Raw genomic sequence first — 56300 nt, forward strand, 5'->3', positions numbered from 1 at the left:
CGTGGTGCCGCCGGCGAGGAACGCGACGACCAGCGCCTGCGGAAGCAGCCGGCGCATCGCGCTGTCCGGCCGCTCGGTGTACCGCGCCCGACGCCGGCGAGCGGCCCGCCGCCCCGGCGTCTGCTGCGGAAGCACCGGCTCCGAGGCCTCGTACGCGGGCCGGTACGTGTCCTCGTACACCAGCGTCCGCGCCGCCTCCGGCGCCCCGTACACGCCGTACGCGAGGGTCTCCACGGTGTGCGGATCGGTGGGGGGCGCGTCGAAACCGCCGTACGGCGGGGGTTCGTACGGCTCGTACGCCTGATACGTCTCGTACTGCGAGTTGCTCACGCCGACACGCTCCAGGGGCCGAGGGGTCCAGAGGGGTCCGGATCGGGCCCACAGAACCTAGCGGAGCGACCGTCACTCTCCAAAGCGACTCGGCTACCCGGAGTTACGTTCGAGCGGGTCAGTACCCGAAGGCGCGTGCGGTGTTGGCGGCGAGTGCCGTGGCCAGCGCGTCCTCGTCGATGCCGCGCACGGCGGCCATGGCGCGCACCGTGACCGGAATGAGATAGGGGGCGTTGGGCCGTCCGCGGTACGGCGCCGGCGTCAGAAAGGGCGCGTCCGTCTCCACCAGCAACAGCTCCAGCGGGGCCACCGCCACCGCGTCCCGCAGGTTCTGGGCGTTCTTGAAGGTGACGTTGCCGGCGAAGGACATGAAGTATCCGGCGGCGGCGCAGATCCGCGCCATCTCGGCGTCACCGGAGTAGCAGTGGAAGACGGTGCGCTCGGGGGCGCCCTCCTCCTTCAGCACGCGCAGGACGTCCGCGTGGGCGTCCCGGTCGTGGATGACGAGCGCCTTGCCGTGCCGCTTGGCCATCTCGATGTGGGCGCGGAAGGACGCCTCCTGCGCCTCCTTGCCCTCGGGCCCGGTGCGGAAGTGATCGAGGCCGGTCTCGCCGACGCCCTTGACCTGCGGGAGCCCGGCCAGGCGGTCGATCTCGGCGAGCGCCTCGTCGAGCGCCGCCGTGCCTCCCGCCTTGCGCGCCCCCTGCCGGGACCAGCCGTCGGGGTCGCCGTGGACGATGCGGGGCGCCTCGTTGGGGTGCAGGGCGACGGTGGCGTGGACGGCGTCGTACCGGTCCGCCGTCTCGGCCGCCCAGCGGGAGCCCCGTACGTCGCAGCCGACCTGGACGACCGTGGTCACCCCGACCGACGCGGCTTTGGCGAGCCCCTCCTCCACGGTCCCGTCCTGCATGTCCAGGTGGGTGTGGGAGTCGGCGACCGGCACCCGCAGGGGCGCCGGGAGCGGCGGGGCCGCGTTCTTCTCGCGGGGGCTGTTCGAAGGCATGCCCCGATCCTACGAAAGGGGCATGCCCACCCGGATGCCGGAGCGGTCAGCTCGCCTTGCGCTGGAAGACGTGCAGCAGGTCGGCCAGGTGCCAGTGGTGCTCCTCGGCGGACCCCTCGCCCCCGGCCGCCGGCGCCTGCACGGGCCCGGCCGGGGGCGCGGGCTGCCCGCGGTGGGCCGCGTCACGGGCGGAGGCGACCCGGCCGGGCCGCATGATCCGTACGACGTGGTGGTCGCAGTTCTCGCACGCGGGCTTGGAGAGCGGCGAGGGCACGACCCGTCCGTCGACCATGTACTGCACGAACTCGCGGCCGTCGCCGTCGACGTGGTGCTCTATCTCGTACGACTGCTCCCATCCGTGCCCGCAGCGCATGCAGGCGAAGGAGTAGGACTCGTTGACGACTGCTGTCGCACCGGGGTGCCCTGCGATCTCGCTCATTCCAGCTCCTGTGTGTCCGCTGGTTCGAAGGACGGGTACGTCCCTCACCCCAGTGGACGCCTCCCGGGGGCGCGAAGGCGACAGCCCTGCCGACTGTTGGAGCCGATTTGGACGTTGCTTGCCAAACCGCCCTGCCAGGGGGCCCGGAGCTTTGCATTCCGAGACACCGCTTTGCGAGCACATGGGGCGCACGCTCAGAAGTCATGCGCCCTGCTCAGAGGGGGTGTGACCCACCTCATGCGGCGGGTCAGGGAGCGGCGTTCTTCGCCGCGACGACCGCATCGAAAACGACCCTCTTGGGGACCCCGGCCTCGACGGCCACCGCGGCGATGGCCTCCTTGCGCCGCTCCCCCGCCTCCTCGCGCACCCGCACCCTGCGCACCAGTTCGGCGTCGTCGATCTCCCCGGCCCCCTTCTCGGGCGCCCCCTCGACGACGACGGTGATCTCCCCCCGGACCCCGTCCGCGGCCCACTCGGCGAGCGCGCCCAGCGCCCCCCGCTTGACCTCCTCGTACGTCTTCGTCAGCTCCCGGCACACCGCCGCCCGCCGCTCCGCCCCGAACACCTCGGCCATGGCCGCCAGGGTGTCGTCGAGCCGGTGGGGAGCCTCGAAGTACACCAGGGTGCGCCGCTCGTCGGCGACCTCCCGCAGCCGTGACAGCCGCTCCCCGCCCTTGCGCGGCAGGAACCCCTCGAAGCAGAACCGGTCCACGGGCAGCCCGGACAGCGCGAGCGCGGTGAGCACCGCGGACGGCCCCGGTACGGCGGTGACCCGGATGTCCTTCTCCACGGCCGCGGCCACCAGCCGGTACCCGGGGTCGGACACCGAGGGCATCCCGGCGTCGGTGACGAGCAGCACGCGCGCGCCGCCGAGGAGTTCCTCGACGAGTTCGGGCGTACGGGCGGCCTCGTTGCCCTCGAAGTAGGACACGATCCGCCCCTTGGGCGTCACGCCGAGCCCCTGGGTCAGGCGCCGCAGCCGCCGGGTGTCCTCGGCCGCGACCACGTCGGCCCCGGCCAGTTCCTCCGCGAGCCGGGGAGGAGCGTCCGCGATGTCGCCGATGGGGGTGCCCGCCAAGACAAGGGTTCCAGTCACGTCCCCATCCTCCCAGGGACGCCCCGAAGCGGACGCATCCGCCCATGCACGGGACTCACACAGCGCCGTTCCTTACGATGGCGCGGTGACCAGTACCGCGTCCTCCACGGACACCCGGCAGGACCAGGCCCCCCAGGACCGGCGGCCGTCGTGGCAGCAGAGGCTGCGCCGTTTCGGCTACACGGCCGAGACCGGCAGTGATGTGCGTGAGCGGCTGGTGCCGCCCTTCATCGCGCCGAGCCCTCGGATGTGGCAGGTCCTGGGCGTGCCCCAGGGGCTCGCCGAGCGGGTCACGCGCTGGTCGGGCTGGCTGGGTCCGCTGCTGGTGACGCTGGTGGCGGGGCTGATGCGGTTCTGGAACCTGGGCAGCCCGAAGAAGGTGATATTCGACGAGACGTACTACGCCAAGGACGCGTGGGCGCTCGTCCACCGCGGCTTCGAGCTCAGCTGGGGCAAGAACGTCGACAGCCAGATCCTGTCCTCGAACGGGCACGTCGCGCTGCCGACGGACGCCGCCTATGTCGTGCATCCGCCGGTCGGCAAGTACGTCATCGGGCTCGGCGAGCTGATGTTCGGGTTCGACCCGTTCGGCTGGCGGTTCATGACGGCGTTGCTGGGGACGCTGTCGGTGCTGATCGTGTGCCGGGTGGGCCGCCGCCTCTTCCGCTCCACGTTCCTGGGCTGCCTGGCCGGCGCGCTGATGACCGTGGACGGCCTGGCCTTCGTGATGGCGCGGACCGCGCTGCTCGACGGTGTGCTGATGTTCTTCGTGCTCGCCGCGTTCGCCTGCCTGGTCATCGACCGTGACCGGGCCCGGGAGAAACTCGCGGCCGCGCTGCCGGTCGACTCCTCCGGCCTCGTGCGCCCCGACGCGCACATCGCGGACACCCTGTTCCTGGGTTTGCGCCCCTACCGCTGGCTGGCGGGCCTGCTCCTCGGCCTGGCCATCGGCACCAAGTGGAACGGCGCGTTCTTCCTCATCGCCTTCGGCATCATGACGGTCCTGTGGGACGTCGGCTCCCGCAAGGTCGCGGGCGCCCGCCAGCCTTATGTGGCGGTCCTCAAGTACGACCTCGGCATCGCGTTCCTGGCCATGGTGCCGGTCGCGGTCGTCACCTACATCACCTCGTGGATCGGCTGGATCCTCTCCCCCGCCGACGGCACCGGCGGCTACTACCGCAACTGGGCCGCGAACGACGGCAAGGGCGGCAGCTGGACCTTCCTGCCCGACTGGTGGCGCAGCCTGGTCCACTACGAGCACGAGGTCTACAACTTCAACGTCCACCTGTCCTCGCCGCACACGTACATGTCCAACCCGTGGAGCTGGATCGTCGACGGCCGCCCGGTCTCGTACTTCTACGAGTCCCCCGCGCCCGGCACCGACGGCTGCCCGGTCGACGCGGGCGAGAAGTGTGCGCGTGAGGTCCTCGCGATCGGCACACCGCTGCTGTGGTGGGCCGCCTGCTTCGCGGTCCTGTACGTCCTGTGGCGCTGGTTCTTCCGCCGCGACTGGCGGGCCGGAGCCATCGCCTGCGGGATCGCGGCCGGGTACCTCCCCTGGTTCAACTACCAGGAACGCACGATCTTCTTCTTCTACACGATCGTCTTCCTGCCCTTCCTCTGCCTGGCCGTGGCCATGCTGGTCGGCGCCCTCCTCGGCCCCCCACGCGCCACCGAGACCCGCCGGGTGGCGGGCGCCACGGCGGCCGGAGTCCTGGTTCTGCTGATCACCTGGAACTTCATCTACTTCTGGCCGCTGTACACCGGCACGAGCATCCCGATCGACGACTGGCGGTCGCGGATGTGGCTGGATACCTGGGTATAGCGGGCCGATATTCACGTATGTGATTAAGCACGTGCTCCGGCCAATCCCGAAACTCACACCCCGCCCGTCACACCTCCCGCTTAGAGTTCCCACAACAACGGGGTGAATCGGGGAGGGGGCCACACCATGGCCAAGGGGGTGAAGGTCGCTGTCGTCAGCACGGTGTTCGCCGTGATGGTCGGCGGGGCCGGGTACGGGGCGTACAACTTCGTGTCGGCGTTGAGCGACGACGGGAGCGGCGGGGTAGGGGAGACCAAGCGGAGCGGGCCTCCCACCGCCGACGAGGTCAAGGAGACCTCCAAGGACTTCTTCGCGGCCTGGGAGAAGGGTGACGCGGCGAGCGCGGCCGCGCTGACGAACAACGGCACGGCGGCCGAGGTGCTGCTGACGGCCTACGGGACGGACGCGCACATCGGCCGGGTGCACATCACGCCCGGCACGGCGACCGGCGCGACCGTGCCGTACAGCGTGAAGGCGACGGTGTCGTACGACGGCAAGTCGAAGCCGCTGGCGTACACGAGCAAGCTGACCGTCGTGCGCGGGGTGACCACCGGCAAGGCGCTCGTCGACTGGCAGCCCGCCCTGGTGTACCCGAAGCTCCAGCGGGACGACCGGCTCGTCACCGGCGAGTCCGCGAACCCGGCCATCGAGGCGGTGGCCCGCGACGGCAAGGTGCTGACCAAGGAGAAGTACCCGTCGCTGGGCCCGGTCCTGGACGCCCTGCGCGAGAGGTACGGCAGCGAGGCCGGCGGCACCCCCGGCATCGAGTTGGTCATCAAGCACCCGGACCAGAGCCCCGACACCTCGCTGCTGACCCTCGCCGAGGGCAGGGCGGGGAAGCTGCAGACCACCATCAGCGCGAGCGCGCAGGCGGCCGCCGAGAAGGCCGTGAAGCTGTACGGCCAGTCGTCGGTCGTCGCCGTCAAGCCCAGCACCGGCGAGGTGCTGGCCGTGGCCAACAACCGTACGGACGGCTTCAACGCGGCCTTCGAGGGCACCAAGGCCCCCGGCTCCACCATGAAGATCATCACTGCCGCGATGCTCATCGACAACGGCGTCACCTCGATGAACGGCCCGGCGCCCTGCCCGCCCGAAGCCGTGTGGCAGGGGCAGACCTTCAAGAACCTCACCAACATGAAGCCCAACGAGGGCGCCAGCCTCGCCAACAGCTTCATGCGGTCCTGCAACACCGCCTTCATCAAGCTCATCGACGAGAAGCCGCTCACCGACGACTCGCTGACGCTGGAGGCCCAGAACCGGTTCGGGATCGGCGAGGACTGGAAGACCGGCATCGTCTCCTTCGACGGGAAGGTGCCCGCGGTCAGCGGTCCGGACCGCGCGGCGAACGCGATAGGCCAGGGCCAGGTCCAGATGAACCCGCTGAACATGGCCTCGGTGACGGCTACCGCGATCACCGGCGCCTTCCGCCAGCCCTACCTGGTCTCGCCGAAGCTCGACAGCCGCGAGTTGGCCACCGCGAAGGGGCTGCCGTACAACACCGCCTCCCAGCTGAAGCAGATGATGCGGCTCACCGCGACCCAGGGCACGGCGCAGAAGGCGATGGCGGAGCTCGGCGGGGACATCGGCGCCAAGACCGGCTCCGCGGAGGTCGACGGACAGCAGGTGTCCAACAGCTGGTTCACCGGCTTCCGCGAGGACATGGCCGCGGCGGCCATGACGGAGGAGGGCGGCCACGGCGGCGACGCGGCCGGCCCGATTGTCGCAGCTGTGCTACGAGCCGCCGGCTGACGTCACCCGCGCAGGACGGGGACTCTAGGCTGTGGCAGTCGTTGAGGTGCATGAGGGCAACGGGGACCCTGAGAAGCGCGGAGGAAACAAAAGCCGTGGGTAGCAGAAGGCGCGTCGCCGAGCGACGGAAGACCAGGCCCGCCGTGGTCGGCGGGATGATCGCCGTGGTCGTCGTCGGCGTCGGCCTCGGCGGCTACGCGCTGTACGGCGCCGGGGCCGCGGCCGACGACCGGACGCAGAACACGTCCGTGTCCGCCGCGGACCACAAGCCGAAGGTCAAGACCGGCCCGCTGTCGGCGACCGAGGTCACCACCACCGCGACCACCTTCCTCACCTCCTGGCAGCAGGGCAGGGTGAGCGCGGCGGCCGCCGCGACGAGTGACACCAAGGCCGCCACCGCCCTGCTCACCGGCTACGCCAAGGACGCCCACATCACCGGCGTCACCCTCACCCCGGGCACCCGCGCCGGCGACAAGGTGCCCTTCTCCGTCAAGGCGACGGTGACGTACAAGGGCACCAGCAAGCCGCTGACGTACGACAGTGCACTGACCGTCGTCCGCGACACCGCCACCGGGAAGCCGCGGGTCGGCTGGACCGCCTCGGTCGTGCACCCCGACCTGAAGGACGGGGACACTCTCGTCACCGGGGAGTCCGGGACCCCGCCGATCAAGGCGGTCGACCGGGACGGCGGCGAGATCACCGAGGCGAAGTACGCCTCGCTCGGCACGGTCCTGGACGGCCTGCGCGAGAAGTACGGCAAGAAGGCCGGCGGCAAGGCGGGCATCGAGCTGCGGGTGGTCCGCGGGAAGGACTCCAAGTCCTCCGACAAGACCCTGGTGGAGCTCAGCAAGGGCACCCCGGGCACCGTGAAGACCACCCTGAACCCGACGCTGCAGGCGGCGGCCGAGGCGCAGGTCGCCAAGCAGGCGCGGTCCTCCGTCGTGGTCCTGCGCCCGTCGACCGGCGAGATCCTCGCGGTGGCGAACGCGAGCCACGGCTTCGACACCGCCCTCCAGGGCTCCCTCGCCCCGGGTTCCACGATGAAGGTCATCACCTCCTCGCTGCTGATCGAGAAGGACCTCGCCTCGCCGGACAAGGCGCACCCGTGCCCGAAGTACTTCACGTACGGCGGCTGGAAGTTCCAGAACGACGACAAGTTCGAGATCAAGGGCGGCACCTTCAAGGCGAGCTTCGCCCGCTCCTGCAACACCGCCTTCATCAGCCAGGCGGGCAAGCTGGACAACGACAGCCTGACCAAGCAGGCCCAGCAGGTCTTCGGCCTGTCCATGGACAACTGGGCGATCGGCGTCCCGTCCTTCGACGGCTCGGTGCCGGTGCAGAGCGCGGCCCAGAAGGCGGCCTCGCTCATCGGCCAGGGCGGGGTGCGGATGAACCCGCTGAACATGGCGTCGGTCTCCGCCACCGTGGAGTCGGGCACCTTCAAGCAGCCCTACCTGGTCTCCCCCTCGGTCGACGGCCGCACGCTGGCTACCGCCTCGCGGGCGATGTCGGCCGGCACGCTGTCGCAGCTGCGTGAGCTGATGGCGTACACGGCGGGCTACGGCACGGCGGCCGAGGCGATGTCCGGGGTGTACGGCAACGTCGGCGCGAAGACCGGCTCCGCGGAGGTCGACGGCCAGAAGAAGCCGAACGGCTGGTTCACCGCGTACCGGGGCGACCTCGCGGCGGCGGGCGTGGTCCAGGCGGGCGGCCACGGCGGCGACACGGCGGGCCCGATCGTGGCGACCCTGCTGAAGATGGGCGGCTGAGCCCGCACGGCTAACCCCGTACGGGTGCCGTGGCCGTGTACGTCCGTCGCAGGAACCTGAGCAGGGCCTTCTGCTCGAACTGCACGACCGACACGCCCTGCGGTGAGTGGAACTCCACCACGGCCTGCACTCGTCCGCACGGCCACACCCGCACCTCGCCGGTGCCGGCCGGAGCCCTGAGTCCCTGTTCCAGCAGGGCTCGCGAGAAGGTCCACTCGTGGGTGCCCGGCAGACCGATCCGTACCGAGCGCGGGTCGGTCTCCGGGTCGTAGCGCAGGACCACCGGGACTGCCTCGTCCTCGGCGATGTCCACGTCCGAAACGATGTGGGCTCGCGCGTACTGTTCGACTACGGACATCGTGACGGCCCTCTCACGCTGCGTGACCTGTGCGGAAGCTGTGCGTCCACCCCCTTCCCAGAGTCGCACATTTCCCGTGTTCCGCCCCCTGGACCGAAAGCCCGTGAGTTGCTGTTCGCGAAAAGGCCCTCTTGCAAAGGGTTCGCAACAAGCCACTATCATCGAACGGTGCATGTGCCTGACGGATTCATAGACGCCCCCATCTCGGCAGCGACCGGAGTCGTCGCCGCGGCCGCCGTCGCGGTGAGCCTGCGCGGCGCCCGCCGTGAACTGGACGAACGCACCGCGCCCCTGGCCGGCCTCGTCGCGGCGTTCATCTTCGCCGTGCAGATGCTGAACTTCCCGGTCGCCGCCGGGACCAGCGGACACCTCCTCGGCGGAGCCCTCGCCGCGATCCTCGTGGGCCCCTACACCGGGGTCCTCTGCGTCTCGGTCGTCCTGCTCATGCAGGGCATCCTCTTCGCGGACGGCGGGCTGACCGCGCTCGGCGTGAACATCACCGACATGGCCGTCGTCACGACGGTCGTGGCGTACGCCGTCTTCCGCGGGCTGGTGAAGGTGCTCCCGCGCCGGCGCGGTTCGATCACCGCGGCCTCCTTCGTGGCCGCCGTGCTCTCGGTGCCCGCCGCGGCCGTCGCCTTCACCCTGATCTACGCCGTCGGCGGGACCACCGACGTCTCCATCGGCAAGGTCGCCACCGCGATGATCGGCGTCCACATCCTCATCGGCATCGGCGAGGCGGCCATCACCGCGCTGACCGTCGGTGCCGTCGTCGCCGTACGCCCCGACCTGGTGTACGGCGCCCGTGGCCTCCAGCAGAAGCTGAAGCTGCGGGTGGACGGTGAACTGGTCGACGTACCGGACACCGCGCCTGTCGCCGCCGCCCGTTCGCACCGCAAGGTGTGGATCACCGGCCTGGTCACCTCCCTGGTGCTCGCCGGGTTCGTCAGCTTCTACGCCTCCGCCAGCCCCGACGGGCTGGAGAAGGTCGCCGCCGACAAGGGCATCGACGCGAAGGCCGAGAAGCACGCCACCTCGGACTCCCCGCTCGCCGACTACGGCGTGAAGGACGTCCAGGACGCCCGCCTGTCCGGGGGGCTGGCGGGCGTGATCGGCGTCGGCGTGACCGTCGTCGCGGGCAGCACGGTGTTCTGGGCGGTCCGCAGGCGCCGTACCGCCGACACCAGCCCCGTCGGGACGGGCGTCTGACGTGGGCGCCGGACACGCGCACCGGCTCTACCGGCACGGGCACTCGCCGGTGCACGCCCTGCCGCCGCACACCAAGCTCGCGGCGGCCTTCGGCTTCGTGGTGGTCGTCGTCTCGACCCCGCGCGAGGCGATGTGGGCGTTCGGCCTGTACGCCGTCCTGCTGGGCGTCGTCGCGTACGCCGCGCGCGTGCCGGCCGGCTTCCTGCTGAAGCGGCTGCTGATCGAGGTGCCGTTCGTGGCGTTCGCGGTGCTGATGCCGTTCGTCGCGGAGGGCGAGCGGGTCGAGGTGCTCGGTGTCTCCCTGAGCGTGAGCGGCCTGTGGGGCGCCTGGAACGTGCTCGTCAAGGGCACGCTGGGGGTTGCCGCGTCGGTGCTGCTGGCGTCCACCACCGAACTGCGCTCGGTGCTGCTCGGACTGCAACGGCTCAGACTCCCGCCGCTGCTGGTCCAGATCGCCTCCTTCATGATCCGCTACGGCGACGTCATCACCGACGAGATGCGGCGGATGCGCATCGCGCGGGAGTCGCGGGGGTTCGAGGCGAGCGGCGTCAAGCACTGGGGTGTCCTCGCGAAGTCGGCCGGCGCGCTGTTCATCCGCTCCTACGAACGCGGTGAGCGCGTGCACCTGGCCATGGTCAGCCGGGGGTACGCCGGTTCGATGCCGGTCATCGACGAGGTGACCGCGTCCCGGGCGCAGTGGTCGTACGCCCTCGCGCTCCCCGTCGCCGCCCTTGTCGTCTGCGTGGTGGGATGGGCCCTGTGAGCGATCTTGTGAGCACCGCGTCCCTGGAGGTCTCCGGCCTCGCCTTCGCCTACCCCGACGGGCATCAGGCCCTGTTCGGCGTGGACTTCTCGATCGCGCGCGGCGAGCGGGTCGCGCTGCTCGGCCCGAACGGCGCCGGCAAGACGACCCTCGTGCTGCACCTCAACGGCATCCTGAGCGGCGGGGTGGGCACGGTGAAGGTCGCCGGGCTGCCCGTGGGCAAGAAGCACATGGCCGAGATCCGGCGCAAGGTCGGCATCGTCTTCCAGGACCCCGACGACCAGCTCTTCATGCCGACCGTGCGCGAGGACGTGGCGTTCGGACCGGCGGCGGCCGGGCTCAGGGGGCCCGAGCTGGAGGAGCGCGTGGACCGGGCGCTGACCCACGTCGGCATGGCGGAGTTCAAGGACCGGCCCCCGCACCACCTCTCCTTCGGCCAGCGGCGCCGGGTGGCGGTGGCGACCGTGCTGGCGATGGAGCCGGAGATCCTCGTCCTGGACGAGCCCTCCTCCAACCTCGACCCGGCCTCCCGCCGCGAACTGGCCGACATCCTGCGCTCGCTGGACGTGACGGTCCTGATGGTCACGCACGACCTGCCGTACGCGCTGGAGCTGTGCCCGCGCTCGCTGATTCTGAGCGAGGGCACGATCGCCGCGGACGGGAGGACCGCCGAACTCCTGGCCGACGACGAGCTGATGCGGGCCCACCGGTTGGAGTTGCCCTTCGGATTCGATCCGCGGTCCGTGACAATGGGCGCGTGACGAACCAAGAGGACGCCGGATCGCTGCTGCTGGACGACCAGTTGTGCTTCGCGCTGTACGCCGCCCAGCGCGCGGTGACGGCCGCGTACCGGCCGCTCCTCGACGAGCTCGGGCTCACCTATCCGCAGTACCTCGTGCTGCTGGTGCTGTGGGAACGCGGTCAGACGACCGTGAAGGAGCTGGCGGCCGCCCTGCGTCTCGACTACGGCACGGTCTCGCCGTTGCTCAAGCGGCTGGAGAGCGCGGGGTTCGTACGCCGGGAGCGCGCGGCGAGCGACGAGCGCTCGGTGCTGGTGGCGTGCACAGGGCGTGCGGAGGAACTCAGGGAGCGCGCGGCGGCCGTCCCCGGCGCCCTCCTCTCCGCGACCGGGCTCGACACCGCGGAGGCCGCGAGACTGCGCGAGAACCTGTGGGGGCTCGCGGAAAGGGCGCACGAGGCTTCCGAGCGCCCCCGCTGACCACCTGTTACCCAAGGTTGCCACCCCCTGGTCGCCCGGCCCCGACCTACCGGCCGGTACCTTGTGCACGATGTATTTGCGCGCACTTCTCCGGGGGGAGACCAGCCATGCTTGAGGAAACCGCCGTCGACACCCGGCCGACGAAGATCATGTACGTCGCCGAGGCGACCGCTCACGGCGGCCGGGACGGCTTCGTCACCAGCCAGGACGGCCAGATCGAGCTGAAGGTCGCGATGCCGCCGGCGCTCGGCGGGGACGGCAACGGCACCAACCCGGAGCAGCTGTTCGCCGCCGGCTACAGCGCCTGCTTCCACAACGCGCTGATCCTCGTCGGCAACCGCGAGGGCTACGACCTGACCGGTTCCACGGTCGCCGCGAAGGTCGGCATCGGCCCCAACAAGCACCGCGGCTACGGCCTCGCGGTCGCCCTGAGCGTCTCCCTCCCGATCCTCGACGCGGGCCTCGCGGCGAAGCTGGTGGACGCGGCCCACGAGGTCTGCCCGTACTCGAACGCGACCCGCGGGAACATCGACGTGACGATTCTGCTTGGCTGAGGCAGGCACCGGGCGGCAGCAGGAGGAGTACGGGCGTGGACGTGAACGGCACAGTCGCCGAGGGCTTCGAGCCGGTCAGGGACGTGTTCGCGCGGAACTTCGAGGCGCTCGGGGACCGGGGCGCGGCGGTCGCCGTGTACCGGGACGGGCGCAAGGTGGTCGACCTGTGGGCCGGTACCAGGGACATCGACGGCACCGAGCCCTGGGAGCGCGGCACCGCGCAGGTCGTGCGCTCGGCGACCAAGGGCGTCGCCGCCGCCGTACCCCTGCTCCTGCACCAGCGCGGGGAGCTGGACCTGGACGCGCCGGTGGCGGAGTACTGGCCCGAGTTCAAGGCGCGCGGGAAGGAACGGGTGCTGGTCCGGCACGTGCTGAACCACCGGGCGGGCCTGCCGGTGATCGACCGGCCGCTCACCCCCGACGAGGCCCTGGACCCGCTGAAGGGCCCCGAGGCCGTCGCCGCGCAGGCACCCGTCTGGGAGCCCGGCACGGACCACGGGTACCACGCGCTGACGTACGGCTGGATGCTGGACGAGCTGGTGCGCCGGGTGACCGGGCTCGGGGCCGGTGAGTGGATCGCGCGGGAGATCGCCGGGCCGCTGGGGGCCGAGTTCTGGCTCGGGCTGCCCGCGGAGGAGGAAGCCGCCGGACGGACGGGACGGGTCGGACGGGTCGAGGGCCCCGAGCCCAACGGTGCCCTGCGCGCCCGCCCCAAGCGGTCCGTCACCGAGGCCTACGAGGACCCCGGCTCCCTCACCCGCCGCGCCTTCGCCGCGATCACCCCCTTCCCCGACCAGAACGCACCGGAGTACCGGGCGAGCGCCCTGCCCGCCACCAACGGCATCGCGACGGCGGACGGGCTGGCGAGGATCTACGCGTCGCTGGTCGGCGAGATCGACGGGGTGCGCCTCTTCGACCCGGCCACGGTCGCACTCGCCCGCACCGAGGAGTCGGCGGGCCCGGACCGCGTGCTGGTCGTGAACACCCGGTTCGGCCTGGGCTACATGCTGCACGGCAGCGCCTCGCCGTTCCTCGGCGCGGGCTCCTTCGGGCACCCGGGCCGCGGTGGCTCCCTCGGCTTCGCCGACCCGGAGACCGGCATCGCCTTCGGCTATGTCACCAACGGGTTCCGCAAGACGGTCACGGCGGACCCCCGGGCGCAGGCGCTGGTCAGGGCGGTGCGGGCGGCCCTGTGACGGCTACACGTTGATCGTGTGGGACGTCCGCCCGGACGCCTCGTCGATCTCGTCGTGCGCCTTGGTCAGCAACTGCATCGCGAGTTCGTTCAGCGCCCGCGCCCCCGCGACCTCCTCGCCGACCCGCGGCTGATTCGTGTCGCTGCGGTGGCGGCTGGCGTGTCCGCGTGCCCGTACCTCGCTCCCGTCGGGCAGGCGCACCAGCGCCGCCGCCTCCGTGTGCCGTTCGTCCTCCCGGAACTCCAGCTCGACGTGCCATCCCACAGTGGTGTGCGTCATGTCGGTCACCTCCGGAAACCTCTGCTTCCAGAGTGCTCCTCCGGCGGCCACCGCACACGTGGCCGCCGGAGACGCCGTCAGCCGTCAGCCGTCGGACTCCGCCGACGGGAGGTAGGCGCCGGGCACGTCGTTCGGCGCGTAGACCTTCTTGTCGCCGGGGTACGGCTTGGTCCAGTCGTGCGTCTGGTACCAGGTATAACGGTTCATCTGCTCGGCGTTCGCGTAGTCCGGCACGGCGTGCGCACCGGTCAGGCGCTGGTGTGAGGCCCAGGTCTTCCACTGCGCGGCGAGTGCCTGCTTCGCCTGCGGCACTGCGGCGGAGGTCGGCGCGAGTGCCGCGTCGGCGTCCTGGGTGGCCGGGGTGTCCACGCCGCAGGACGGCGTGGGGCTCACGCCGAGGGTGAGGGAGGTGCGGTTGGGGACCGCGGTGAACGGGGTGGTGTCCGGCTTGCCCGTGAAGGCCCCGTACATGGGCGTGGCCGCGCTGTCCTTCTGGTTCATCGGGTGGATCCCGAGGATCTGCTCGATGGTGCGGATCATCGTGATCTGCGTGTAGTAGCGGCTGTCGACGGTGCCGTGCTGGGCGTAGGGGCTGATGACCTGAACCGGGGCGCGGTGGCCGTCGACGTGGTCGAGGCCGTTCTGGGAGTCGTCCTCGACGACGAAGATCGCCGAGTCCTTCCAGTACCTGCTGTGGGAGATCTCGTCGACCATGCGGCCGACCGCGAGGTCGTTGTCGGCGACCTCCGCCGACGCGTTGGCCGGGCCGCCGGTGTGGTCGTTGGAGAACCAGAACATGTTCAGGTTCGCCGGGCCGTTCTTCTCGAAGTCCTGCTGCCAGATCTGTTCCTTGTAGATGTCCGGGACGTCGAGGTCGAACATCGGGAAGCCCTGTACGGACACGTCGTTGAGCGAGGGGATCGCCGAGCCGGTCTTGATGGGGTACTGGGTCTGCGCCCCGGTCGCGGCCATGGTCTTGCTGTCGCAGTACAGGTTCTGCCAGGTCGCGCCGGCCGGCTTGGACTCGGTCGACTGGAACTCGCCGAAGTCCTTGACCGACTTCCCGGCCGCCTGCGCGCCGGTCCAGATGAACCCGGACTTCTGGTGGCCGAGCACGTCGTTCTCGGTGTCGTAACTGCGCGTGTACTCACCGGCGGAGGACTCGGTGTACTCCGGGTTGTCCGACTGCATCAGCCAGTTGTGGCCCTCGGCGGAGTTGGTGCCGATGTCGTAGAAGTTGTCGTAGAGGCCGAACTGCTGGGCCAGGGCGTGCTGGTTGGGCGTGACGTTCGCGCCGAAGGTGGTGAGGGCCGGGTCGCCGTCGCCCTGCGGGAGGTCGCCGTAGACCTGGTCGTAGGTGCGGTTCTCCTTGACGAGCAGGAAGACGTGCTTGATCGTCGACGGGTCGCCGAGGCGGGCCGGGACCGGGACCGGCTTGGCGTGGCCGGCGCCCTTGGCCGTGGTGACCGAGCCGGGCGTCCAGCCGTTCTGCTGGAACACCTTGGCCGTCTGGGACCTGATCACCAGGTCGCTCGGCAGCGTGAACTCGGTGAGGCTGGACGTGGTGTCGTGGGTGCCGTGTCCGGAGGCGGCCGTGGGGCGGCGGGCGTCGATGCCGCGGGTGTTGGAGACGACGACCTTCTTGCCGACCGTGGTGACCTCGGCGGGGAAGTAGTCGGTGGGGAGCAGGCCGACGTAACTCGCCGGTTCCTTCGGGGACCTGTACCGGTAGACGGCGACCGCGTTGGCGCGGCCCAGCGTCACCAGCAGGTGGCCGTCGTCGGTGAGGGTGACGGCGTCGGGCTCGTAGCCGACCTTCGCCTCGGGCCACGGCTGGGTGGCGATGGTCTGGACGACCTTGTCCTTGCGGGTGTCGATGACCGACACGTTGTTGTCGGCGGTGTTGGCGACGAACACCGTGCCGTTCTTCGCGTACACGGCTGTCGGGTGCAGACCTACGTCGATGGTCCGGACGGGCTTGTCCTCGCGGGTGTCGATGACGCTGACCGTGCCGGTGGTCGCGGCGCCGGTGGCGGGGTCGGCGGGCACCTGGGTGCCGTAGGAGTTCATGGTGGTCTCGCCGGGCCTGGCCGGACGTCCGCCCTCGTTGCTGACGTACAGCTTGCCGCCGACCAGGGCAAGGCCGCGCGGCGCGTTCCCGACTGCCCAGCTCTGCCTGATGGTTCCGGTGGTGGCGTCGAGGGCGACGACCCGGTTCTGGCCGTTGACCGCGGAGTACACGGTGGAGCCGTCGGCCGAGAACACCGCGGCGCCCACGAGCGCCTGCTGAGTGCCGACGGCCGGGATGGGGACGGCCGTCGGAGTGGAGAGGGTGCCGTCGGCGTTCACGGTGAACTTCGTGTAGCCGTTCGCCTGTCCGAGCCACAGCTGCTTGCCGTCGGGCGAGTAGGTGGGGCCCTCCTGGCCGACCGCGGCGCTGGTGATGCGCAGATCGTCCGCCGTGTTGGCGCCGATCTTCTGCTTCACCTGCCCGGTCGCCAGGTCCATGATCACCAGCGCGGCGTCGCCGTCGGTGACCGAGGCCGCGAGGTGGGTGCCGTCCGGGCTGACCGTGGACGACATGATCTTGCCGTCGTTGATGACGGTCCGGCTGCCGTACGGCTTGAGGTACTGGTCGCTGGAGATGACCTCGCCCTTGGCGGTGTCCTGTGCGACCTGCTGGGTGCCGAACTGGTAGGTGGAGGCGACCGCGGTGCCGGTGACACCGAGGGCGACGGCGATACCGGCCGTCACCAGCGTGGTCCGGCGGCTGAGGCGTCTGGCCCGCGCGCTGCTGCGGCGCTGCCGAGTTACCTGCATGGGACTATCCCTTCGAGGTGGTGTCCAGCAGCTCGACGTTGCCGTCGAACTGCCACAGCGGGTTGGGTGCGTCCCCGGTGGAGGTCCGCACCAGGAAGTAGCCGTTCACTTCCTTCGGTCCGTCGCCGTCGGCGACGAACCGCCCGTCCGATCCGACGTCCAGCTGATAGACAGCCGTCCCCGCCACCGGTACGCCGGGCAGGTGCCAGGTCACGACACACCGCCAGTCATTGCCCGCCCCCCGTTGAGCGGCCTGGCCGTCGCTCTTGGTGCACGCCGCCGAGGCCCTGAGCTGCGCCTCGGCGACGGCGGGGCGGTGGAGTTGCTCGGTCTGCAGGCGGTAGAGGTGGGCGAAGCCCGTGGCGACGGAACGCTGCACCTTGGCCTGCGTGATGCCCGTCGAATCGGTCGCGACGGCGATCCCGGCGACGGTGAGAGCCGTCAGCGCGGCCAGCGGCAGCACGCCCACGGTGAACGCGCGGCGCCCGCCACCGTCGTAGGCGAGGTTGGTGAAGTCCCGCCTCAGGAACAGCAGATGGGCCAGTACGCTCGCGAGGACGGCCCACGCCAGGCTGACGGCGACGCCGATCAGGAGCGGGGCGAGTTGCGCGGGGGCGGTGAACAGGCCGTTCCAGGAGAGGAAGGCGTAACCGGGCAGGGCCAGGCGTACGGCGACGGGCAGCGGCAGCATCTGGGCGACCTGCATGCCGAGCGCGACCAGCGGGGGAAGCAGCAGCCCCGTCGGGGACCGACCGAGGGCGACCGACCCGAGCAGGCCGATCGCGGCGAGGGCCAGGGTCGGGGCGAGGGCGGCGACCCAGGCGAGCAGGACCCTCCCGGCGGCGTCGGAAGGGGTCAGCAGGTGGCCGTCGAGGCCGACGAGCGGCTGGTTGCCGACCGAGGCGAGCCCGCCCACGGCGCTGGAGCAGGCCAGCCCGGCCACGAGCAGCAGGATCACGGTGAGACTGGCCAGCACCTTCGCTGCGAAGATCCGCCGCGGTGAGCGGACCGCCACCAGCAGGTGCCGCCAGGTGCCGAGCCGGTCCTCGGCGGCGAACACGTCACCGGCGACCACCGATGTCAGCAGCGGAAGCGCCCAGGTGCCCGCGAAACCGAGCATCACCAGCGGTCCGGCCCAGCCGGTGGCGTGCATCCAGCGGCCGAAGAGCGTGTCGGAGGGCAGCGTGCTCTGCTCGCTCACCCCGGCAACGAAGAGCCCCGGAGCGGTCCAGCAGACCAGGACGAGGAGCCGGATGCGCCACTGCGAGACGAGCTTGACGAGCTCGAAGCGGTAGCAGCGCGGAATCGAGACGGGACGGGCGGGACGAACAGCGCGAACGGGGGTGGGGGGCGCGGTGGCTGTGGTGGTCATCTGCTTGCCCCGGTCTCCTGGTTCTCGGTGAGGGCCAGGAACGCGGCCTCCAAGGGCGAGACCACGGGCGCGAGTTCGCGCACCGCGACGCCCGCCGTCACGAGCCGCGTCACCAGGTCGTCGAGGGCGGGCACCAGCGCGCGGACGACGAGGAGTTCGGTTTCCTGCCGTGTCCCGCCGTCGTCGACGACCCGGATCCCGTCCGTGCCGTCGGCCAGCCGCCGCGCGGCCCGCGGGTCGGACGTCCGTACCCGGTAGTCGAGTTCACGGCTCTCGGCGGCCAGCTTGCCGAGCGGGCCGGAGAACACGATCCGTCCCGTGGCGAGGATGGTGACCTCGGAGCACATCGCCTCCAGGTCGTCCATACGGTGGCTGGAGACCACGACACTCGTGCCGTCCGCGGCGAGCCGGTTCAGCACCCCGTGCACATGCCGTTTCCCGGCCGGATCAAGGCCGTTGGAGGGCTCGTCGAGCACCAGCAGCCGCGGCCGGGTCAGCAGCGCGGCGGCCAGCCCGAGCCGCTGGCGCATGCCGAGGGAGAACCCGCGGGCCTTGTCGTCGGCGACATCGGTGAGCCCGACCTGGTCGAGCACGTCGTCGATGCCGGCGGTAGGCGCGTCCCGGCCCCTGAGCCCGGCCAGCGCGGCGAGGTTCTGCCGGGCGGTGAGCGAGGGGTAGAGACCGGGCCCGTCCACGAATCCGGCGACTCCGTCGGGAGCGGCGAGGGCCCGCCCGACCGGCACGCCCAGGATCTCCAGGTGCCCGCCGTCGGCGACGGCGAGGCCCAGCAGGAGCCCGAGCAGGGTCGTCTTTCCGGCACCGTTCGGCCCGACCAGGCCGTGGATCCGGCCCCGCGTCACCTCGAGGTCGACGCCGTCGAGCGCCACGACGTCACCGAAGCACTTGGTGATCCCGCGGGCCCGGACTGCGTGGAGTGCGTTCATGAGTCCCTTGCGTCCCTTCTTTCACGGTTCCGCAGGGACCTTAGGGACGGCACACGACCCGGCCACGGACGTCCGCCTGAACGCACAGGGAACGGACCGTCAAGGCCTCGGCAAGTAGGCAAACGAAGAGTCGGCGTTGGGCCGGGCTTGGGCAGCGCTTGGGAGAAACCCGTGCGCCGGACTGCTAACCGGCGTGCAGCATCAGTCCGATGCCCGCGACCAGCAGTCCCGCCGCGAGGATCCTCGGCGCCCCGAACCGTTCCTTGAAGAACAGGGCTCCGATGGCCGCGCCGACGATGATCGAGGACTCGCGCAGGGCGGCGACGGGGGCGAGTTCGGCCTTGGTCTGGGCCCACAGGACGAGTCCGTACGCGGCGACGGACAGGGCGGCGCCGACGAGCCCGATCCAGGCGAAGGGCCTCAGTACGGCCACGGATCGGCCGCGCCACCGCGTGAGGGCGTACACCGGGATCACGACCCCCTGTACCGCCATCAGCCAGGCGATGTACCCGAGGGAGGAGCCGGAGGCGCGCACGCCGAGTCCGTCGACGACGGTGTACGCGGCGATGGTGAGTCCGGTCGCCAACGCGGCGCCGATCGCCGCCCAGTCGGGCCTACGGCCGCGCAGCCCCCACAGCGCGACGCCGGTGAGCCCCGCGCAGGACAGGGCGATTCCGGCGGCGGCCCACCCGTCCGGCACCTCGTGCGCGAAGAGGGCGGCCAGCACGGTCACGACCAGAGGTGCGGTGCCGCGCGCGATCGGATACGCCTGCCCGAAGTCACCGAGCCGGAAGGACTTCATCAGCAGCGCGTAGTACGCCATGTGGATGCAGGACGAGGCGAGGAGATACGGCCACGCGCCCGCCGCCGGAACCGCCGCGAACGGGATGATCACCAGCCCGATGAGCATCCCGCCGCCCGAGATCAGCGTGAACCCGACCAGCTTGTCGGTGACTTGGTGCGCGATGGCGTTCCAGCAGGCGTGCGTGACGGCGGCGAGGAGGACGGCGGCGGTGACGAGGGGCGTCACGCGATGCGCTCGCGCACGTCCACCAGCGTCGCTCCGGCGTGGGCGACCAGGTCCTCGGGCGCGATGGGGAACACGGCGTACGGAGTGCCGGCGGCGGCCCACACGACGTCATGGTCGAACAGCGAGCGATCGGCCAGCACCCGGGTCGTCGTACGGTGCCCGAAGGGCGGCACGCCCCCGATGGCGTACCCGGTCGTCTCCCGTACGACATCGGCCTTGGCCCGGGTGACCTTCCCGGCACCGAGCTCCTCCTGGACCCGCTCGAGGTCGACCCGCGAGGCTCCGTCCATCAGCACGAGCACCGGCACCCCGTCCGCCGCGAAGATCAGCGACTTGCAGATCTGACTCAGCTCGCACCCGATGGCCGCGGCGGCCTCGGCGGCGGTACGGGTGGCGTCCGGGAAGCGGCGGACCTGCGCGGTGAGTTCATCGAGCCCCAACTCGCGCAGGGCCTCGGCGAAACGGGGGTGGGCGGCAGAGTCCGAAGGCGTCATGCCCGGCAGGTTAGCTGCCTGGTACAGACGTCACGACTGAATTCACCGTCGCCTTCCGCCTTCGTTCCCCTGCCCGCTTCCCGTCGGGCAGGATGCTGCGATGACCTCGTCTCCCGCCGTACGCCCCTACCGCCCCGAGGACCGCGACGCCCTCGAGGACATCTGCGTCCGCACCGCCCACGCCGGCCGGGACAGCCGCCCGCACTACAAGGACCCCGGTGTCTTCCCCGCGGCCTTCGCGGCGCCGTACGTCCACCTCGAACCGGAGCTGGCCTTCGTGCTGGACGACGGGGCGGGACACGCCGTGGGGTACATCGTCGGAACCGCCGACACGCCCCGGTTCGTCGAGAACTACCGCGCGAAGTGGCTGCCCCTGGTGGCCGGCCGCTATCCGGAGCCCCGCCACGAGCCGCACACCCCCGACGAGGAGATCGTCGCGCTCCTGCACCGCCCCGAGCGGATGCTCGTGCCCGAAGTCGCCGACTACCCCGCCCACTTGCACATCGACCTGCTCCCCGAGTGGCAGGGGCGCGGATACGGGCGCGCGCTCATGGAGAGCTTCCTGCGCGCGCTGCACGAGCGGGGCGTGGCCGCCGTACATCTGTCGATGGTGTCCGCCAACACGCCCGCGCGTGCCTTCTACGACCGTCTCGGCTTCCATGAGATCGCCGTACCGGATCCCGGGCCGGTCACCTATCTCGGCCGGTCCACGACAGAAGAAGGCCGGTGAGGGCATCCCCTCACCGGCCGGCCTCTCTCACGCGGTAGGCGTCAGACGCGTACCAGCTCCCGGTCGTCGTCCGGATCCGCGTCCTTCTCCACCTGCGTACGCAGGCCCTCGCCCTCGACGTCGACGTTGGGCAGCGCGCGGTCCAGCCACTTCGGCAGCCACCAGGCGCGGTCGCCGAGCAGAGCGAGGACCGCGGGGACGATCGCCATGCGGACCACGAACGCGTCGAAGAGGACGGCGATCGCGAGGCCGAAGCCGATCATCTTGATCATCGACTCGCCGGAGCTGATGAAGCCTCCGAAGACGGCCATCATGATGACCGCGGCGGCGACCACGACCCGGGCGCTGTGCTTGAAGCCGGTGACGACGGCCTGGCTCGGGGACTCGCCGTGGACGTACGCCTCGCGCATGCGGGTCACGAGGAAGACCTCGTAGTCCATCGCGAGGCCGAAGACCACGCCGACCATGAAGATCGGCATCATCGACATGATCGGGCCGGTCTCCTCGACGCCGAGCACACCGCCGAGCCAGCCCCACTGGAAGACCGCGACCACGGCACCGAGCGCGGCGAGCACCGACAGCAGGAAGCCGAGGGCCGCCTTCAGCGGGACCAGGATCGAGCGGAAGACCACGATCAGGAGGAGGAAGGCCAGGCCCACGACCAGGGCCAGGTACGGGATGAGGGCGTCGCTCAGCTTCTGCGAGAAGTCGATGTTCATGGCGGTCGTGCCGGTGACCAGGACGTCCGCGTCCGCCTTGGAGGCGACGTCGTCACGGATGGCGTGCACCAGGTCCTCGGTCTGGGCCGAGGACGGCTTGGAGTCGGGGACGACCGTGATGGTCGCGGTGTCGCCGGCCTTGTTGAAGGTCGCCGGGGTGACCGTGACGACGTCCTTGAGCCCCTTGATGCCGTCGGTCACCGTGGCGGCCGCGGCGTTCGGGTCGTCGCTGTTCTTGGCGTCGACGACGATCATCAGGGGGCCGTTGAAGCCGGGCCCGAAGCCCTCCGAGAGGAGGTCGTAGGCGCGGCGCTGGGTCGTGGACGTCGGCTGCGAACCGTCGTCGGGCAGGCCCAGCTCCAACTGGCTGACCGGCAGCGCGACGGCGCCGAGGCCGACCACGCCGAGCAGCAGTACGGCGGCCGGGCGGCGGATGACGAAGCTCGCCCAGCGGGTGCCGAGGTTGGGCTTCACCAGCCTCTCCGAAGAGGCGGCCTTCCCGGTGGTCTTCTTGCGCTTCTCGCCCGCCGGGCGGACCTTGCCGCCCGCGTATCCGAGCAGCGCCGGGATCATGGTCAGCGCGATGAGGACGGCGATCACGACGGTGCCGGCCGCGGCGAGGCCCATCTTGGTCAGCATCGGCACGTTGACGACCGAGAGACCGGCCAGCGCGATCACGACGGTCAGGCCCGCGAAGACCACCGCGGAACCGGCGGTGCCGGTGGCCCGGCCCACCGCCTCCTCGCGGTCGCGGCCCTCGGCCAGCTCGGCGCGGTAGCGGGAGACGACGAACAGCGCGTAGTCGATGCCGACCGCGAGGCCGATCATCGCCGCGAGGGTGTTGGTGGTGTTGCCGAGGTCGAGCGCCTTGGCGAGGGCGGTGATGGTGGAGACGCCGATCCCGACACCGATGATCGCGGTCAGCAGCGGCAGCCCGGCCGCGATCATCGAGCCCAGGGTGACGACCAGGACGACCGCGGCGATGGCGAGACCGATGGCCTCGCCGACTCCCCCCGCGTCGGGCTGGGCCTGGAGCGCGTCGCCTCCGAGGTCGACGGTCAGGCCGGTGGCCCGGGCTTCGTCACCGGCGGTCTCCAGGGCCTCCTTGGTCGCGTCCTTGAGCCCGACGGCGGGAGCGTCGTACTTCACCGAGAGGTAGGCGACCGTGCCGTCCTTGCTCACCGCGTTCGTCGTGAACGGGTCGGTGACGGAGACGACCTCGGAGCCGTCGCCGAGTTCCTTGACGGTCTTTGCGACGGTCGCCCTGTTGGCGGCGTCGGTCATCTTCTCGCCCTCGGGCGCCTTGAAGACCATGCGTCCGGTCGCACCGTCGGCGCTGGCTCCGGGGAAGCGCTGTTCCAGCAGGTCGAAGGCCTTCTGGGCCTCCGTGCCCGGGATGGAGAAGGAGGTGGATCCGGCGGCGGGGGCACTGATCGCGCCGACGCCCGCGAGCGTCAGCAGGGCCACCCACATGAGGGCGACGAAGTGCCGTCGCCGGAAGGCGAGCCGGCCGAGGCGGTAGAGGAAAGTGGCCACGAAGGCGTACTCCCGGTCAGGTCGTGGGTTTTCGGGGCAGGGGTGATCAGCCCGACGACGTGAGCGGTTACGTCAGGTGGAGGGCTTGCGGGGAGACTGGGGTCAGTCGGTCGGAACGCCGAGGGCGGGGAGGACCACGGCGTCAATGTACGAAAGGAGGAAGGCCTGCGTCGGCGGCAGCTCGTCGATCATCGTGCGGGCCGCGAACCCGCCGATCATCATGTGGATCATGAACTCGATCGCCGGGTTGTCGGGGCGCACCTCACCCCGGTCGACCGCCCGCTGCACCACTCGGCGGAACTCCGCCATCTCGGGTTCGATGAGGTGCGCGCGGAACGCCTTCAGGAGATCCGGGTTGCCGTGGACCGCCATGGCCAGACCGCGCATGAGCGCGGAGTTCTGCTCCATCGTGCAGTCGTCCGAGCGCATGGTGAGCGCGTGCAGGTCACCCTTGAGTGACCCGGTGTCGATCGACTCGAGACCGACACCGCCCGGCTTGGTGTGCCGCACCGCCTTCGCCACCAGTTCGGCCTTGCCGCCCCACTGGCGGTAGAGCGTGGCCTTGCTGGAACGGGTGCGCGCGGCGACGGCGTCCATGGTGAGGGCGTCGTAGCCGACCTCGCGGAGCAGTTCGAGCACGGCCTCGTACAGCTCGGCCTCGCGCTCGGGGGTGATACGGCTACGACGCGCGGTAGACACCTCGGTCATGTCACTCACCCTTTCCGCTCCGGGAGTTCGAACGACACTGTTTCGTACGACACGAATGTAGCGCATCCACCAACGAAACGAAACGGTTTCGTTCGTGTTGCGGGTCACCAGGGTCGCCCGTGGGTCACCGCCGACCGATTTTTCATAAGTTGCTCCGGTCCAGCCCCGGGAAAAGCATGGAGAGGTGAGCTATCTGCGCCTTCCGCATCTGAGCGGCGACCTGTTGTGCTTCGTGGCCGAGGACGACCTCTGGCTGGCCCCACTCGACGGTCCGGGCCGCGCCTGGCGCCTGACCGTCGACCGCACCAAGGTCGGCCACCCGCGCTTCTCGCCCGACGGTCGCCACATCGCGTATACGAGCTGGCGCAGCCTCGTGCCCGAGATCCACCTCGCGGACGTGGACGGCGGACCGGGCCGCCGCCTCACCTACTGGGGCAGCGCCGACACCCAGGTCACCGGCTGGACGCCGCCCGAAGGAGACAACGGGGGCACCATCCTCGCCGTCGCCTCCCACGGCGAGCCCTTCTCCTACTTCACCTGGGCCTACAAGGTCCCCACCGACGGCTCGCCCGGCCACAAACTCCCCTGGGGCCCGGTCTCCGACATCCAGGTCGCCGACCGCAAGACCCTCCTCCTCACCGGCACGCCGCCGCACGAACCGGCCGCCTGGAAGCGCTACCGGGGTGGCGCCACGGGCCGCCTCTGGCTGCACGGCGAACGCCTGCTGCCCGACCTCGGCGGCCACCTCCACTCCCCCATGTTCGTCGGCGACCGGATCGCCTTCCTCTCCGACCACGAGGGCGTCGGCAACCTCTACTCCTGCGCCCACGACGGCTCCGACCTGCGCCGCCACACCGACCACGACGCCTTCTACGCCCGGCACGCCGCCAGCGACGGCACCCGGGTGGTGTACCAGTGTGGGGGCGACCTGTGGATCGTCGACGACCTCTCGGCCGAGGCCCGCAAACTCGACGTACGGCTGAGTGGGCCGCGCGCCGGACGCCGGACGTACCAGGTGCCCGCCGCCCAGCACGTGGACGGCATCTCGGTCGACGAGACGGGCCGCGCGAGCGCCGTCGTCGTCCGCGGCAGCCTGTACTGGCTGACCCACCGGGACGGCCCCGCACGCACCATCACCGACACGCCGGGGGTACGGGTCCGGCTCCCGGAGATGCTCGGTTCCGCCGGCCAGGTCGCGTATGTGACGGACGCGGAGGGCGAGGACGCCGTGGAGATCGCGTATCTGCCGCGGGCGACGGGCGACCGCGAGCCGCGACGGCTGGCCTCGGGCGGGCTGGGCCGGGTCCTGGAGCTGGTCTCGGACCCGCAGGGCGAACGCCTCGCGATCGCCTCGCACGACGGACGTGTGCTGCTCCTCGACGCTACGGAGGACTCCGACGGCGAGGTCACCGAACTCGTCCGCTCGGTCAACGGCCCGGTCCGGGACCTCGCCTTCTCCCCGGACGGCGCCTGGCTGACGTGGTCGCACCCGGGGATCGGCCGCTCGTTGCGCCAGATCAAGATGGCCCGTGTCTCCCCGAAGGCTGGAGGGGACCGCCTGATCGTCGACGTCACCAACGGCCGCTTCGAGGACGAGAACCCGGTCTTCACCCGCGACGGCCGCTACCTGGCCTTCCTCTCCTGGCGGGGCTTCGACCCCGTCTACGACGTGCACACCGGTGACCTGTCCTTCCCACTCGGCTGCCGCCCCTACCTGGTCCCGCTGTCCTCGGCCACCCCCTCCCCCTTCGCCCTGACCCCGGAGGGCCGCCCGGCCGCCGGGGGCCTGGACCCGGTCGAGGACGAGAGCGGCGAGGGCGGCGCGGTGACCGTCGAACTCGAAGGGCTGGAGAGCCGGGTGACCCCCTTCCCGGTCCCCGCCTCCAAGTACTCGGCGCTGTACCCCGTCGCGGGCGGCGGCCTGGTCTGGCTGCGCTGGCCCATCTCGGGGGCCCTCGGCGAGACCTTCGTCAACCCGGACGACACCTCCGAGCGCCCGACCCTCGAACACTTCGCCATCGGCAAGGCGAAGAAGACCGAACTGGTCGAGCACCTGGACTGGTTCGCGGTCAGCGGCGACGGTTCCCGGCTGGTCGTGGTGGACGAGGGCGAGCTGCGCGCCACGCCCGCCACCGAGTCCGGCGACAGCGACTCGACCGTCTGGATCGACCTGCGCCGCATCCTCCACGAGGTCGACCCGGCCGCCGAGTGGCGCCAGTCGTACGAGGAGGCGGGCCGCCTGATCCGGGCCTACTTCTGGGACCCGGGGATGTGCGGCATCGACTGGGACGCGGTGCTCGACCAGTACCGCCCGCTGCTCGAACGGGTCGCCTCCCCCGACGAGTTCGCCGACCTCCTGCGAGAGGTCCTCGGCGAACTGGGCACCTCCCACGCCTACGTCACCGCCGCCCGCCGCAACGAGGGCCCACCCCACTACCAGCGCCGCCAGGGCCTGCTCGGCGCCAACTTCGTCCCCAGGGACGGGGGTTGGACGGTCCGGCGGATCCTGCCCGGCGACTCCTCGGACTCCAGGGCCCGCTCCCCGCTGGCCGGCACGGGCATCCGCGAGGGCGCGGTCCTCACCCACGTGGACGGCCGCCCGGTCGACGCGGTCGCGGGCCCGTATCCCCTGCTCGCGGCGGCGGGCGGTACGACGGTGGAGCTGACCTTCACCCCGGCACAGGGCGAGGGCGGGGCCCGCCGGGTGGCGGTGGTCCCGCTCCTCGACGAACGTCCCCTGCGCTACCAGGACTGGGTGGCCAAACGCCGGGCCGTCGTAAGGGAGTTGAGCGACGGCCGCTGCGGCTATCTGCACATCCCCGACATGGGCGGCTCGGGCTGGGCCCAGTTCAACAGGGATCTGCGCATGGAGGTCTCCCGGCCCGCCCTCATCGTCGACGTGCGCGGCAACGCGGGCGGCCACATCAGCGAGCTGGTGGTGGAGAAACTGACCCGCACGATCCTCGGCTGGGACCTGACGAGAAACGCCCAGCCGGTGTCGTACGCCTCGAACGCCCCGCGCGGCCCGGTCGTCGCCCTGGCCGACGAGGCGACCTCCTCGGACGGCGACATGATCACGGCGGCCTTCAAACTCCTCGGCCTCGGCCCGGTGGTGGGTCAGCGCACCTGGGGCGGAGTGGTCGGCATGACCGGCCGCCACCAGCTCGGCGACGGCACGGTGATCACGGTCCCGATGAACGCGGCGTGGTTCGACGCGTACGGCTGGTCGATCGAGAACCAGGGCGTCACCCCGGACCTGGAGATCCTGCGCACCCCACTGGACTGGGCGGAGGGCCGCCACGCCCAACTGGACGACGCGGTAACGCTGGCGCTGAGCCTACTGAAGACGAACCCTCCGGCGACACCGCCGGACTACCGGGACGTGCCGGACCGGTCAAGGCCCAAACTACCGCCGAGGTGAGCGCTTTTAGGGGCGCGGGGAACTGCGCGACCAGCCCCCACGAACCCGCACCCGACAACGCACCTGTGAGGCAGACGAAAACGCAGGGTGCCCTCCCAGAAAGAGAGGGCACCCCACGCGTCAAGCAGCGACTACCTACATGTCGAAGTCGGGGTCCAGCCGCTCCTGCTCCTCGCGGCGCATCCGCTCGGACTCCTCGTCCCGCATACGGTCGCGGTCCGGGCCCTGGCCCTGACCCGGGCGACCCCGCTGGCCCTTCTCCTTGGCCTGCTCGGCCTTCTGCTTGGCCTGCTGCTGCCACTGCTCGGACTTGTCCTGGAACTGGTCCTTGATACCCATGTGGGTTCACTCCCGTGGGGGTGAGGGGGAAAGGCCCCTGGCCGGGGCCTCGACCAGATTCACACGCCCGGACAAAGAACGCATTTCGATCAGTTACGGTGCGTAGCGCGAGCCTCCTCGTCCGCCGCCCCACCTGCACCGACGAGTCCCACCCTCATCCCCTCCAGCCGCTGTCCGAACCGCCGCATCTCCCGCTGCCCGACGCTTCCGATGAGCCCCGGCAGGTACCCGCGCATCCCCTGCATCCCGCGCAGCCACCCCTGCCCGTACACATGGCTCGACCGCCGCTCGATCCCGGCCACGATCCGCTCGACCGCCGGACCCAGCGGATACGTCTTGTTGGCCGGCCACGGCAGCCGCTGTCGCAACTCCCGCATGACGGCGTCCTGGTCGGCCCCGCGCACCATGTCCGTGTCGGTCCACGACAGATAACCGACCCCGACCCGCACGCCCTTGTGACCCACCTCGGCCCGCAGGCTGTGCGCGAACGCCTCCACACCGGACTTGGACGCGCAGTACGCGGTCATCATCGGCGCCGGAGTGATCGCGGCGAGGGAGGCGATCTGCAGCAGATAGCCCCGGCTCTCCATCAGCACCGGCAGGAACGCCCGGGCGGTGACGGCCGATCCGATGAGGTTGACCTCGATCACCCGCCGCCACGCCACCGGATCGGAGTCGACGAAGGGCCCGCCGGTCGCGACCCCCGCGTTGGCGACCACGATGTCGACCTTCCCGAACCGCGCCTTGACCTCCTGAGCGACCCGGGCCATCGCCGCGTGGTCGGTGACGTCGGCGTACCAGTGGTCGCTGTCGCCGTGCAGCCGCTCGGAGAGCTGCTTGAGCGCGTCCGGTTCGAGGCCCACCAGCGCGACCTTCGCCCCGCGCGCGGACAGCTTCCGGGCGAGCAACTCCCCCACTCCCCGCGCCGCTCCGGTGACGACCGCGACCTGTCCTTCGAGTCCGACCCTGCTCATGCGCCCTCCTTGACCTGGACGTACGTGGTGACGAGTTCCCGGATCCGCGCGCTGACCGGCTCGGGCGCCTCGATCGGTGTCATGTGGCCGACGCCGGGCAGTTCGGTGACCCCGAGGCAGTTCGGCAGCGCGGCGGCCAACCGGTGTGCGTGCACGGGCGGGGTGAGCCGGTCGGCCGTACCGACGACGACGGCCACCGGTGCGGTGAGCTGCCGTACGCCGTGATCCAGATCGAGCAGACCGAGGACCTGCGACCAGGCGTAGCGCACCCTGCGCGGGCACGCGTGCACGATCCGCGCGCACGCCTCCACCATGTGCGGGGCCGAACCGGGGCCCATCGTCCCGTACTTGAGGATCCGCAGGGCGAGCGGCGTGACCGGTCCGAGCGGCGCCCGCGCCCCTAGGACGCGCCGGGTCAGCCAGGTGCGCAGCCGCCCGGCCCGGATCGGTACGAGGGTCGACTCGGCGACCAGCCGCGACGAACCGGTGCTGCACAGCAGGACGGCGGCCGCGTGGTCCCGGAACGCGGGGCGCTCCGCCGCCGCCATCACCGTCATCCCGCCCATGGAGTGACCGACGATCACCGCCTTCTCCCCTGCCCCGAGGGCCGCCTCCAGCACGGCTTCGAGGTCGTCGGCGAGCCCGTCCGCACTGCAGGCCGGGCTCGCCGGGCTGCGTCCGTGGCCGCGCTGGTCGTACGCGACGACCCGGTGGTCCACGGCGAGTTCGCGGATCTGGGCGGCCCAGAAGGCGGTGGAGCAGGTCCAGCCGTGGGCGAGGACGACGGGGGGCGCGTCCTCGGGGCCGTGCACCTCCACATGCAGGCGAGCACCGTCGGCGGAGAAGGCGGTGAGCTCGCGCGCCGGGGCGGGCGGGGCGTACGGCCCGGAGACGACATGACTCAGACGGCTCATACGGCGGCCTCCGCGCTCTCCTCGGTGACCGCGCCCCGCTGCTCGGCAGGCCGCAACACCTCGTACTCGGCGAGGTCCACCCGCCGGGTCGCCCGCCGGAACTCGGTCGTCGTACCCGGCCAGATCGTGGTGTTGCGGCCGTTCGCGTCCATGTACCAGCTGGTGCAGCCGCCGGTGTTCCACACTGTGCGCTTCATGCGCTCCTGCACCCGGTGGTTCCAGTCCCGCACCGCGGAGGGGCGGGCGTCGAGGGCGGCCCGGCCGCCGAGGACGTCGAGTTGGCGCAGAAAGTCGGCCAGGTAGTTCAGCTGGGACTCGATCATGAGGATCATCGAGGAATTCCCGAGGCCGGTGTTGGGCCCGATGATCGTCATCCAGTTGGGGAACCCGGCGGCGGAGGCACCCCGCAGCGCCTCCATCCCGCCCTTCCACGCCTCGGCCAGCGTCCGCCCGTCCGCGCCGACGACCCGGTCGGCGATCGGCATGTCCGTGACGTGGAAGCCCGTACCGAAGACGATCGCGTCGACCTCGGCCTCGGTGCCGTCGGCGGCGACGAGTGTCGACCCCTCGACGCGGCTGAGCCCGCTCGCGACCACGTCCACGTTGGGCTGGGCGAGCGCCGGGTAGTACGTGCTGCTCAGCAGGATCCGCTTGCAGCCGATGCGGTAGTCGGGGGTGAGCTTGGCGCGAAGGGCCGGGTCCTTGACGGCACGGGACATGTTCCGCTTGGCCAACTGCTCCACGACACCGAGCTCACCCGGTCGCTTGGTGAACGCCTGGACCTGCAACTCCCTGATCCCCCACTGCAGTCCGCGCCGGACCTGGGTGGTGAAGGGCAGCAGCCGGTGCAGTCGGCGCTCGGCGCCGCTGATCGCCCGGTCCATGCGGGGCAGGACCCAGGGCGGCGTGCGCTGGAACAGCGTGACGTGCTGGGCGAGCGGCTGGACGGCCGGGACGATCTGGATGGCCGAGGCGCCCGTCCCCACCATGGCGACCCACTTGCCGCGCAGGTCGTAGTCGTGGTCCCAGCGGGCGGAGTGGAAGACCTTGCCGGGGAAGGAGTCCAGCCCCGGGATGTCCGGGATCTTCGGATCGGAGAGCGGCCCGGTGGCGGAGACGACGAGGTCGGCCGACAGCCGGCCACTTGTTGTCTCGATGTCCCACCGCAGCTTCTCGCCGTCCCAGGTCATCCGCTTCACCTCGGAGTTGAGGCGGATGTGCGGGCGGAGCCGGAAGACGTCCGTCACATGCTCAAGATAGGCGCGGATGTGCTCCTGCCCGGAGAAGGTGCGCGGCCAGTCGGGATGGGGCGCGAAGGAGAACGAGTACAGATGGGACGGCACATCGCAGGCACACCCCGGGTAACTGTTGTCCCGCCACGTGCCCCCCACACTGTCGGCCCGCTCCAGCACGACGAAGTCGGTGACACCCTCCCGCCGCAGTCGTACGGCGGCCCCCAGTCCTCCGAACCCGGATCCGACCACCGCCACCCGCACATGTTCGTGTTCGGCCATGCCCGCTGCCTTCCCTGCCCGACCCTGCCAGTGAACACTGGCGCAATCGGAGGGTAGAGCAGCTCCGTACCGATGGGTAGGGGTCGGGGGAAGGACGTTGACATCAGTGGCTACCGCCACGGGTACCCGGGGTACGACATAAAGTTCGGGCGTGACGGAGAAGCGCGAATACCGCATGGAGGAACTGGCCCGTCTGGCCGGCATCACAGTGCGCACCCTGCGCTTCTACCGCGAACGCAAACTGATCCCGCCCCCTCGCCGCGAGGGCCGCATCGCCTGGTACGACGACCACCACCTGGCCCGCCTGCGCACGATCGCGGCCCTCCTGGAGCGCGGCCACACCCTCACCGGCATCGCGGAACTGGCCGAGGCCCTGGACCACGGCCGTGACGTGGCCGACGTCCTGGGAGTCGCGCCGACGGAGGAGGAGCCGGTCCGCCTCACCCCCGAGGAACTCGCCGCCCGCTTCGAGGGCGAGGTCACCGCGGAGAACCTGGCGGCCGCGCTCGACCTCGGCTACCTCGGCACCGACGGCGACGAGATCGTCCACATCAGCCGCCGCCTCCTGGACGTCTCCTCCGCCCTGGTCCGCGAGGGCATCCCCCTCGCCGAAGTCCTGGCGGCCGGCAGACACGTCCGCCAACACGCCGACGCCCTGGCCGAGATGTTCGCCGAACTCGTCCTCCGCCACGCCGACGAGAACGACCTCCACCGCCTGCGCCCCCTGGCACGCAGCGTGGTGGAGGCGGAACTGTCCCTGGCGCTGGACCGGCGGTTGCGGAAGCGGGACTGAAGGTGGGCTAGAGCTCGTAGACGACCGTCACGGGCGCGTGGTCCGACCAGCGCTCGGCGTGCGTGGCGGCGCGCTCGACGTACCCCTTGACGGCCTTGGCCGCGAGCCCCGGCGTGGAGACGTGGAGGTCGATCCGCCATCCTGAATCGTTGTCGAAGGCCCGCCCCCGGTACGACCACCACGAGTACGGCCCCTCGACGTCCGGGTGCAGTGCGCGCACGACGTCGACGTAACCGCCGTCGGTCTCGTCGAACACGCGGCTGAGCCACGCCCGCTCCTCCGGCAGGAACCCGGAGCTCTTCTGGTTGGCGCGCCAGTTCTTCAGGTCGGCCTGCTGGTGGGCGATGTTCCAGTCGCCGCAGACGACGACTTCGCGGCCGTCGGCGGCGGAGCGTGCCCGCAGGTCCTTCAGGTGGGCGAGGAACTCGTCCATGAAGCGGACCTTCTCGTCCTGCCGCTCGGTGCCGACCTCGCCGGAGGGCAGGTAGAGGGAGGCGACGGTGACGCCGGGCAGGTCCGCCTCGACGTAGCGCCCGCTGGTGTCGAACTCGGCCGACCCGAAGCCGACCTGGACCCGGTCGGGCTCGCGGCGGGTGTAGAGGGAGACGCCGGCGCGGCCCTTGGCGGCGGCGGGCGCGTGCACCACGTGCCAGCCCTCGGGAGCACGGACACTGTCGGGCAGTTGCTGCGGCTCGGCGCGCACCTCCTGCAGACAGAGCACATCGGCGGAGGTCTCCGCGAGCCACTCCACGAAGCCCTTCTTCGCGGCGGCGCGCAGCCCGTTCACATTGGCGGAGGTCACAGTGAGCACCCGGGAACGATACCGGCACACTGGAGGGCATGATGATCCGCCGTGTCCCCTTCGACCACCCCGACGCCGTCAAGCTCAACGACCAGGTCCAGGCCGAGTACCACGTCCGCTACGGCGACGGCGGCGACGCCACCGAGCTGGCCCCGACGGACTTCGATCCGCCGAACGGCGTGTACCTGATCGTGTACGACGAGAACGACAGCCCTGTCGCCACGGGCGGCTGGCGTTCCCAGGACGCGAACGGCGAGGGCAACCTGGACGGCGATGCCGAGCTCAAGCGCATGTACGTGATCGAGCAGATGCGCGGCCGCGGTCTCGCCCGCCGTGTCCTGGCGGCCCTGGAGGAGGACGCCCGCGCGGCGGGCCGGCTGCGCATGGTCCTGGAGACCGGCACCAAGCAGCCGGAGGCGATCGCCCTGTACACCTCCAGCGGCTACGAACCCTGCGTCAAGTTCGGCTACTACCGCCACTTCGAGGAGAGCCGCTGCTTCGCGAAGCCCCTGTGAGACCACCCCGCAGATGACAGAAGACCCGCTCCTGAATCAGGAGCGGGTCTTCATGATGCGTGGACCTGAGGGGATTCGAACCCCTGGCCCCCTCGATGCGAACGAGGTGCGCTACCGGACTGCGCCACAGGCCCTTGCAACGAGTGAAACTCTAGCATCCCCGTCCGGATGCTTGGAAATCCGTTCCCGGCTGGTCAGGGCCCGCTGATTCCGGCCCCGTCCCTCACTCGTTGGCCGCGCGCGGCCGCTCGCCTTCCTCGTACTGGTCGAAGAGCGGCGTACGGCCGCGCTCGCGTGCCCGGCGTGCGGAGGCGGCGCGGCGGGCGTCGGTGCGGCCGTCCGCCTCGGGCTTGTCGTCCGCGTCGTCGGCCCCGTCCTCCGCTCCCCCGTCGTCGGCTACGGGCGCCGCCTCCTGGCCGGAGTGCTCGGGGGCCACGGTGCTGGACCGGGCCGAACTCCACGCGTCCGGCGCGCCGAGGTCCACGTCCGCGGTGGCCCGCGGAGCGACCGGCGCGGTCACGTACGTCGGCAGCGGCACCGGTACCGGGTCCCAGCTGTCCCCGTGTCCCGGCCTGCGCTGCCGCTCGCGCTGCTGGTCGACCCACTCGGCGTGGTCGGTCTGCTCGACGAGGGCGCGCCGGTCGGCGGCGAGCGCGGAGAGCCCGGGATCGGTCTGCGCCCCTGGTCCCTCGTCCGCTTCGTCGGCGTCCGCGCCGGTGCTCACGGACGCGCGCCGGCGCGGCTGACGGGCCCGCTCCCGCAGGTGCTGGGCGGCGGCCTCGGCGCGGCGCCGGTCCATCTGGTAGGCGAAGCGGCGGCGTTCCTGGGAGCGCAGGTACGCGATGTACGCGCTGAGCATCACCGCGGGTACGCCCGGCGCCCACAGGAAGGCGAGTCCTCCTACGGCGGCGACGATCGCGCCGAGTGTGAAGGCGAGGAAGAGCATCACCGTCGTACGCCGTCGGCGGGCGAGTACCTTCACACGCCGGGCGCGCGCCGCGGCCGCTTCCGCGGCGGCCGTGCGCCGGGCGGCGGAGGCGGGTGTCTGCTTCCGCGTCGGGGCGCCACCGTGTTCGGGCGCGGGCGCGTTGGTCTTGGCGCGCGCCGGGTCGCCGTGCCCTGCTTCCCGCCCCGCCTGCCGCCCGGGTTCCCGCTCGGCTTCCCGCGCGTGCTCGCGCGGCGCCTGGCGCTCGGAAGCCGACGGCTGGACCGTCGCCTGGGTCTGCGGACGGGTCGGAGGCATGGCGAAGGCCCGGACGTCCACCGAGTCGGTGACGACATCCGGTTCGTCGGCGCCGTGCTCCCCCTCGTCGGTGGAGCGCGCGCGCAGGTCCTTGGCGTATCGACGCTCCATGCCCGCCCGTCCGGACAGCAGCCGGATGGCGGTGCTGAAGCGTTCCGTCGGACGGGCCTCGTTCAGCTCGTCCTGCCTACGGAGCCACATCGGCACCAAGTAGGCGGCCCAGGCCCCGACAATGACTGCGTAGATGAGGCCGCTGCTGCTCACGCCTCACACGGTAGAGGGGTTTGCGTGAGGCCATCTGCCAATTGCGCCGGTGTGTCGCACGATCTGGCTGATATTTCGAGCTTTTTTTCCGACCGATCCGATCAGCAGGCCGCCTCAGTCGGGAATTCAATGCCCTGAGACGGTCATGCACCGATCATTTTCGAACACCTATTCCATTTCCCGGCTATGCGGGATTGTCGTGCGGTGTTCCGCTGGAGCGGGCCCGCTGCCAGCGCCTGAGCAGCCCGTCGGGCACCTCTTCCGCGGTGAGCGCGAACACGAGATGGTCCCGCCAGGCCCCGTCGATGTGGAGATAGCGCGGCCGCAGTCCCTCCTCGCGGAATCCGAGTTTCTCCACGACCCGTCGGCTGGGCACGTTCTCGGGGCGAATGCAGACCTCGATGCGGTGCAGACCGACCGTGCGGAAACAGTGGTCCACGACAAGCGCCACAGCGGTCGGCATCACTCCGCGCCCGGCCACCGACTGGTCCACCCAGTAGCCGACGTGCCCCGAGCACATCGAGCCCCAGGTGATCCCGGCGACCGTCAACTGCCCGACGAGCTGGCCCCGGTACTCGATGACGAACGGCAGCATCCGCCCCGCGTTCGCCTCGGACCTCAGGTGGCGGACCATCTGGCGGTAGGTCGGGCGGTGCGCGATCGGGCCGCTCGGGGTGGGTGGCGGGATGGTCGCCTCCCAGGGGCGCAGCCAGTCCCGGTTGCGCCGGTTGACCTCGCGCCAGACCCGCTGGTCGCGCATCTTTATCGGCCTCAGGACGACATCGCCGTCCGCCAGTACGACGGGCCAGGACGGGCTGTTCAGCTCGCACCCCCACTGCCGGCGCCGGGTCTGGGATGGTCGCCGCCGCGGATCTGGTCGACGGCGTGGATCAACAGGGGCTCCAGGACGGCCAGTCCGTCCTTCACCCCGCCACTGGAACCCGGCAGGTTGACGATCAGCGTGTGTCCCGCCACCCCGGCCAGGCCCCGGGAGAGCGCGGCGGTCGGCACCTTCTCCCGTCCGAACGCCCGGATGGCCTCCGCGATGCCCGGCACCTCGTGGTCGATGACCGCGCGGGTCGCCTCGGGGGTGCGGTCGGTGGGCGAGATGCCGGTGCCGCCGGTGGTGACGATGACGTCGTATCCGGCCTCGGCACCGGCGCGCAGGGCGGCCTCCACGGGGTCGCCGTCGGGGACGACCTGAGGGCCGTCGACGGTGAAGCCGAACCTCTTCAGGCCGTCGGCGATCAGCGGGCCGCCCTTGTCCTCGTAGACACCGGCGGCGGCCCGGTTGGACGCGGTGACCACAAGAGCGCGATACGTCATGCCCGGCTCCAGTCGCCCGACTTGCCGCCCGTCTTCTCCTCGACCCGTACGTCCGTGATGACCGCTCCCTTGTCGACCGCCTTGACCATGTCGATCACGGTGAGCGCGGCGACGGAGACCGCGGTGAGGGCCTCCATCTCGACGCCCGTGCGGTCCGTGGTCTTCACGGTGGCCAGGATCTCCACGGCGTCGTCCGCGACCGACAGATCCAGTTTCACACCGGACACCGACAACGGGTGGCACAGCGGGATGAGGTCGGGGGTGCGTTTGGCGCCCATGATGCCCGCGATCCGCGCGGTGGCCAGGGCGTCGCCCTTGGGGACACCCTCGCCGCGCAGCAGCTCGATCACTCGGGGCGAGACGAGGACGCGTCCACTCGCGCGCGCGGTGCGTGCGGTGACGTCCTTGCCGGAGACATCGACCATACGGGCGGCTCCCGCCTCGTCGATGTGCGTCAGTCGGTCCTGCGTACTCATGGTTGTGCGGCGCTCCCGGTCCGGCCTGTTGTGCGCGACACGGTACCGCCAACCTGGAGTGGTCAGCCGAGCAGGACCACTTCGACCTCGGTGCCGGGCTCCACGGACTCCACGTCCTCCGGTACGACGATCAGCGCGTCGGCCTGTGCGAGGGCGGCCACCAGGTGGGAGCCGGCGCCGCCGACCGGGCTGACGGAGCCGTCTGCGTACGCGCCGCGCAGGAACTGTCGGCGGCCCTTGGGCGAGGTCAGCGCCTTGTCCGCGGTCAGGGTGGCCCTGGTCTGCGGCCGGTGGACGTCGTCGAGGCCCATGAGAGTGCGGATCGCGGGGCGGACGAACAGTTCGAAGGAGACGTACGACGACACCGGGTTGCCCGGCAGGGCCAGCAGCGGGGTGTGGTCGGGGCCGATGGTGCCGAAGCCCTGGGGCTTGCCGGGCTGCATGGCGAGCTTGCGGAAGTCGATGCCGCTGCCCGGCTCGTCCGCGTCGCCGACGGAGGACAGCGCCTCCTTGACGACGTCGTACGCCCCGACGCTGACGCCGCCCGTGGTGACCAGGAGGTCGGCGCGGACGAGCTGGTCCTCGATGGTGGCGCGCAGGGTCTCGGCGTCGTCGGCGACGGCCCCCACGCGGTAGGCGATGGCGCCGGCGTCCCGGGCGGCCGCGGTGAGGGCGAAGCTGTTGGAGTCGTAGATCTGGCCGGTGCCGAGACCCTCGTCGGGCTGGACGAGTTCGCTGCCGGTGGACATGACGACCACGCGCGGACGTGGGCGCACGCGTACGGTGCCGCGGCCGATGGCGGCGAGCAGGGCGATCTGCGGCGGGCCGAGGACGGTTCCGGCGTCCAGGGCGCGGTCCCCGGCGCGGACGTCGCTGCCCTGGGCACGCACATGCGCGCGTGCCTCGGCGGGCCGGTACACGTGCACGTGCCCCTCGGCACCCTCGGGGGCGAGGCTGCGGGCGCGCATCCCGCTGACCGGGCCCTCGCCGAGGCCGCCGTCGGTCCACTCGACGGGCACGACGGTCTCGGCGCCGGGCGGCAGCGGGGCGCCGGTCATGATGCGGGCGGCCTGTCCGGGGCCGACCTCGAGCAGCTCGGCCTGGCCCGCCGCCACGTCCCCGACGACGTCCAGGACGGCCGGGTACTCCTCGCTCGCGCCCGTCACGTCCGCGACCCGTACCGCGTACCCGTCCATGGAGCTGTTGTCGAACGGGGGCAGGGACACCGGGACCGTGACGTCCTCGACCAGGACGCAGCCCTGGGCGTCGAGCAGTTGCAGCTCGATGGGTTCGAGGGTGCGGACGGTCGCGAGGATGTCCTCCAGGTGTTCGTCCACCGACCAGAGGTGGTCCTGGTCGGCGGGGCGGGGCGCGGCGCTGCTCAAATGCCTACATCTCCTCGGCTACGTAACGGCGAAGCCAGGTCCGGAAGTCCGGGCCCAGGTCTTCACGTTCGCACGCGAGTCTGACAATGGCACGCAGATAGTCGCCGCGGTCGCCGGTGTCATAGCGGCGGCCCTTGAAGACGACGCCGTGCACCGGGCCGCCGACCTTCTCGTCCTGCGCGAGCTGCTGGAGGGCGTCGGTGAGCTGGATCTCGTTGCCCCGGCCCGGCTCGGTCTTGCGGAGTATGTCGAAGATGCGCGGGTCGAGGACGTAGCGGCCGATGACCGCGTAGTTCGACGGGGCGTCGGCCGCGTCCGGCTTCTCGACGAGGCCGCTCACCCGGACGACGTCGCTGTCCTCGGTCTCCTCGACGACGGCACAGCCGTAGAGGTGGATCTGCTCGGGCGCGACCTCCATCAGCGCGATGACGCTGCCGCCGTGCTGCTCCTGCACCTCGATCATTCGCTTGAGCAGGGGGTCGCGGGCGTCGATCAGGTCGTCGCCGAGGAGGACGGCGAAGGGCTCCTGGCCCACGTGGGGGGCCGCGCACAGGACCGCGTGGCCGAGGCCGCGGGGGTCGCCCTGGCGTACGTAGTGCATGGTGGCGAGGTCGCTGGACTGCTGGACCTTGGCGAGCCGGTCGGCGTCGCCCTTCTTCTGGAGGGCGGACTCGAGCTCGTAGTTGCGGTCGAAGTGGTCCTCCAGGGGGCGCTTGTTGCGTCCCGTGATCATGAGGACGTCATCGAGGCCCGCGGAGACGGCCTCCTCGACCACGTACTGGATCGCCGGCTTGTCGACCACCGGCAGCATCTCCTTGGGAGTGGCCTTGGTGGCGGGCAGGAAGCGGGTGCCGAGCCCTGCTGCCGGAATGACAGCCTTGCTGATCCGAGGGTGCGACTGAGTCATGTCCGCAACCCTATCCGGTGCCTTTGCCTGGAATCTGTGGCTCCGGTTAATAAGCTCTTATATGAGCGCATTGAAAGGGTACGGGTGCAGACCTTGAGTCATGTCGGACGTCCCACCAAGCCTGACAAGCGAACGTTGCGACGAGAGTACCTGGCGGTGAGGAACAGGTTGACGGCCGATGACGTGCGGGAAGCGGCTTCCGCGCTGGCCGGCCGGGCCCTCGGGCTGCCCGAGCTGGCGCGTGCGCGCACGGTGGCGGCGTACGTCTCCGTGGGGAGCGAACCCGGCACGCTCACCCTCCTCGACGCGCTGCGCGAGCGGGGCGTGCGGGTCCTGCTCCCGGCGCTGCTGCCGGACAACGATCTGGACTGGGGCGCCTACACCGGCGAGGGCTCTGTCACGCGCGTCCAACACGGCGGGAAAATGGCCCTCTTCGAGCCCGCCGGGGAGCGTCTGGGCCCGGACGCAGTGACCGGCGCCGACGTCGTGCTGCTGCCCGGCCTCGCGGTGGACGGGCGCGGGATGCGCCTGGGGCGCGGCGGGGGGTCGTACGACCGGGTGCTCGCGCGCCTGGAGCGCGCGGGCGCACGACCAGCGCTGGTGGTGCTCCTGTACGACTCCGAGGTCGTCGCGCATGTCCCGGAGGAGGCGCACGACCGTCCGGTGGACGCGGTGGTGACGCCGTCGGGTGTGCGCCGCTTCCGCACCTCCGCATGAGGAAGGGCCCTCCACGCGCGCGTGGAGGGCCCTTTTGCGGTCTGTCGCCTCAGCTCACGGCTTGAGCACCAGCGTGTCGGTGGTGCTCTTGTCGACGGCGTCGTCCGAGAAGGACCAGTCCAGCAGCTCGCCCTTGACCCACTTGCCGGTCTGGTCGGTGTAGTGCGCGCTGTAGGCGTGCCCGGAGGCGCCGGTGAGGTTGATCCACTTCGACTTGTCGAGGTCGCCGAGGTTGACCACCATGCGCATCGACGGCACCCAGACGACGCCGTAGCCGCCCGCGGCGTTCCAGCCGGTCGCGTTGACCGTCGCCTCACCGCCGCTGAGCTTCCAGGGGCCGCGGTTGAGCATGTACTGGATGAAGCCGGGGCCCTCGACGCCCAGGGTCTGGTTCTTCAGGAACAGGCGGTGCAGCCGGCCCCAGCTCCAGGTGTCGATGTCCTTGCCGAGCTTCGCGGTCAGCTCCCAGCGGGCGTCGATCATGGCGCGCTTGAACAGCTCGTCGCGGTTGTCGGCCTTGGGACGGTCGCCCACGCCGGCCGGGGTCTTCCACCAGTCGCTGTTCTCGTCGTCCATGAGCTTGCGCACCACCTCGAACCAGCGGTCGCCGCCATCGGGTTGTGCCTGGTCGGCGTCGCGCTGGCCGCACTCGCGGACCTTGTCCGTCGCGTCCGCGGGCCCGACGGTGTTGACCGGGTCGACCCACAGACACTGGCCCTTGACCCGCAGCTCCTTGGGCAGCTTGTTGCCGAAGGCGAGCTTGAGGATGTTGCGCCAGACGGCGTTGAAGTAGGCGGCCGCGGCCGAGTCGGCGTCCTGGGTGTAGTCCCAGCCCTCCAGGAGCTCCTGCGCCTGACGGACGTCCTTGTCCTCGATGTCGATCTTCAGCAGCTTCGGTACGAGCAGCTTGGCGATCTCACTGCTGTTGTCGAGCTGCATCTGGCGCATGTCGTCGGTGGAGATCTTGCCGCCGCCCTTGATCTTCTGCTCGATCAGGTCGGTGATGCGCTGGCTGCGGGTGCCGTAGCCCCAGTCCGTGGTGAGCGTGTAGGGGTACTTGTCCTTGTCGACCACGGCCTGGTTGGCGGTGACGATGTAGCCGCGCTCCGGGTTGTACTCGTAGGGCAGCTCGTCCTGCTCGATGTACTTGCCGGTCCAGGTGTACTTCGGGTTCCAGCCCGGGGCCGGGATGGCGCCGGTGTCGCCCTTCGCGCGGATCGGGATGCGGCCGGGCAGCGTGTAGCCGATGTTCTCGGAGTCGGCGTAGACGAGATTCTGCGAGGGCACGTCGAACAACGCGGCCGCCGCGCGGAATTCGCTCCAGTTCGACGCCCGGTCCATCGCGAACACGGCATCCATGGAGGTGCCGGGGTCGAGCGCGGTCCAGCGCAGCGCGACGCCGTAGCCGTCGCCGCGGTCGGGGGCCGCGTTGTCGACGGTGGCCTTCTTGCCGACCTTCACCAGTTCGTCGGAGCGGTCGGAGAGCAGGGGGCCGTTGTTCGTCTCACGGACGACGATCTTCTTGGAGGTGCCGCCGGCGACCTTGATGGTCTCCTCGCGCGTGGTGAAGGGAACCGTCTTGCCGCCGTACAGGTAGCCGTCGCCGGACAGCTTCTCCAGGTAGAGGTCGGTGACGTCGACGCCGGAGTTCGTCATGCCCCAGGCGATCTTCGCGTTGTGGCCGATGACCACGCCGGGCATGCCCGCGAAGGTGTAGCCGGAGACGTCGTACCGGCACTTGCTGGAGACGGTCCGGCAGTGCAGGCCCATCTGGTACCAGACGGACGGCAGCGAGGCCGACAGGTGCGGGTCGTTGGCCAGCAGTGGCTTGCCGGTGATGGTGTGCGAGCCGGCGACGACCCACGAGTTGGAGCCGATGCCCTGGCCGTTGACACCGACGGCCGTGGGGACGTCGTCCAGGACGCTGGAGAGGCCGGAGAGCTGGCTCTGGAGGGCCGAGGCGGTCGAGGAGGAGGTCGAGGCCGACGTGCCCGTCCCGGTGCCGCCCGCGGCCGTTCCCGAGCCGCTCGTGGAGGTGCCGGTGCCGCTCGCGGACGTTCCGGTGCCGCTCGTGGACGTTCCCGTGCCGGACAGGCCGTTCTCCTGCGAGCTGCCGTTCTGCTCGAAGGTCTCGGTCAGCTCGTTGTACTGGCCCTCCTGGACGATCGCCTGGTTGCGGCTGTACGGGTACTCCGGGTACAGGTCGGCGATCTGCTTCGGGCCGAGGCGGCTGGTCATCACGGCGCGGTCGATCTCGTCCTTCATGTTGCCGCGCAGGTCCCAGGCCATCGCCTTGAGCCACGCGAGCGAGTCGACCGGGGTCCACTTCTCGGGCTTGTAGTCGTTCTCGAAGGAGAGCGCCGCGTACTCCAGGGAGATGTCCTTGCCGCTCCTGCCCTGAAGGTAGGCGTTGACCCCCTTGGCGTAGGCCTGGAGGTACTTCTTGGTGGAGGCCGACAGTTTGGTGTCGTACTCCTTCTTCGCGACCCGGTCCCAGCCCAGTGTGCGCAGGAACTCGTCGTCCTCGACCTGGCCCTTGCCGAACATCTCCGACAGGCGCCCGGAGGTCAGATGCCGGCGCACGTCCATCTCGTAGAACCGGTCCTGCGCCTGGACGTAGCCCTGCGCCATGAACAGGTCCTCGTCCGAGGAGGCATAGATCTGCGGAATGCCGTAACTGTCGCGTTTGACGTCCACGGGGCCCGACAGGCCCTCGAGCTCGGTCGAACCCTTGGTCTGCGGGAAGGACGCGCGGACGGTGCTCACCGACCAGTACCCGCCGAAGGCGACACCGCCGATGACGGCCAGTACGAGGACGAGAACGATCAGGCGGGCTCGGCGCCCCTTCTTCCTGCCGGACTTGCCGGGCTGCTGACCCGATGAGGCGGTGGTGGTGGGGGGCATCGCTGTCCTTGCTGTCCTAACGCGAGCGGCAGGGCGGGCTGTGCTTTCGACGGGGAGCTTGCGTCACATTCCCGGCCGGATCAGCGCGCGGCGTCTGGTGCGTGCGATCGCAAGGCGCCGGAGCGTCCTCGTGGCGGAGCCACGTGGGCGTTTCGGCAACGCGGCGAGCGTGCGTGCCAGGCGTCGCGCGCCCGGCCGGGGATGTGACGCAGGCTCTGCGCGCTGGAGCAACCATAGGCGCAGGGCCCAGGCGGACTTGACGCGGAGTCGGGTACGAACGCGGACGAGCGTTCGATCTCGCCGCGCGAAGCGTCAAGAAATCGTCAAGAGTTAGGTAAGGTAACGAAGTACTTGGATGCGCTGCTCCACCGCTTCGTGTCCTATGTACGTGAGCTCACCCGCGCGTGATGCGGTGAGCCAGGGAAGGGAACGGCCGCTGACTGTCCACCACCTCAACCAGCTCCTGTTCGTCTGCTCGCTCGTCCTGCTCGTCGCCGTGGCAGCGGTCCGGGTCTCCTCGCGCAGCGGGCTCCCCAGCCTGCTCGTCTACCTGGGGATCGGCATCGCCATGGGCCAGGACGGCATCGGCGACATCCACTTCGACAACGCCGAGCTGACCCAGGTCATCGGGTACGCGGCCCTGGTCGTGATCCTGGCCGAGGGCGGACTCGGCACGAAGTGGAAGGAGATCAAGCCGGCCCTGCCGGCCGCCACCGCGCTGGCGCTGGGCGGGGTCGCGGTGAGCGTCGGGGTCACGGCGACGGCCGCGCACTACCTGATCGGCCTCGAATGGCGCCAGGCGCTCATCATCGGGGCGGTCGTCTCCTCGACCGACGCGGCGGCGGTCTTCTCGGTCCTGCGCAAGATCCCCCTGCCCGCGCGCGTGACGGGCACGCTGGAGGCCGAGTCCGGCTTCAACGACGCCCCCGTGGTCATCCTGGTGGTCGCCTTCTCCCAGACCGGTCCGGTCGACCACTGGTACACCCTGCTCGGCGAGATAACGCTGGAACTGGCCATCGGCGCCGCCATCGGCATCGCGGTGGGCTGGCTGGGCTCCTGGGGCCTGCGGCACGTCGCCCTGCCCGCCTCAGGCCTGTATCCGATCGCGGTCATGGCGATCGCGGTCACCGCGTACGCGGCGGGTGCGCTGGCGCACGGCAGCGGGTTCCTCGCGGTCTATCTCGCCGCCATGGCGATGGGCAACGCCAAGCTGCCGCACTGGCCCGCCACCCGCGGCTTCGCCGACGGGCTCGGCTGGATCGCCCAGATCGGCATGTTCGTCCTGCTCGGCCTGCTCGTCACGCCGCACGAGCTGGGCGACGACGTGCTGCCCGGGCTCGTCATAGGGCTGGTGCTGACCATGGTGGCCAGGCCGCTGAGCGTCTTCCTGTGCCTGACGCCGTTCCGGGTGCCGTGGCAGGAGCAGACGCTCATGTCCTGGGCCGGACTGCGCGGCGCCGTGCCCATCATCCTGGCGACGATCCCCATGGTGAGCGGTGTCGAGGGCAGCCGTCGCGTCTTCAACATCGTCTTCGTGCTGGTCGTCGTCTACACCCTCGTCCAGGGCCCGACACTGCCCTGGCTGGCGCGCACACTGCGGCTGGGCGGCGACTCCGACGCCGCCGACCTCGGGATCGAGTCGGCGCCCCTGGAGCGGCTGCGCGGGCACCTGTTGTCCGTCGCGATCCCCGACGGGTCCCGGATGCACGGCGTCGAGGTCAACGAGCTGCGGCTGCCGGCCGGGGCCGCGGTCACCCTCGTCGTCCGCGATGAAAAATCGTTCGTCCCGCTGCCCACGACCGTGCTGCGGCGCGGGGACGAACTGCTCGTGGTCGCCACCGACCCGGTCCGCGACGCCGCCGAACGACGGCTGCGCGCGGTGGGCCACGGCGGCAAGCTGGCCGACTGGCTGGGCACGGACGGCACCGACAGCGCAGGTTAAGGGTGTGTTACGCGCCCCCTGTACGATGGTGACCGACCCCTGATCGAACCAACTCTGCCTGACGCAGAGCTGGCGCGACCGTATGGCGGCCGAGACGTCCCTGAGAGCGGTCTTCGGCATCTACCGCAGTCCGCGCAAGAGGACAGCTCTCGGCGCCCTCCCTTGGGAAAGGGAACCGCGCTACCAGGCGGCAGAAAGGCACGGGCCGTGGCATCCACGGTCACCTCCTCCCGCCCGGGATACGGACAGCTGCTGCGTACCCGCGGCGCCTGGACGTTCCTGCTCCCCGGCTTCGCGGCACGCCAGCCGTTCGCGATGCTCACCCTCTCCCTCGTGCTGCTCGTGCAGCACACCACCGGCTCCTATGGCGCGGCGGGCGCCGTCGCGGCCGTCACCGGTGTCGCCATGGCGCTGTTCGCGCCCTACAGCGGCCGTCTCGCGGACCGCTACGGGCAGCGCGCCGTGCTGGTCCCCGGCGTTCTGGTGCACGCCCTGGCAGGCCTGTCCCTGACGGCTCTCGCCCTCGCGCACGCGCCCTTGTGGGCGCTGTTCGTCGCGGCCGTGCCCACCGGCGCCTCGGTGCCGCAGATCGGGCCCATGGTGCGCGCCCGCTGGGGCGTCAAGCTCCAGGACTCCCCCCTGCTGACCACGGCGGCCGCCTTCGAGTCCGTCACGGACGAGCTGACCTTCGTCTTCGGCCCGCTGCTGGCCACCGCCCTGTGCACCGCCGTCCACCCCGCCGCGGGCCTGCTGACGGAGGCGTCCCTGACGCTGCTGGGCGGCCTGCTGTTCGCCGCGCAGAAGAGCACGCAGCCCTCCGTCGCTCCCGGGGAGCACACGCGCGTGGAGCACACGTCGGCACTGCGCGTCCCCGGGGTGCGCGTCCTGATCGTGACCTTCCTGGGCATCGGTTCCGTCTTCGGCGGCATGCAGGTCTCCCTGGCCGCGTTCAGCGAGTCGATCGGCGAGCCCGGCCTGAACGGTGTCCTGTACGGCGTCTTCGCCGCGGGCAACATGCTCTCCGGCCTGGTCTGCGGTGCCATCGCCTGGAAGGTGGCCCCCCGGCGGCGCCTGGTCGTCGCCTACGGCGCCCTCGCGCTGACGGCCTCCGGCCTGTGGGCCGCGCACTCGGTGCTCGTCCTGGCCGGCCTCGGCCTCCTGGTCGGCATGTGCATCGCGCCCGCCCTGATCACCGGCTACACCCTGGTCGAGAACCTGGTCCCGGCCGGCGCCCGCACCGAGGCCTTCACCTGGCTGACCGGGGCGGTGGCACTCGGCCAGGCGGCCGCCGTCACGATCGCCGGACAGCTGGAGGACCGCTTCTGGGGCGGCGCCGGGTTCCTGGTGCCGATGGGCGGCACGCTGCTCGCCCTGGCGACCCTGGTGGCCCTGCGTTCACACCTCGCGAACCGGCCCCGCGGGCGGACGGTCGCACGTGGCATGGGTCACCGAGTGCCGGTGGCAGTGGACTGATCCCCGGGAATGCGTCACTATGGACCATCGTTAGCACTCATTGAGTGAGAGTGCCAGGAGGAAGACAGTGCCCACCTATCAGTACCAGTGCACCGAGTGCGGCGAGGGCCTCGAGGCGGTGCAGAAGTTCACCGACGACGCTCTGACCGAGTGCCCGAATTGCCAGGGCCGCCTCAAGAAGGTGTTCTCCGCGGTCGGCATCGTCTTCAAGGGCTCCGGCTTCTACCGCAACGACAGCCGCGGCTCCTCGTCGAGCAGCTCGCCGGCGTCGTCGCCCTCGAAGCCGTCGACGTCGTCGTCCGAGTCGTCTTCTTCGTCGTCGTCTTCCTCGTCCTCCTCGGACACGAAGTCGTCGAGCTCGGGCACCTCGTCCAGCAGCAGCTCCGCCGCATAGCTCGCACTTGTGAACCCTGCCGTCACGCGACGGCAGGGTTTTCGTCGTTGTCCGGGCCGGTCGCCGGGGGTTTTCGGGGCCGGATACTGTGCTGTTCATGGCGAACGCAGAGATCGGCGTAATCGGCGGCTCGGGCTTCTACTCGTTCCTCGAGGACGTGACCGAGGTCCAGGTGGACACCCCCTACGGTCCGCCCAGCGACTCCCTCTTCCTCGGCGAGGTCGCCGGCCGGCGGGTCGCCTTCCTGCCCCGGCACGGACGCGGCCACCATCTGCCGCCCCACCGGATCAACTACCGGGCCAATCTGTGGGCGCTCAGGTCGGTGGGAGCACGCCAGATCCTCGGGCCGTGCGCCGTGGGCGGACTGCGTCCCGAGTACGGACCGGGCACCCTGCTGGTGCCGGACCAGCTGGTCGACCGTACGAAGTCCCGGGCGGGGACGTACTTCGACGGGCTGCCGCTGCCGGACGGGGCCGTGCCGAACGTGGTGCACGTGTCCCTGGCCGACCCGTACTGCCCCGCCGGGCGGGCGGCCGCGCTGAAGGCGGCCCGCGGGCGGGACTGGGAGGCGGTGGACGGCGGCACGCTCGTCGTGATCGAGGGTCCGCGCTTCTCGACCCGCGCCGAATCGCTGTGGCACCAGGCGCAGGGCTGGTCGGTGGTGGGCATGACCGGTCACCCCGAGGCGTCCCTCGCCCGCGAACTGGAGCTCTGCTACACGTCGTTGACCCTGGTCACCGATCTCGACGCGGGCGCCGAGACCGGTGAGGGCGTCTCGCACGACGAGGTGCTGCGGGTGTTCGCGGCGAACGTGGACCGGCTGCGGGGTGTGCTGTTCGACGCGGTAGCGGCGCTGCCGGCGCAGGACGAGCGGGACTGCCTGTGCGTCGGCGCCCTGGGCGGGATGGACCCCGGGTTCGAACTGCCCTAGCCGGCGCCCGACTTGAGGCGGAAGTCCTCGTTCGGGTGAGGAAGTTTTCCACAACCGGCAGGTAGTCCACCGGGCTCAGCGGGATTCGGCGCGAAGCCGCATCGTGGCAGGGCAAGCCGATGTCCCGTCGCTGGTGGTGGTCCACATGTCCTTCGCTCCCTCGCCCTCTCCCCTCCTTCCGTGCCCGCCCGGCACCGACGCTCCCCCGACCTGCGAGGTCCCGCACTTCGCGCCGGTCCGAGTAGGGCGCGGGCGGTATCGACTACGGCAACTCGTCCGCAGCCGCAGGCGTGCCGTGGCCCTCGGCCTGGCCGTCACCGCGGCCGCACTGGTGGCGGCGGGCCCTCGGGGCGCCGACGGGGCGCGGGGTCGTCCGGCAGCCCGACCCGTGCGCGAACACCGGGTCGTGGAGACGGTGTCGGCGCCGGTACGGATCGCCGACGGTGCGACGGTCCGGTTGCTGCGCCCCGGGGACCGGGTCGACGTCATCGCCGCCGAGGAGTCGGCGCTGGGCGGGGACGCCCGAGTGGTCGCCCGCGGGGCGCGGGTGACGAGGGTGCCGGAGCCGGCGGACGGTGTGAGCGAGGGCGGGGCGCTGATCGTGCTCTCGGTGCCCCGGTCCACGGCGGCACGCCTCGCGGGCGCGGGCGCGACGGCACGGCTGGCGGTGACGCTGTGTTGAGCCGCCCTTTGGAGCTACCCCATGGGACAGGGGCACCTCGCGTTGACGTAGGTTGCGGAGCTGTTTGTTCCACAACGTGCGCGTGCGAGAAGAGGCCTCTGGGTGAGCGAGAAGAAGCCGAGCGTCCTGGAAGGCTTCAAGGCCTTTCTGATGCGCGGGAACGTCATCGATCTGGCAGTCGCGGTGGTCATCGGCGCCGCCTTCACCAACATCGTCAACTCGGTGGTGAAGGGCGTGATCAACCCGCTGGTGGGGGCGATCGGCACGAAGAACCTCGACAGCTACTACTCGTGCCTCAAGGGCCCTTGCACGGGTACCGGCGACCACGCGTCGGGCGTACGGATTCTCTGGGGCTCGGTCCTCGGTGCCACGCTCACGTTCGTGATCACCGCGGCCGTCGTCTACTTCCTGATGGTCCTGCCGATGTCGAAGTACCTGGCCCGGATGGAGGCCCGCCGGAAGGCGAAGGAGGGCACGCACGAGGTCATCGAGGTGACCGAGCTGGAGGTCCTCAAGGAGATCCGCGACGCCCTGGTCGCCCAGCGGGGCTCGGGCCACGAGGGTCACGACTGGCGCTAGCGATCCGGGTGGTGCGGCCCGATCACAGGTGGTGGGGCGGCTTCTCGTCGAGGAAGCGCTTCAGGTCGGCCGCGCTGTCGCTCTCGGTGCGCGGTCGGTCGCCCCAGCCTCGGTCGGTGTCGTCCGAGGACTGCTGGTCCAGCGGATCGTCGAAGACCAGCGCCGGCTTGGGCTCGCGGGGCTCGGGGCGGGGGGCGCTACTCATGGATCCAGGGTACGGCCCTGCCGGCCGCACACCGTGGGAGCGGCCATCTGCTCTTCACGGCGTTGCCGGTGGTTCGGGTGGCGTGACCTCCTGATCCCGGCGGGTCGAGGTGGTGCCTGGACGAGACTGGGCCCATGACAGTTGACGCTCTGACGGATGTCACCGGGGTACGGGTGGGGCACGCGACGCGTACCGGCGGCGGTTGGCTCACCGGCACCACCGTCGTGCTCGCCCCGGAGGGCGGGGCCGTCGCCGCGGTGGACGTGCGCGGCGGAGGTCCCGGCACCAAGGAGACCGACGCGCTCGACCCGCGCAACCTGGTGCAGAAGGTCGAGGCGATCGTGCTGACCGGGGGCAGCGCGTACGGGCTGGACGCGGCCTCCGGGGTGATGGCCTGGCTGGAGGAGCAGGGGCGGGGGGTGCGGGTCGGACCCGATCCCACGCATGTGGTGCCGGTCGTGCCTGCCGCGTGTGTCTTCGATCTCGGGCGGGGCGGTGACTTCCGGGCCCGGCCGGACGCGGCGACCGGGCGGGCCGCTGTCGAGGCCGCCGCGGCGAGTGCCTTCGGTGCGGAGGTGGCGGAAGGGTGCGTGGGGGCGGGGACGGGGGCCGCGGTCGGGGCGATGAAGGGCGGGGTGGGGACGGCGAGTGTCGTGCTGCCCTCGGGGATCACCGTGGCGGCGTTGGTGGTGGCCAACGCGGTGGGGGCGGTGTCGGATCCGGAGACGGGGGTTCTGTACGGGGAGTTGTTCGACGGGCGGGTGCGGTATCCGGAGCAGCGGGTGCACGACGCGGCGCGACGGCGGCTCGCCGAGACCGCTGCGAGGAATGCGCCGCCCCCGCTGAACACCACGCTCGCGGTGGTGGCCACGGATGCGGAACTGTCGAAAGCGCAGGCCCAGAAGGTGGCGGGGACCGCGCACGACGGCATCGCGCGTGCCGTGCGGCCGGTGCACCTGCTGCACGACGGCGACACGGTGTTCGCCCTGGCCACGGGGGCGCGGCCGCTCGACGCCTTGGACCCGCTCGCGCTCAACGCGGTGCTCGCCGCGGGTGCGGATGTGGTGACGCGCGCGATTGTGCGGGCGGTGTGGGCGGCGGAGTCGGTGGAGGGGGCGGGTGGGGCGTGGCCGGCCTATCGGGAGCTGTACGGCGAGTGATGCGTGTGGCTGTGTGTGCGGGTTCGGTGGGGGCGGGCGTTGTGCGCAGTTCCCCGCGCCCCTGAATGCCTGCGGCGCAGCTGCGGCTCGGGGGGCGGGTGTAGCGCCAACGGCCTCGTCGTGGGTCGGGGGCCGGGGCGGGGGTGTCCGTCCTGGCGCAGGTGACTGCAACCCCCCAGGGGCGCGGGGCAGGTGACTGCAACCCCCCAGGGGCGCGGGGAACTGCGCGACCAGCCCGCACCCGCCCGATCACCTCACCCGGCCCCCCATTCTGTCCGGGTTCTGTCACGTGATGGCATTCGTCGCGCTGGTAGGGAACCCGGGCTGGGACCGGGTCCCTCTTTCTTGACCAAGGGGAGCGGACAACGCACATCACACGAATCTGGAGCAGCCCGTGACAACGCCGGACATAGCAGCGCGGCGCGCACTGGGGGCCTGTGCCGTCCTGATGGTCGGCGCCCTCACCCTCACCGCGTGCGGAGGCGACTCCGACGGCAAGAGTGAAGGCAAGGGCGGCGAGGACCCCGCGAAAACCTCCGCGGCGCAGATCGTCATCTCCGCCAAGAACGGTTCGACGGGCGCGTCCATCAACTCGACCGGCGTGAAGGTCAGCGACGGCACGCTGACCGGCGTGAAGATGACGGTGGCCGGCACGGGGCAGCAAGTGTCCGGGGAGATGGTCGCGGGCGGGAAGAGCTGGAAGCCCGAGGAGCAGCTGGAGCGGGGGACGAAGTACGAGATAGCCGCGACGGCGAAGGACTCGGACGGCAAGGCCATGACCGCGAAGTCCGTCTTCACGACCGTCTCCAAGGCGAACAGCTTCGTCGGGACGTACACGCCGGACGACGGCACGACGGTCGGCGTGGGGATGCCGGTGTCGTTCAACTTCGACAAGGCGATCAGTGACAAGAAGGCCGTTCAGTCTCACATCGAGGTCAGCTCCAGCAGTGGGCAGCAGGTGGTCGGGCACTGGTTCGGGGCGCAGCGGCTCGACTTCCGGCCCGAGGAGTACTGGAAGGCCGGCTCCAAGGTCACGATGAAGATCGACCTGGACGGGATCGAGGGCGCGGGCGGGGTCACCGGTGTGCAGGAGAAGACCGTCAGCTTCACCGTGGGGCGCTCGCAGGTGTCCACCGTGGACGCGGACACGCAGACCATGAAGGTCGTGCGGGACGGGCGGACCGTCCAGTCGGTGCCGATCTCCACGGGCAGCCCGGAGTTCACCACGTACAACGGGCAGATGGTGATCTCCGAGAAGTACAAGAAGATCCGCATGGACAGCCGGACGGTCGCCCTCGCCAACGCGTACGACATCCCCGACGTCCCGGACGCGATGCGGCTGACGCAGTCGGGGACCTTCCTCCACGGCAACTACTGGTACAACAAGGGGAATCCGCCCTTCGGGCGCACCGCCACCAGCCACGGCTGCGTCGGGTTGCGGGACGTCAAGGGCGGGCAGTCGGACACTCCGGCCAAGTGGTTCTACGACAACTCGCTGATCGGGGACGTGGTGATCGTGAAGAACTCCCCCGACAAGACGGTCGCGCCCGACAACGGGCTGAACGGCTGGAACATGTCGTGGGACGAGTGGGTCGCGGGCAGTGCCGTCGGTACGTCCTGATCGTCGCAAGCCCTGTCTGACCGGGGGTTTTTGACGGGTCGTCGGCCGCGTGGGAATTTCCCGCGCGGCCCGGTCGTTTTCCGGGCGTACGTTTTCTCGGTTCCCGGACATGATGTCCGACCGAGGGGCTACGGTATGCACCCACAAGGTGACATGCAGCAACGCCGGGAGAAGCCTTGAGCGTTCCGTACGAGACGGCAGCGTACGAACCACACGAGTCGCCCGAGTCTCCGGAGGAGCATCTCGCGCGGCTCCTCGGTCGTGCCCTGAACTCCTTCGAGCTGCCCGACGAGGCGCTACGGCAACTGGACTGCGCGCTGGCGTACGACAGTTCGCTGCACTCCGCGCACCACAGCGCGGGGCTGCACCGGGAGACGTATCGGCACACGTGGCTGCTCGCCGACGGCTCGGCGCTCACTCTGTGGGAGCTCGTCCACAACACCGCGCGGGACAGCGTTCCGCAGCACGAGGTGTACGTCGACGAGGAGGAGCTGCGTGCGGCGACCGCGCGGCTGCCCTTACCGCCCGACACCCCGGACTTCGAGCTCCCGGTGACGGTGCAGCTCTCGCCTGTGTACGCGCCGCGGCACGCCTACGTCCCGGACGACTCCGCGGACCACGCGCGCCGGCTGCTGCGCCGCGCGGAGAACACGGACCGGCCGGGCCCGGAGACGGCCGCGCGGCTGGCGGAGGCGTTCGCCCACCAGATCACGCAGGCGTTCGGACGCCCGTGCCGGGCGGGGCGTGCCGGACTGGGCTTCTCGCTGTACGAGCACGCGTTCCTGCTGCGCGACGGAGCGGAGATCTCCCTGTGGGAGGTCGAGCACACGGCGACGCCCGACGGACGGCACATGTGCGAGGTGTACGTCACCGAGGACGCGGCCCGCGACGCCATGGAGCGGCGTGCGGCCCAGGTCTCCTGACCGGGCTCACACCCCGGGCGCGGATACTCACGTAGGTCCCGGTTCCGGCGCCCGTGTCAGCGGCCGCCGCCGAGTTGTCGTACCAGACCCGCGAACGCGTCCTCCTCCGCCGGGGTCAGCTCGACGCACTCGCGTCCGGGGGCGGCCCGTCGTTGGTGGGGCAGGGCCGACAGACCGCGTCCGTAGTGCCACGGCACGGTCTTGTAGCGACCGCGGCGCAGCATGAAGGCCAGCCCGATCCCCCAGGCGACGGTCACCAGGACGAGCAGGGTCATACCAAGCAGCTGGTAGACGGAATGGTGCTCAGGCATGCGTTCCAGTAGACACCACGGTCCGGGACTTCTGCCCCGGACCGTGACGTATCTCGCAGGTGCCGTGAACGACTCACAGCCGCCCCAAAGGGGCACGGCTCACGCGGCGACCGGCTGCTTCCGCTCGGTCGCCGGGGTGCCGGTGGCATCCGTCGCCGCGGTGTCCGTGGTCCCCGGCGCCGGCTTGCGCATGCTCTTCAGGACGACCACCAGGGCGGTCGTGACGCACACGCCCGCCGCGATGGCGATCAGGTAGAGCAACGGGCTGCCGATCAGCGGGACCACGAAGATGCCGCCGTGGGGGGCGCGCAGGGTGGCGCCGAAGGCCATCGACAGGGCGCCGGTGACCGCGCCGCCCGCCATCGAGGCCGGGATGACGCGCAGCGGGTCGGCCGCCGCGAACGGGATAGCGCCCTCGGAGATGAAGGACGCGCCGAGGACCCAGGCGGCCTTGCCGTTCTCGCGCTCGGTCTCGGTGAAGAGCTTCTTGCGGACGGTGGTCGCGAGCGCCATGCCCAGCGGCGGGACCATGCCCGCGGCCATCACGGCGGCCATGACCTTCATCGCGGAGTCGCTCGGGTCCTGCACGGCGATTCCGGCGGTGGCGAAGGCGTACGCGACCTTGTTGACCGGGCCGCCGAGGTCGAAGCACATCATCAGGCCGAGCAGGATGCCGAGCAGGATGGCGTTGGAACCGGAGAGGCCGTTGAGCCAGTCCGTCATGCCCTTCTGGGCCTCGGCGATGGGCTTGCCGATCACCACGAACATCAGGAAGCCCACGATGAGCGAGGAGATCAGCGGGATCACCACCACCGGCATGATGCCGCGCAGCACCGGTGGGATCTTGATCCGCTGGATCGCGAGGACCACACCACCCGCCAGCAGACCGGCGACCAGACCGCCGAGGAAGCCCGCGGCGATGTTGGAGGCGATCATTCCGCCGACGAAGCCGGGGACGAGACCGGGACGGTCCGCCATGCCGTACGCGATGTATCCGGCGAGAACCGGGATGAGGAAGCCGAAGGCGACCTGGCCGATCTGGAACAGCAGGGCGCCCCAGCTGTCGATCTCGGTCCAGGAGAAGTGCTTCATGACCGAGGGCGCACTCGCGATCTGCCAGCCGCCGATCGCGAACCCGAGGGCGAGCAGCAGACCGCCCGCGGCGACGAACGGGACCATGTAACTCACGCCGGTCATCAGCCACTTGCGGAGCTTGGTGCCGTAGCCGTCGCCGGGCTCACCGGCCCGCTCGACAGGCGTCCCCGCGCCCGCGGCGCCCGCCGTCACCTCACCGCGCGCGGCTTTGGCGCGCACTTCGGTGATGAGTTCCGCGGGCCGGTTGATGCCCGCCTTCACGCCGACGTCGACGGTGGGCTTGCCGGCGAAGCGGTCCTTGTCGCGTACGGGGACGTCGTGCGCGAAGATCACGCCGTCCGCCGCCGCGATGACGGCCGGGTCGAGCCGGTCGAAGCCGGCCGAGCCCTGGGTCTCGACGACGAGTTCGACGCCCGCCTCGCGGCCGGCGTTCTCCAGGGACTCGGCCGCCATGTAGGTATGGGCGATACCGGTCGGGCAGGAGGTGACGGCGACGATCCGGAAGGGGGCCTCGGGAACGTCGGGAGTGGCCGTTGCGGCATCGGCGGAGGCCGCCGCCGATGCCGCAACGGAGTCTTCGCCGGCGGGGTCTTCGCCGGCGTCCGGCGCCGGCGGCTCGTCCCCGCGGATCAGCGCGGCCGCGCTCTGCGCGTTCCCCGCGGCCCGCAGCGCGTCCGTGAACTCGGTGTTCATCAGCTGCCGCGCGAGGGAGGAGAGGATCGTCAGGTGGGCGTCGTCCGCGCCGGCCGGTGCGGCGATCAGGAAGATCAGGTCGGCGGGTCCGTCCGCGGCGCCGAAGTCGATCCCGGCGGAGCTGCGGCCGAAGGCGAGCGTCGGCTCGGTGACGTGTTCACTGCGGCAGTGCGGGATGCCGATGCCGCCGTCGAGGCCGGTCGGCATCTGGGCCTCGCGGGCGGCCACGTCGGCGAGGAAGCCCTCCAGGTCGGTCACCCGGCCCAGGTCGACCATGCGCTCGGCGAGGGCACGGGCCGCCGCTTCCTTGGTATCGGCGGACAGGTCGAGATCGACCAGGTCCGCGGTGATCATGTCGCTCATCGCGGGCTCCTTCGCACGCGTATCGCCCGGGGAGTGGGGTGGGCGGTGGGGAGGGGGACGGGGGTGCAGCGGTGTGGGGTCTCGGGGGTGGTGGCCGTACGGTTCGGCACGGCGTGGTTCCTCGCCGTACGGTTCGCCACCGTCGGGGAAGGCATCGGGCCGGTCATGTCACCGGCTCCGTCAGCACACGGTCCACCGGCACCTCGGCCGTGACCGTCACCGCGGCCGGGTCGAGGTCGTCCGGTGTCGGCATGACGCTGCCGGGCAGCTGGACGGCCGCCGCGCCGTGGGCGACCGCGGAGGCGAGGGCCCCGGGGCCGCTGCCGCCGGCGATCAGGAAGCCGGCCAGGGACGAGTCGCCGGCGCCGACATTGCTGCGTACGGCGTCCACGCGCGCACTGCCGAACCAGGCACCGGAGCCGTCCACGAGCAGTTGCCCGTCGGCGCCCAGGCTCGCGAGCACCGCCCGCGCACCCATCTCACGCAGCTCCTCGGCCGCCTTGACGGCGTCGCCGACCGTGGACAGGGGGCGTCCGACGGCCTCCGCGAGCTCCTCGGCGTTCGGCTTGACGACGTCGGGCCGTTCGCGCAGCGCCTCCAAAAGCGCGCGCCCCGAGGTGTCCAGCGCGATCCGAGCGCCTCCGGCGTGCGCCCGCGCGACCACCTCGGCGTACCAGGAGGGCGCGAGCCCCCGGGGCAGGCTTCCGCAGCACGCGATCCACGAGGCGTCACGCGACTGCGTGCGGACCGTCTCCAGCAGCAACTCCTGCTCGGCTGCCGACAGTTCGGGACCCGGCGCGTTGATCTTCGTGAGGACCCCGTCCGACTCGGCGAGCGCGATGTTCGACCGGGTCGCTCCGGCGACCGGGACCGGGGCGACCTCGATGCCCTGCGCGTCGAGCAGGTCGGCGACGAGGGCCCCCGGCGCCCCGCCCAGGGGCAGGACCGCGACCGTGCGCTGTCCGGCGGCCGCGACGGCCCGCGAGACGTTGACGCCCTTGCCGCCGGGGTCCATGCGTTCACCGGTGGCGCGGATGACCTCGCCGCGCTCCAGGGACGGGACCTCGTACGTACGGTCCAGGGACGGGTTCGGGGTGACGGTGAGGATCATGCGCACTCGTTTCTAAACACACAGCACTTCCGTGCCGCCGCGCTCGATCACGGCGGCGTCGTCGGGGCTCAGCCCGCTGTCGGTGATCAGCAGGTCCACATCGCTCAGGTCACCGAAGCGGGCGAAGTGCTCCTGGCCGTGCTTGGAGGAGTCGGCGAGCAGCACCACGCGGCGGGCGGCG

The 56300-nt window shown here is 71.0% G+C and carries 53 protein-coding genes and 1 tRNA gene (2 of these 54 cut by a window edge); 23 read left to right on the forward strand and 31 right to left on the reverse strand.

Features of this window, described 5'->3' with window-relative positions; translation table 11 throughout:
• From ACZ39I_RS24290 to rsmI, 4 genes are all read right to left on the reverse strand, one after another.
• Positions 1-330, reverse strand: the beginning of a protein-coding gene (locus tag ACZ39I_RS24290) for a ubiquitin-like domain-containing protein (RefSeq protein ID WP_467246404.1). 1026 nt of this gene lie to the left of the window's left edge; only the first 330 of its 1356 coding nucleotides appear in the window; the start codon lies at positions 328-330; the stop codon falls past the left edge of the window.
• Between the two features lie 118 nt (positions 331-448).
• Positions 449-1333 carry a TatD family hydrolase gene (locus tag ACZ39I_RS24295; RefSeq protein ID WP_467246406.1) on the reverse strand — a complete coding sequence of 295 codons (885 nt, stop codon included), beginning with the start codon at positions 1331-1333 and terminating at the stop codon, positions 449-451.
• Positions 1334-1379: 46 nt separating this feature from the next.
• On the reverse strand, positions 1380-1772 hold the full coding sequence (locus ACZ39I_RS24300) for a hypothetical protein (RefSeq protein ID WP_467246407.1): 393 nt from the start codon (positions 1770-1772) through the stop codon (positions 1380-1382).
• A gap of 247 nt (positions 1773-2019) precedes the next feature.
• Positions 2020-2868: a 16S rRNA (cytidine(1402)-2'-O)-methyltransferase gene (gene rsmI / locus ACZ39I_RS24305; RefSeq protein ID WP_467246408.1), complete on the reverse strand. Its 849-nt coding sequence runs from the start codon at positions 2866-2868 to the stop codon at positions 2020-2022.
• Positions 2869-2953: 85 nt separating this feature from the next.
• Here rsmI and ACZ39I_RS24310 point away from each other — a divergent pair, with 85 nt between their 5' ends.
• From ACZ39I_RS24310 to ACZ39I_RS24320, 3 genes are all read left to right on the forward strand, one after another.
• A complete protein-coding gene (locus ACZ39I_RS24310; RefSeq protein ID WP_467246409.1) occupies positions 2954-4693 on the forward strand; it encodes a dolichyl-phosphate-mannose--protein mannosyltransferase in 1740 nt (579 codons plus the stop codon).
• A gap of 126 nt (positions 4694-4819) precedes the next feature.
• Entirely contained in the window at positions 4820-6442 is a 1623-nt protein-coding gene (locus ACZ39I_RS24315; protein WP_467246410.1) for a penicillin-binding transpeptidase domain-containing protein, read from the forward strand.
• Positions 6443-6537: 95 nt separating this feature from the next.
• Positions 6538-8211 (forward strand): penicillin-binding transpeptidase domain-containing protein, encoded by a 1674-nt coding sequence (locus tag ACZ39I_RS24320; RefSeq protein WP_467246411.1) that lies wholly within the window; start codon positions 6538-6540, stop codon positions 8209-8211.
• A gap of 10 nt (positions 8212-8221) precedes the next feature.
• Here the strand turns inward: ACZ39I_RS24320 and ACZ39I_RS24325 are convergent, their stop codons facing one another.
• Positions 8222-8569 (reverse strand): SsgA family sporulation/cell division regulator, encoded by a 348-nt coding sequence (locus ACZ39I_RS24325; protein WP_467246412.1) that lies wholly within the window; start codon positions 8567-8569, stop codon positions 8222-8224.
• A 168-nt stretch (positions 8570-8737) separates the two neighbouring features.
• Here ACZ39I_RS24325 and ACZ39I_RS24330 point away from each other — a divergent pair, with 168 nt between their 5' ends.
• The 6 genes from ACZ39I_RS24330 to ACZ39I_RS24355 all read left to right on the forward strand — a co-directional run bounded on the left by ACZ39I_RS24330 (position 8738) and on the right by ACZ39I_RS24355 (position 13510).
• Complete coding sequence (locus ACZ39I_RS24330; protein ID WP_467246413.1) at positions 8738-9778, forward strand: energy-coupling factor ABC transporter permease; 1041 nt, start codon at positions 8738-8740, stop codon at positions 9776-9778.
• A gap of 1 nt (position 9779) precedes the next feature.
• The gene (gene cbiQ, locus ACZ39I_RS24335; protein WP_467246414.1) at positions 9780-10541 is read left to right on the forward strand and encodes a cobalt ECF transporter T component CbiQ; all 762 of its coding nucleotides are present in this window, start codon (positions 9780-9782) and stop codon (positions 10539-10541) included.
• Positions 10529-11302: an energy-coupling factor ABC transporter ATP-binding protein gene (locus ACZ39I_RS24340; RefSeq protein ID WP_467246415.1), complete on the forward strand. Its 774-nt coding sequence runs from the start codon at positions 10529-10531 to the stop codon at positions 11300-11302. The genes cbiQ and ACZ39I_RS24340 overlap by 13 nt, the downstream gene beginning before the upstream one ends.
• On the forward strand, positions 11299-11760 hold the full coding sequence (locus ACZ39I_RS24345) for a MarR family winged helix-turn-helix transcriptional regulator (RefSeq protein ID WP_451474821.1): 462 nt from the start codon (positions 11299-11301) through the stop codon (positions 11758-11760). The genes ACZ39I_RS24340 and ACZ39I_RS24345 overlap by 4 nt, the downstream gene beginning before the upstream one ends.
• Before the next feature lie 107 nt (positions 11761-11867).
• The gene (locus ACZ39I_RS24350; protein WP_352388375.1) at positions 11868-12314 is read left to right on the forward strand and encodes an organic hydroperoxide resistance protein; all 447 of its coding nucleotides are present in this window, start codon (positions 11868-11870) and stop codon (positions 12312-12314) included.
• A gap of 35 nt (positions 12315-12349) precedes the next feature.
• Positions 12350-13510 (forward strand): serine hydrolase domain-containing protein, encoded by a 1161-nt coding sequence (locus tag ACZ39I_RS24355; protein WP_467246417.1) that lies wholly within the window; start codon positions 12350-12352, stop codon positions 13508-13510.
• A gap of 3 nt (positions 13511-13513) precedes the next feature.
• Here ACZ39I_RS24355 and ACZ39I_RS24360 read toward each other — a convergent pair whose 3' ends face one another.
• From ACZ39I_RS24360 to ACZ39I_RS24385, 6 genes are all read right to left on the reverse strand, one after another.
• Complete coding sequence (locus tag ACZ39I_RS24360) at positions 13514-13789, reverse strand: DUF1876 domain-containing protein (protein WP_467246419.1); 276 nt, start codon at positions 13787-13789, stop codon at positions 13514-13516.
• A gap of 84 nt (positions 13790-13873) precedes the next feature.
• The gene (locus tag ACZ39I_RS24365; RefSeq protein ID WP_467246421.1) at positions 13874-16609 is read right to left on the reverse strand and encodes a phosphoesterase; all 2736 of its coding nucleotides are present in this window, start codon (positions 16607-16609) and stop codon (positions 13874-13876) included.
• A gap of 4 nt (positions 16610-16613) precedes the next feature.
• Positions 16614-17981 (reverse strand): ABC transporter permease, encoded by a 1368-nt coding sequence (locus ACZ39I_RS24370; RefSeq protein ID WP_467246423.1) that lies wholly within the window; start codon positions 17979-17981, stop codon positions 16614-16616.
• Complete coding sequence (locus ACZ39I_RS24375; RefSeq protein ID WP_467246424.1) at positions 17978-18925, reverse strand: ABC transporter ATP-binding protein; 948 nt, start codon at positions 18923-18925, stop codon at positions 17978-17980. The genes ACZ39I_RS24370 and ACZ39I_RS24375 overlap by 4 nt, the downstream gene beginning before the upstream one ends.
• A gap of 184 nt (positions 18926-19109) precedes the next feature.
• Entirely contained in the window at positions 19110-19955 is an 846-nt protein-coding gene (locus ACZ39I_RS24380) for an EamA family transporter (protein WP_467246425.1), read from the reverse strand.
• Complete coding sequence (locus ACZ39I_RS24385) at positions 19952-20449, reverse strand: YbaK/EbsC family protein (RefSeq protein ID WP_467246426.1); 498 nt, start codon at positions 20447-20449, stop codon at positions 19952-19954. The genes ACZ39I_RS24380 and ACZ39I_RS24385 overlap by 4 nt, the downstream gene beginning before the upstream one ends.
• 100 nt (positions 20450-20549) lie before the next feature.
• Between ACZ39I_RS24385 and ACZ39I_RS24390 the strand changes: the two genes are divergently transcribed.
• Positions 20550-21179 (forward strand): GNAT family N-acetyltransferase, encoded by a 630-nt coding sequence (locus tag ACZ39I_RS24390; protein WP_467246428.1) that lies wholly within the window; start codon positions 20550-20552, stop codon positions 21177-21179.
• 41 nt (positions 21180-21220) lie between these two features.
• Here the strand turns inward: ACZ39I_RS24390 and ACZ39I_RS24395 are convergent, their stop codons facing one another.
• Positions 21221-23434, reverse strand: a complete 2214-nt coding sequence (locus ACZ39I_RS24395) for an MMPL family transporter (protein WP_467246430.1) — start codon at positions 23432-23434, stop codon at positions 21221-21223.
• 102 nt (positions 23435-23536) lie between these two features.
• Complete coding sequence (locus ACZ39I_RS24400) at positions 23537-24142, reverse strand: TetR/AcrR family transcriptional regulator (protein WP_467246432.1); 606 nt, start codon at positions 24140-24142, stop codon at positions 23537-23539.
• 184 nt (positions 24143-24326) lie between these two features.
• Between ACZ39I_RS24400 and ACZ39I_RS24405 the strand changes: the two genes are divergently transcribed.
• Positions 24327-27563, forward strand: coding sequence for a S41 family peptidase (locus tag ACZ39I_RS24405; RefSeq protein ID WP_467246434.1), 3237 nt, complete (start codon positions 24327-24329; stop codon positions 27561-27563).
• Between the two features lie 135 nt (positions 27564-27698).
• Here the strand turns inward: ACZ39I_RS24405 and ACZ39I_RS24410 are convergent, their stop codons facing one another.
• From ACZ39I_RS24410 to ACZ39I_RS24425, 4 genes are all read right to left on the reverse strand, one after another.
• A complete protein-coding gene (locus ACZ39I_RS24410; RefSeq protein WP_467246436.1) occupies positions 27699-27902 on the reverse strand; it encodes a hypothetical protein in 204 nt (67 codons plus the stop codon).
• A gap of 89 nt (positions 27903-27991) precedes the next feature.
• Positions 27992-28876, reverse strand: coding sequence for an SDR family oxidoreductase (locus tag ACZ39I_RS24415; protein WP_451474813.1), 885 nt, complete (start codon positions 28874-28876; stop codon positions 27992-27994).
• On the reverse strand, positions 28873-29790 hold the full coding sequence (locus tag ACZ39I_RS24420; protein WP_467246437.1) for an alpha/beta fold hydrolase: 918 nt from the start codon (positions 29788-29790) through the stop codon (positions 28873-28875). Before ACZ39I_RS24420 ends, ACZ39I_RS24415 begins: the two co-directional genes overlap by 4 nt.
• On the reverse strand, positions 29787-31304 hold the full coding sequence (locus tag ACZ39I_RS24425; RefSeq protein ID WP_467246438.1) for a flavin-containing monooxygenase: 1518 nt from the start codon (positions 31302-31304) through the stop codon (positions 29787-29789). The genes ACZ39I_RS24420 and ACZ39I_RS24425 overlap by 4 nt, the downstream gene beginning before the upstream one ends.
• A 151-nt stretch (positions 31305-31455) precedes the next feature.
• On the opposite strand from ACZ39I_RS24425, the gene ACZ39I_RS24430 reads away from it, so the two are divergent.
• Complete coding sequence (locus ACZ39I_RS24430) at positions 31456-32097, forward strand: MerR family transcriptional regulator (RefSeq protein WP_352388407.1); 642 nt, start codon at positions 31456-31458, stop codon at positions 32095-32097.
• Between the two features lie 7 nt (positions 32098-32104).
• Here the strand turns inward: ACZ39I_RS24430 and ACZ39I_RS24435 are convergent, their stop codons facing one another.
• Positions 32105-32908, reverse strand: coding sequence for an exodeoxyribonuclease III (locus ACZ39I_RS24435; protein WP_467246439.1), 804 nt, complete (start codon positions 32906-32908; stop codon positions 32105-32107).
• 29 nt (positions 32909-32937) lie between these two features.
• Between ACZ39I_RS24435 and ACZ39I_RS24440 the strand changes: the two genes are divergently transcribed.
• Positions 32938-33414, forward strand: coding sequence for a GNAT family N-acetyltransferase (locus tag ACZ39I_RS24440; protein ID WP_467246440.1), 477 nt, complete (start codon positions 32938-32940; stop codon positions 33412-33414).
• 60 nt (positions 33415-33474) lie between these two features.
• Here ACZ39I_RS24440 and ACZ39I_RS24445 read toward each other — a convergent pair.
• The 7 genes from ACZ39I_RS24445 to galU form a co-directional block, all read right to left on the reverse strand.
• Positions 33475-33548 (reverse strand) — tRNA-Ala (locus ACZ39I_RS24445).
• Positions 33549-33637: 89 nt separating this feature from the next.
• Positions 33638-34921, reverse strand: coding sequence for a divisome protein SepX/GlpR (gene sepX, locus ACZ39I_RS24450; RefSeq protein WP_467246442.1), 1284 nt, complete (start codon positions 34919-34921; stop codon positions 33638-33640).
• Between the two features lie 184 nt (positions 34922-35105).
• A complete protein-coding gene (locus tag ACZ39I_RS24455; protein WP_352388887.1) occupies positions 35106-35744 on the reverse strand; it encodes a GNAT family N-acetyltransferase in 639 nt (212 codons plus the stop codon).
• Positions 35741-36247 (reverse strand): MogA/MoaB family molybdenum cofactor biosynthesis protein, encoded by a 507-nt coding sequence (locus ACZ39I_RS24460; RefSeq protein ID WP_467246444.1) that lies wholly within the window; start codon positions 36245-36247, stop codon positions 35741-35743. Before ACZ39I_RS24460 ends, ACZ39I_RS24455 begins: the two co-directional genes overlap by 4 nt.
• Positions 36244-36723 carry a cyclic pyranopterin monophosphate synthase MoaC gene (moaC, locus tag ACZ39I_RS24465; RefSeq protein ID WP_053852462.1) on the reverse strand — a complete coding sequence of 160 codons (480 nt, stop codon included), beginning with the start codon at positions 36721-36723 and terminating at the stop codon, positions 36244-36246. The genes ACZ39I_RS24460 and moaC overlap by 4 nt, the downstream gene beginning before the upstream one ends.
• Positions 36724-36785: 62 nt before the next feature.
• The gene (gene glp / locus ACZ39I_RS24470; RefSeq protein ID WP_467246446.1) at positions 36786-38108 is read right to left on the reverse strand and encodes a molybdotransferase-like divisome protein Glp; all 1323 of its coding nucleotides are present in this window, start codon (positions 38106-38108) and stop codon (positions 36786-36788) included.
• Between the two features lie 4 nt (positions 38109-38112).
• Entirely contained in the window at positions 38113-39015 is a 903-nt protein-coding gene (gene galU / locus ACZ39I_RS24475; protein WP_352388420.1) for a UTP--glucose-1-phosphate uridylyltransferase GalU, read from the reverse strand.
• A 93-nt stretch (positions 39016-39108) separates the two neighbouring features.
• On the opposite strand from galU, the gene ACZ39I_RS24480 reads away from it, so the two are divergent.
• Positions 39109-39732, forward strand: a complete 624-nt coding sequence (locus ACZ39I_RS24480; RefSeq protein WP_467246448.1) for a 5-formyltetrahydrofolate cyclo-ligase — start codon at positions 39109-39111, stop codon at positions 39730-39732.
• Positions 39733-39786: 54 nt separating this feature from the next.
• Here the strand turns inward: ACZ39I_RS24480 and ACZ39I_RS24485 are convergent, their stop codons facing one another.
• Positions 39787-42636: a penicillin acylase family protein gene (locus tag ACZ39I_RS24485; RefSeq protein ID WP_467246449.1), complete on the reverse strand. Its 2850-nt coding sequence runs from the start codon at positions 42634-42636 to the stop codon at positions 39787-39789.
• A 382-nt stretch (positions 42637-43018) separates the two neighbouring features.
• Between ACZ39I_RS24485 and ACZ39I_RS24490 the strand changes: the two genes are divergently transcribed.
• The 6 genes from ACZ39I_RS24490 to mscL all read left to right on the forward strand — a co-directional run bounded on the left by ACZ39I_RS24490 (position 43019) and on the right by mscL (position 48637).
• Positions 43019-44578, forward strand: a complete 1560-nt coding sequence (locus ACZ39I_RS24490; protein ID WP_467246450.1) for a potassium/proton antiporter — start codon at positions 43019-43021, stop codon at positions 44576-44578.
• Between the two features lie 207 nt (positions 44579-44785).
• On the forward strand, positions 44786-46051 hold the full coding sequence (locus ACZ39I_RS24495) for an MFS transporter (RefSeq protein WP_467246452.1): 1266 nt from the start codon (positions 44786-44788) through the stop codon (positions 46049-46051).
• Positions 46052-46118: 67 nt separating this feature from the next.
• Positions 46119-46445, forward strand: coding sequence for an FmdB family zinc ribbon protein (locus tag ACZ39I_RS24500; protein ID WP_467246453.1), 327 nt, complete (start codon positions 46119-46121; stop codon positions 46443-46445).
• A gap of 97 nt (positions 46446-46542) precedes the next feature.
• Positions 46543-47376, forward strand: coding sequence for an S-methyl-5'-thioadenosine phosphorylase (locus ACZ39I_RS24505; protein WP_352388432.1), 834 nt, complete (start codon positions 46543-46545; stop codon positions 47374-47376).
• Between the two features lie 145 nt (positions 47377-47521).
• Positions 47522-48058, forward strand: a complete 537-nt coding sequence (locus ACZ39I_RS24510) for a hypothetical protein (protein WP_467246455.1) — start codon at positions 47522-47524, stop codon at positions 48056-48058.
• A gap of 102 nt (positions 48059-48160) precedes the next feature.
• A complete protein-coding gene (gene mscL / locus ACZ39I_RS24515) occupies positions 48161-48637 on the forward strand; it encodes a large conductance mechanosensitive channel protein MscL (protein WP_467246458.1) in 477 nt (158 codons plus the stop codon).
• Positions 48638-48659: 22 nt separating this feature from the next.
• Here the strand turns inward: mscL and ACZ39I_RS24520 are convergent, their stop codons facing one another.
• Complete coding sequence (locus ACZ39I_RS24520; protein ID WP_467246460.1) at positions 48660-48842, reverse strand: hypothetical protein; 183 nt, start codon at positions 48840-48842, stop codon at positions 48660-48662.
• 134 nt (positions 48843-48976) lie between these two features.
• Between ACZ39I_RS24520 and ACZ39I_RS24525 the strand changes: the two genes are divergently transcribed.
• From ACZ39I_RS24525 to ACZ39I_RS24535, 3 genes are all read left to right on the forward strand, one after another.
• Positions 48977-50002: a P1 family peptidase gene (locus ACZ39I_RS24525; RefSeq protein WP_467246462.1), complete on the forward strand. Its 1026-nt coding sequence runs from the start codon at positions 48977-48979 to the stop codon at positions 50000-50002.
• 394 nt (positions 50003-50396) lie between these two features.
• A complete protein-coding gene (locus tag ACZ39I_RS24530; protein WP_467246463.1) occupies positions 50397-51623 on the forward strand; it encodes a L,D-transpeptidase in 1227 nt (408 codons plus the stop codon).
• Positions 51624-51799: 176 nt separating this feature from the next.
• Positions 51800-52546, forward strand: a complete 747-nt coding sequence (locus ACZ39I_RS24535) for a DUF6227 family protein (protein WP_467246464.1) — start codon at positions 51800-51802, stop codon at positions 52544-52546.
• Between the two features lie 56 nt (positions 52547-52602).
• Here ACZ39I_RS24535 and ACZ39I_RS24540 read toward each other — a convergent pair whose 3' ends face one another.
• The 4 genes from ACZ39I_RS24540 to ACZ39I_RS24555 all read right to left on the reverse strand — a co-directional run.
• Positions 52603-52857 carry a hypothetical protein gene (locus ACZ39I_RS24540; protein WP_467246466.1) on the reverse strand — a complete coding sequence of 85 codons (255 nt, stop codon included), beginning with the start codon at positions 52855-52857 and terminating at the stop codon, positions 52603-52605.
• Positions 52858-52956: 99 nt separating this feature from the next.
• Complete coding sequence (locus tag ACZ39I_RS24545; protein ID WP_467246468.1) at positions 52957-55008, reverse strand: PTS fructose transporter subunit IIABC; 2052 nt, start codon at positions 55006-55008, stop codon at positions 52957-52959.
• Positions 55009-55171: 163 nt separating this feature from the next.
• The gene (gene pfkB / locus ACZ39I_RS24550; protein WP_467246469.1) at positions 55172-56119 is read right to left on the reverse strand and encodes a 1-phosphofructokinase; all 948 of its coding nucleotides are present in this window, start codon (positions 56117-56119) and stop codon (positions 55172-55174) included.
• Positions 56120-56131: 12 nt separating this feature from the next.
• Positions 56132-56300 carry the end of a DeoR/GlpR family DNA-binding transcription regulator gene (locus tag ACZ39I_RS24555; RefSeq protein WP_467246470.1) on the reverse strand. Its footprint extends 593 nt past the window's final position, so only the last 169 of its 762 coding nucleotides appear in the window; its start codon lies beyond the right edge, outside the window; it ends in the stop codon at positions 56132-56134.

Source organism: Streptomyces sp. NPDC024687 (genome assembly GCF_055559055.1).

What these genes read in the sequence shown, in the direction of transcription:
- ACZ39I_RS24485 (WP_467246449.1), bottom strand. Translation starts at nt 42,636, where the DNA reads ATGCCCCCCACCACCACCGCCTCATCGGGTCAGCAGCCCGGCAAGTCC.
- galU (WP_352388420.1), bottom strand. Translation starts at nt 39,015, where the DNA reads ATGACTCAGTCGCACCCTCGGATCAGCAAGGCTGTCATTCCGGCAGCA.
- ACZ39I_RS24510 (WP_467246455.1), top strand. Translation starts at nt 47,522, where the DNA reads ATGTCCTTCGCTCCCTCGCCCTCTCCCCTCCTTCCGTGCCCGCCCGGC.
- ACZ39I_RS24410 (WP_467246436.1), bottom strand. Translation starts at nt 27,902, where the DNA reads ATGGGTATCAAGGACCAGTTCCAGGACAAGTCCGAGCAGTGGCAGCAG.
- ACZ39I_RS24385 (WP_467246426.1), bottom strand. Translation starts at nt 20,449, where the DNA reads ATGACGCCTTCGGACTCTGCCGCCCACCCCCGTTTCGCCGAGGCCCTG.
- ACZ39I_RS24340 (WP_467246415.1), top strand. Translation starts at nt 10,529, where the DNA reads ATGGGCCCTGTGAGCGATCTTGTGAGCACCGCGTCCCTGGAGGTCTCC.
- ACZ39I_RS24300 (WP_467246407.1), bottom strand. Translation starts at nt 1,772, where the DNA reads ATGAGCGAGATCGCAGGGCACCCCGGTGCGACAGCAGTCGTCAACGAG.
- ACZ39I_RS24420 (WP_467246437.1), bottom strand. Translation starts at nt 29,790, where the DNA reads ATGAGCCGTCTGAGTCATGTCGTCTCCGGGCCGTACGCCCCGCCCGCC.
- ACZ39I_RS24460 (WP_467246444.1), bottom strand. Translation starts at nt 36,247, where the DNA reads ATGACGTATCGCGCTCTTGTGGTCACCGCGTCCAACCGGGCCGCCGCC.
- ACZ39I_RS24365 (WP_467246421.1), bottom strand. Translation starts at nt 16,609, where the DNA reads ATGCAGGTAACTCGGCAGCGCCGCAGCAGCGCGCGGGCCAGACGCCTC.
- ACZ39I_RS24425 (WP_467246438.1), bottom strand. Translation starts at nt 31,304, where the DNA reads ATGGCCGAACACGAACATGTGCGGGTGGCGGTGGTCGGATCCGGGTTC.
- ACZ39I_RS24490 (WP_467246450.1), top strand. Translation starts at nt 43,019, where the DNA reads ATGTACGTGAGCTCACCCGCGCGTGATGCGGTGAGCCAGGGAAGGGAA.
- ACZ39I_RS24505 (WP_352388432.1), top strand. Translation starts at nt 46,543, where the DNA reads ATGGCGAACGCAGAGATCGGCGTAATCGGCGGCTCGGGCTTCTACTCG.
- ACZ39I_RS24370 (WP_467246423.1), bottom strand. Translation starts at nt 17,981, where the DNA reads ATGACCACCACAGCCACCGCGCCCCCCACCCCCGTTCGCGCTGTTCGT.
- ACZ39I_RS24350 (WP_352388375.1), top strand. Translation starts at nt 11,868, where the DNA reads ATGCTTGAGGAAACCGCCGTCGACACCCGGCCGACGAAGATCATGTAC.
- moaC (WP_053852462.1), bottom strand. Translation starts at nt 36,723, where the DNA reads ATGAGTACGCAGGACCGACTGACGCACATCGACGAGGCGGGAGCCGCC.
- pfkB (WP_467246469.1), bottom strand. Translation starts at nt 56,119, where the DNA reads ATGATCCTCACCGTCACCCCGAACCCGTCCCTGGACCGTACGTACGAG.
- ACZ39I_RS24525 (WP_467246462.1), top strand. Translation starts at nt 48,977, where the DNA reads ATGACAGTTGACGCTCTGACGGATGTCACCGGGGTACGGGTGGGGCAC.
- ACZ39I_RS24325 (WP_467246412.1), bottom strand. Translation starts at nt 8,569, where the DNA reads ATGTCCGTAGTCGAACAGTACGCGCGAGCCCACATCGTTTCGGACGTG.
- ACZ39I_RS24400 (WP_467246432.1), bottom strand. Translation starts at nt 24,142, where the DNA reads ATGACCGAGGTGTCTACCGCGCGTCGTAGCCGTATCACCCCCGAGCGC.
- ACZ39I_RS24520 (WP_467246460.1), bottom strand. Translation starts at nt 48,842, where the DNA reads ATGAGTAGCGCCCCCCGCCCCGAGCCCCGCGAGCCCAAGCCGGCGCTG.
- ACZ39I_RS24415 (WP_451474813.1), bottom strand. Translation starts at nt 28,876, where the DNA reads ATGAGCAGGGTCGGACTCGAAGGACAGGTCGCGGTCGTCACCGGAGCG.
- ACZ39I_RS24540 (WP_467246466.1), bottom strand. Translation starts at nt 52,857, where the DNA reads ATGCCTGAGCACCATTCCGTCTACCAGCTGCTTGGTATGACCCTGCTC.
- ACZ39I_RS24390 (WP_467246428.1), top strand. Translation starts at nt 20,550, where the DNA reads ATGACCTCGTCTCCCGCCGTACGCCCCTACCGCCCCGAGGACCGCGAC.
- ACZ39I_RS24440 (WP_467246440.1), top strand. Translation starts at nt 32,938, where the DNA reads ATGATGATCCGCCGTGTCCCCTTCGACCACCCCGACGCCGTCAAGCTC.
- ACZ39I_RS24360 (WP_467246419.1), bottom strand. Translation starts at nt 13,789, where the DNA reads ATGACGCACACCACTGTGGGATGGCACGTCGAGCTGGAGTTCCGGGAG.
- ACZ39I_RS24375 (WP_467246424.1), bottom strand. Translation starts at nt 18,925, where the DNA reads ATGAACGCACTCCACGCAGTCCGGGCCCGCGGGATCACCAAGTGCTTC.
- ACZ39I_RS24295 (WP_467246406.1), bottom strand. Translation starts at nt 1,333, where the DNA reads ATGCCTTCGAACAGCCCCCGCGAGAAGAACGCGGCCCCGCCGCTCCCG.
- ACZ39I_RS24545 (WP_467246468.1), bottom strand. Translation starts at nt 55,008, where the DNA reads ATGAGCGACATGATCACCGCGGACCTGGTCGATCTCGACCTGTCCGCC.
- ACZ39I_RS24315 (WP_467246410.1), top strand. Translation starts at nt 4,820, where the DNA reads ATGGCCAAGGGGGTGAAGGTCGCTGTCGTCAGCACGGTGTTCGCCGTG.